The organism is Schaalia georgiae DSM 6843, from assembly GCF_000429245.1.
GTDB lineage: Bacteria > Actinomycetota > Actinomycetes > Actinomycetales > Actinomycetaceae > Pauljensenia > Pauljensenia georgiae.
Genome location: NZ_KE386870.1, coordinates 108,718 through 153,380, shown reverse-complemented (window position 1 = coordinate 153,380; position 44,663 = coordinate 108,718). Strand labels below are relative to the sequence as shown.

36 protein-coding genes, 2 tRNA genes and 2 pseudogenes are annotated in these 44,663 nt (G+C 69.9%); 18 read left to right on the top strand and 22 right to left on the bottom strand.

The features are described from left to right. The 6 genes and pseudogenes from G447_RS12830 to topA form a co-directional block, all read right to left on the bottom strand. A pseudogene (locus G447_RS12830) lies at positions 1 to 115 on the bottom strand (DNA starvation/stationary phase protection protein); the annotation flags it as partial. Positions 116 to 427: 312 nt separating this feature from the next. Beyond that, positions 428 to 500: transfer RNA gene (locus tag G447_RS0109210), tRNA-Thr, on the bottom strand. Positions 501 to 614: 114 nt separating this feature from the next. After that, positions 615 to 2,225 (bottom strand): alpha/beta hydrolase, encoded by a 1,611-nt coding sequence (locus G447_RS0109205; RefSeq protein WP_005872495.1) that lies wholly within the window; start codon positions 2,223 to 2,225, stop codon positions 615 to 617. A gap of 21 nt (positions 2,226 to 2,246) precedes the next feature. After that, positions 2,247 to 3,428: a DNA polymerase III subunit delta' gene (locus G447_RS0109200; protein ID WP_026430829.1), complete on the bottom strand. Its 1,182-nt coding sequence runs from the start codon at positions 3,426 to 3,428 to the stop codon at positions 2,247 to 2,249. Then, positions 3,428 to 4,420, bottom strand: a complete 993-nt coding sequence (gene tmk, locus G447_RS11475) for a dTMP kinase (protein ID WP_034476976.1) — start codon at positions 4,418 to 4,420, stop codon at positions 3,428 to 3,430. Before tmk ends, G447_RS0109200 begins: the two co-directional genes overlap by 1 nt. Positions 4,421 to 4,653: 233 nt before the next feature. Continuing rightward, on the bottom strand, positions 4,654 to 7,416 hold the full coding sequence (topA, locus tag G447_RS0109190; RefSeq protein ID WP_026430828.1) for a type I DNA topoisomerase: 2,763 nt from the start codon (positions 7,414 to 7,416) through the stop codon (positions 4,654 to 4,656). Between the two features lie 316 nt (positions 7,417 to 7,732). Here topA and G447_RS0109185 point away from each other — a divergent pair, with 316 nt between their 5' ends. From G447_RS0109185 to G447_RS0109160, 7 genes are all read left to right on the top strand, one after another. Beyond that, positions 7,733 to 8,767, top strand: coding sequence for a DUF1266 domain-containing protein (locus tag G447_RS0109185; protein ID WP_026430827.1), 1,035 nt, complete (start codon positions 7,733 to 7,735; stop codon positions 8,765 to 8,767). A 737-nt stretch (positions 8,768 to 9,504) separates the two neighbouring features. Continuing rightward, positions 9,505 to 10,065, top strand: a complete 561-nt coding sequence (locus G447_RS0109180) for an NAD(P)H-dependent oxidoreductase (RefSeq protein ID WP_026430826.1) — start codon at positions 9,505 to 9,507, stop codon at positions 10,063 to 10,065. Between the two features lie 64 nt (positions 10,066 to 10,129). Next, a complete protein-coding gene (locus tag G447_RS0109175; RefSeq protein WP_026430825.1) occupies positions 10,130 to 10,738 on the top strand; it encodes a TetR/AcrR family transcriptional regulator in 609 nt (202 codons plus the stop codon). Between the two features lie 372 nt (positions 10,739 to 11,110). Next, positions 11,111 to 11,539 carry a YjdF family protein gene (locus G447_RS11470; RefSeq protein ID WP_034476974.1) on the top strand — a complete coding sequence of 143 codons (429 nt, stop codon included), beginning with the start codon at positions 11,111 to 11,113 and terminating at the stop codon, positions 11,537 to 11,539. Between the two features lie 262 nt (positions 11,540 to 11,801). Continuing rightward, positions 11,802 to 12,134, top strand: coding sequence for a DsrE family protein (locus tag G447_RS0109165; RefSeq protein ID WP_026430824.1), 333 nt, complete (start codon positions 11,802 to 11,804; stop codon positions 12,132 to 12,134). A 331-nt stretch (positions 12,135 to 12,465) separates the two neighbouring features. Continuing rightward, on the top strand, positions 12,466 to 12,633 hold the full coding sequence (locus tag G447_RS12900; RefSeq protein ID WP_081697896.1) for a type II toxin-antitoxin system YoeB family toxin: 168 nt from the start codon (positions 12,466 to 12,468) through the stop codon (positions 12,631 to 12,633). Positions 12,634 to 12,984: 351 nt separating this feature from the next. Then, positions 12,985 to 14,739: an ATP-binding cassette domain-containing protein gene (locus G447_RS0109160; RefSeq protein WP_026430823.1), complete on the top strand. Its 1,755-nt coding sequence runs from the start codon at positions 12,985 to 12,987 to the stop codon at positions 14,737 to 14,739. 121 nt (positions 14,740 to 14,860) lie between these two features. Here G447_RS0109160 and G447_RS0109155 read toward each other — a convergent pair whose 3' ends face one another. After that, on the bottom strand, positions 14,861 to 16,504 hold the full coding sequence (locus tag G447_RS0109155) for a DUF7059 domain-containing protein (RefSeq protein WP_026430822.1): 1,644 nt from the start codon (positions 16,502 to 16,504) through the stop codon (positions 14,861 to 14,863). A gap of 289 nt (positions 16,505 to 16,793) precedes the next feature. On the opposite strand from G447_RS0109155, the gene G447_RS0109150 reads away from it, so the two are divergent. The 4 genes from G447_RS0109150 to G447_RS12125 all read left to right on the top strand — a co-directional run bounded on the left by G447_RS0109150 (position 16,794) and on the right by G447_RS12125 (position 20,352). Further along, positions 16,794 to 17,777: a DUF808 domain-containing protein gene (locus G447_RS0109150; RefSeq protein WP_026430821.1), complete on the top strand. Its 984-nt coding sequence runs from the start codon at positions 16,794 to 16,796 to the stop codon at positions 17,775 to 17,777. A gap of 320 nt (positions 17,778 to 18,097) precedes the next feature. After that, positions 18,098 to 18,781, top strand: a complete 684-nt coding sequence (locus G447_RS0109145; protein WP_005872550.1) for a superoxide dismutase — start codon at positions 18,098 to 18,100, stop codon at positions 18,779 to 18,781. 427 nt (positions 18,782 to 19,208) lie between these two features. Next, positions 19,209 to 19,637: a hypothetical protein gene (locus G447_RS0109140; protein ID WP_026430820.1), complete on the top strand. Its 429-nt coding sequence runs from the start codon at positions 19,209 to 19,211 to the stop codon at positions 19,635 to 19,637. A gap of 94 nt (positions 19,638 to 19,731) precedes the next feature. Next, entirely contained in the window at positions 19,732 to 20,352 is a 621-nt protein-coding gene (locus tag G447_RS12125; protein ID WP_081491421.1) for an NYN domain-containing protein, read from the top strand. Positions 20,353 to 20,404: 52 nt separating this feature from the next. On the opposite strand, the gene G447_RS0109130 is transcribed toward G447_RS12125, so the two are convergent. Further along, a tRNA-Ser gene (locus tag G447_RS0109130) sits at positions 20,405 to 20,494 on the bottom strand. Positions 20,495 to 20,817: 323 nt separating this feature from the next. Between G447_RS0109130 and G447_RS0109125 the strand changes: the two genes are divergently transcribed. Beyond that, positions 20,818 to 22,812 carry an OPT family oligopeptide transporter gene (locus G447_RS0109125; protein WP_026430818.1) on the top strand — a complete coding sequence of 665 codons (1,995 nt, stop codon included), beginning with the start codon at positions 20,818 to 20,820 and terminating at the stop codon, positions 22,810 to 22,812. A gap of 192 nt (positions 22,813 to 23,004) precedes the next feature. On the opposite strand, the gene G447_RS0109120 is transcribed toward G447_RS0109125, so the two are convergent. Next, positions 23,005 to 24,114 carry a permease prefix domain 1-containing protein gene (locus G447_RS0109120; RefSeq protein WP_026430817.1) on the bottom strand — a complete coding sequence of 370 codons (1,110 nt, stop codon included), beginning with the start codon at positions 24,112 to 24,114 and terminating at the stop codon, positions 23,005 to 23,007. Beyond that, a complete protein-coding gene (locus G447_RS0109115; RefSeq protein WP_026430816.1) occupies positions 24,111 to 24,440 on the bottom strand; it encodes a PadR family transcriptional regulator in 330 nt (109 codons plus the stop codon). The genes G447_RS0109120 and G447_RS0109115 overlap by 4 nt, the downstream gene beginning before the upstream one ends. A gap of 262 nt (positions 24,441 to 24,702) precedes the next feature. Here G447_RS0109115 and G447_RS12490 point away from each other — a divergent pair, with 262 nt between their 5' ends. After that, the gene (locus G447_RS12490; RefSeq protein ID WP_207382318.1) at positions 24,703 to 25,137 is read left to right on the top strand and encodes a S8/S53 family peptidase; all 435 of its coding nucleotides are present in this window, start codon (positions 24,703 to 24,705) and stop codon (positions 25,135 to 25,137) included. Here G447_RS12490 and G447_RS11465 read toward each other — a convergent pair. The 5 genes from G447_RS11465 to G447_RS11460 all read right to left on the bottom strand — a co-directional run bounded on the left by G447_RS11465 (position 25,059) and on the right by G447_RS11460 (position 33,318). Further along, the gene (locus G447_RS11465) at positions 25,059 to 26,471 is read right to left on the bottom strand and encodes a hypothetical protein (RefSeq protein ID WP_051025760.1); all 1,413 of its coding nucleotides are present in this window, start codon (positions 26,469 to 26,471) and stop codon (positions 25,059 to 25,061) included. The genes G447_RS12490 and G447_RS11465 overlap by 79 nt on opposite strands. A gap of 68 nt (positions 26,472 to 26,539) precedes the next feature. Beyond that, positions 26,540 to 27,274 (bottom strand): hypothetical protein, encoded by a 735-nt coding sequence (locus G447_RS0109105; protein WP_005871477.1) that lies wholly within the window; start codon positions 27,272 to 27,274, stop codon positions 26,540 to 26,542. A 5-nt stretch (positions 27,275 to 27,279) separates the two neighbouring features. Beyond that, on the bottom strand, positions 27,280 to 27,576 hold the full coding sequence (locus G447_RS0109100; RefSeq protein ID WP_005871486.1) for a hypothetical protein: 297 nt from the start codon (positions 27,574 to 27,576) through the stop codon (positions 27,280 to 27,282). Beyond that, a complete protein-coding gene (locus G447_RS0109095) occupies positions 27,576 to 28,325 on the bottom strand; it encodes a hypothetical protein (protein ID WP_131241414.1) in 750 nt (249 codons plus the stop codon). Before G447_RS0109095 ends, G447_RS0109100 begins: the two co-directional genes overlap by 1 nt. Positions 28,326 to 28,590: 265 nt before the next feature. Next, on the bottom strand, positions 28,591 to 33,318 hold the full coding sequence (locus G447_RS11460) for an acyl-CoA dehydratase activase-related protein (protein ID WP_081697895.1): 4,728 nt from the start codon (positions 33,316 to 33,318) through the stop codon (positions 28,591 to 28,593). A gap of 186 nt (positions 33,319 to 33,504) precedes the next feature. Between G447_RS11460 and G447_RS0109085 the strand changes: the two genes are divergently transcribed. Next, complete coding sequence (locus tag G447_RS0109085) at positions 33,505 to 34,128, top strand: TetR/AcrR family transcriptional regulator (RefSeq protein WP_005872301.1); 624 nt, start codon at positions 33,505 to 33,507, stop codon at positions 34,126 to 34,128. A gap of 133 nt (positions 34,129 to 34,261) precedes the next feature. Here G447_RS0109085 and G447_RS11455 read toward each other — a convergent pair whose 3' ends face one another. The 3 genes from G447_RS11455 to modA all read right to left on the bottom strand — a co-directional run bounded on the left by G447_RS11455 (position 34,262) and on the right by modA (position 38,188). Beyond that, positions 34,262 to 35,077, bottom strand: coding sequence for an endonuclease domain-containing protein (locus G447_RS11455; protein WP_051226305.1), 816 nt, complete (start codon positions 35,075 to 35,077; stop codon positions 34,262 to 34,264). A 252-nt stretch (positions 35,078 to 35,329) separates the two neighbouring features. Beyond that, complete coding sequence (locus G447_RS0109075) at positions 35,330 to 37,390, bottom strand: ABC transporter permease (protein ID WP_026430815.1); 2,061 nt, start codon at positions 37,388 to 37,390, stop codon at positions 35,330 to 35,332. A gap of 9 nt (positions 37,391 to 37,399) precedes the next feature. Continuing rightward, positions 37,400 to 38,188, bottom strand: a complete 789-nt coding sequence (modA, locus tag G447_RS0109070) for a molybdate ABC transporter substrate-binding protein (RefSeq protein WP_026430814.1) — start codon at positions 38,186 to 38,188, stop codon at positions 37,400 to 37,402. A gap of 339 nt (positions 38,189 to 38,527) precedes the next feature. Here modA and G447_RS0109065 point away from each other — a divergent pair, with 339 nt between their 5' ends. Beyond that, positions 38,528 to 39,040 (top strand): molybdopterin-binding protein, encoded by a 513-nt coding sequence (locus tag G447_RS0109065; RefSeq protein WP_026430813.1) that lies wholly within the window; start codon positions 38,528 to 38,530, stop codon positions 39,038 to 39,040. Positions 39,041 to 39,077: 37 nt separating this feature from the next. Here the strand turns inward: G447_RS0109065 and mobA are convergent, their stop codons facing one another. The 4 genes from mobA to G447_RS11450 all read right to left on the bottom strand — a co-directional run bounded on the left by mobA (position 39,078) and on the right by G447_RS11450 (position 42,495). Next, complete coding sequence (gene mobA / locus G447_RS0109060) at positions 39,078 to 39,704, bottom strand: molybdenum cofactor guanylyltransferase (RefSeq protein WP_026430812.1); 627 nt, start codon at positions 39,702 to 39,704, stop codon at positions 39,078 to 39,080. Positions 39,705 to 39,708: 4 nt separating this feature from the next. Then, positions 39,709 to 40,533, bottom strand: coding sequence for a HesA/MoeB/ThiF family protein (locus G447_RS0109055; protein WP_026430811.1), 825 nt, complete (start codon positions 40,531 to 40,533; stop codon positions 39,709 to 39,711). Continuing rightward, the gene (locus G447_RS0109050) at positions 40,530 to 40,952 is read right to left on the bottom strand and encodes a molybdenum cofactor biosynthesis protein MoaE (RefSeq protein ID WP_026430810.1); all 423 of its coding nucleotides are present in this window, start codon (positions 40,950 to 40,952) and stop codon (positions 40,530 to 40,532) included. Before G447_RS0109050 ends, G447_RS0109055 begins: the two co-directional genes overlap by 4 nt. Before the next feature lie 91 nt (positions 40,953 to 41,043). Beyond that, positions 41,044 to 42,495, bottom strand: coding sequence for an MBL fold metallo-hydrolase (locus G447_RS11450; RefSeq protein ID WP_026430809.1), 1,452 nt, complete (start codon positions 42,493 to 42,495; stop codon positions 41,044 to 41,046). A 538-nt stretch (positions 42,496 to 43,033) separates the two neighbouring features. Between G447_RS11450 and G447_RS11800 the strand changes: the two genes are divergently transcribed. The 3 genes and pseudogenes from G447_RS11800 to G447_RS12415 form a co-directional block, all read left to right on the top strand. Continuing rightward, the gene (locus G447_RS11800; RefSeq protein ID WP_026430808.1) at positions 43,034 to 43,582 is read left to right on the top strand and encodes a hypothetical protein; all 549 of its coding nucleotides are present in this window, start codon (positions 43,034 to 43,036) and stop codon (positions 43,580 to 43,582) included. Further along, complete coding sequence (locus G447_RS12420) at positions 43,492 to 44,442, top strand: hypothetical protein (RefSeq protein WP_165577611.1); 951 nt, start codon at positions 43,492 to 43,494, stop codon at positions 44,440 to 44,442. The genes G447_RS11800 and G447_RS12420 overlap by 91 nt, the downstream gene beginning before the upstream one ends. Further along, a pseudogene (locus tag G447_RS12415) lies at positions 44,442 to 44,663 on the top strand (S8 family peptidase); the annotation flags it as partial. The gene G447_RS12420 and the pseudogene G447_RS12415, both read left to right, overlap by 1 nt.

Sequence of the window (44,663 nt, the reverse complement as noted above, 5' to 3'; positions counted from 1 at the left end):
TGTTCCAGTGGAGCTGCTTGCCCACCAGGGACAGGGCGGTGGCGTCCACCAGCACCTTCTGCAATTCGCCGGCGAGGACGTCGGAAGCCTTGAAACCGGTGGGTTCAACAGTCATAGTGGATCTCCTTGTCTGGGTTGGCGGGTCCGGCGCCGGTGCCGGGGCCGGACCACGGGGGACGGGGGCTCGCAGGCCCCCTGGACACTCCTCCATCATGGTCCCTAAGTCCCAGAAAAGCGAGTGCTTCCGCCCGTTCGTCGGAAGGTTCACGAACGGCCCCCGCAATGGAATAACGCCGTGGCCCGCGGCGCTGCGACTGCGTCCGGCGGCTAACAGCTGCGCGCGGCGGACTGGGGCCGCCCGCGAGCGCCCCCGGGGTGCCAGCACGCGTAAAACCCCGCGCCATCGGCGATAGCGCGGGGTCCTGGGAGCCGCCTGTGGGAATCGAACCCACGACCTATTCATTACGAGTGAATCGCTCTGCCGACTGAGCTAAGGCGGCGCGCCCCGCCTCCCCGTCAAGGGGCGCTGGGGCAACGGCACAACTCTAATGGCACGGCGCGCCCGAGGCAAACCTGAACGGGCGGCCATCACATGGTTCCCGTCACAGGCGCCCTCACTTGCACATGAGGCCCGACTGGGGGACCGTCCCGTCCACCAGGTACTTCTCCACCGCGTCCACGGCGCACTGGTTCCCGCCCCTCTTGTACGACGTGTGGTCCCACCCCTCGACCGAGACCAGGACCCCGCTGGAGAGCTGGGACGCCAGGGCCTGCGCCATCGGGTACGGGGTGGCAGGGTCGTGCGTGGTCCCGACGACCACGATGGGCGCCGCCCCCGCGGCCGCGATCGGGGCGCGTTCGGCGTGGGTGGTCGGCCATGCCGCCAGGCCCGCCGACGGGTACCCGCCGTAGGACCCCATGATCGGCAGCTCCGCCTCGAGGGCGCTGGCCGCCGCCGCCCACTCGTCGACCGTTCCGACGGGCCCGTAATCGAGGTTGTTGACGACCACCAGGGCGTCCAGCGAGTTCCCGCTGTACGTCCCGTCGTCGTTGCGCTCGTTGAGCAGGTCCGCGATCTCCAGCAGGGCGCTGCCGTCGGTGTTCGAGATCGCCCGGCTCACCGCCTCAGTCAGCGTCGGGTACCACGACGTGTCGTACATCGCCCCGTAGATCGCGGAGAGGGCCAGGTTCGAGGTGAGGGGGCGCTGGGGGTCCCGTGTCCGCATGGGCTGCGACTCCAGCGCCTTGATGAAGGACACGAGCGTCGACACCCCGTCCGCGTGGGACTTGCCCAGCGGGCAGCGCGGCCCGGCCTGGCAGTCGTCGATCCAGTGCTGGATGGCGGCGTCGAGGCCGCGCATCTGCATGGCCGTCATCTCGTTGATATCCACAGCGGGATCGACCGCGCCGTCGAGCACGAAGCGGCCCACTTTGTCCGGGAAGAGGCCCGCGTAAGTGGCGCCGAGGAACGTCCCGTAGGAGTAGCCGAGCAGGTTGAGGGTGGGCGCCCCCACCAGGGCGCGCATCATGTCGAAGTCCTTGGCCGCGGACACCGTGTCCACGTGCTTGTACAGTTCCCCGGTCATCCGCTCGCAGCCGGCGGCGAAGTCGGCGGACTCGTCCTTGGCCGCGGCGACGATCTCGTCGGGCGTCAGGTCGGCGCCGTCGGAGCCGCCCTCCCCGCCCGTGTTCACGTCATCGCGCTCCGAATCGGTCAGGCACCTCACGGGCGTCGACTGCCCGACGCCCCTGGGATCCAGCGCGACGATGTCGTAGGCCCGGACCACCTTCTTGCCCAGGAGGGACCCCGCGTAGTAGGGCAGGCTCTCGACGACGGCGCCGCCGGGGCCGCCCGGGTTGACGAAGAGGAAGGGAGCGTTCGCCTTCCCCGACCGGCGGACCGCGACAGTGAGCTCGATCGATTCACCGGACGGGACGTCCCAGTCCAGGGGCGCCCTCACCCTGGCGCACTGGTAGACGGTGGGGTCGTTCGTGTTCTCGCCCTCGTCCTCGTTGAGGGTGACGCCGTCACACGTGCCCCACACGAGCTTCTGGGAGTAGTAGTCGTCGGTCCCATCACCGCGGGGCGCCCAGGAGGAGACTGGGCCCGCTGCCCCCTCCAGTTGGAGCGGAACGAACCACCCGTAGTAGAAGCCCGTGACGCAGACAACGGCAACGACGGCGACGACGGCGACGACCGTCGCCCAGATCTGACGAGTGTTCATGGGGCAATAGTAGCGGTGCTCCTAGGCCTGTGGCCGCAGGGAGACGACCATCGTCTCCAGGACCAGCAGAACGTTGCCGTTCGCGATGAGCCGTCTGCGCGCCTGCTCTATGTGGTCGATGCGCGCCATGGTCTGCGCTGGGCTGGAGTCGGCGGCGATCCCGTGGACCAGGTCGGACAGATCCGTGTTGATGAGCTCCTGCCCGGAGCACAGCTGGACCATGAGCACGTCCCGGTAGATGGCGAGCAGATCGACCAGGGCGCGGTCGAGGGCGTCGGTGAGGGCGCGTTTGGCGCGCCTCTTCTGGTCCTCCTCGAGCTGTCGGAGGAGCGCGCGGGACTGCTTCGTGGCGCGCTCCCCCTCGTCCATGCCCAGTTGGCGCAGCAACTCGGACTTCTCGCGGGCGTTGCGCTCGCCGACCTGCGCGTCCGCCTGTGCCCTCGCGGTCTCCAGCAGGCTCCCGGCGGCGATGACGGCCTCACCGACGCTGCGCACGCGCGCGGGGGCCGTGACGATCTCACGGCGGCGCTGGCGCATCTGCGGGTCGCGGGCGAGCGCCCTGGCCAGGCCGATGTGCGATTGCGCGGCGCGCGCGGCTTCCAGCGCCGTCTCCGGGTCTGCGACGCCCTCATCCACCAGCAGGTCGGCGACGGCGCCCGCGCGGGGGATACGCAGCCCCAGGTGGCGGCAGCGCGAACGGATCGTGGCGATCATGTCCTCCGGGCTCGGCGCGCACAGCAGCCACACAGTGTGCCCGGGGGGCTCCTCGATGGCCTTGAGCAGGGCGTTCGCCCCGGACTCGCCCAAACGGTCGGCGTCCTCGACCACGAGGACGCGCCACTTCCCCTGGGAGGGGGAGCTCTGCGCCTGCTGCACCAGGGAGCGCGCGGTGTCGACGGTGATGATCGAGGTCTCGGTGGCGACGAAGACCACATCGGCGTTGGTCTTCGCCAGCGTCGTCCGGCAGCCGGGACATTGGCCGCACCCCACGGGCTCGCCTGTGCACTGGAGCGCGGCGGCGAAGGCCGTGGCGGCGACGGAGCGCCCCGACCCGGGCGGGCCCGTGATGAGCCACGCGTGGCTCATGGCCCGAGCCCCTTCCCCGTCCCCCGCAGCGGTGATCGCGCGCGCGGACCCGGCAGCCTCGCGCAGGACGGCGACCGCCGCCTCCTGCCCGATCAGCCCGGAGAAGACACCGTCCATCACAATTCCCACAGCGCGCCCTGTGCCTCGCCGAGGAGGGGGGCCGGGGCGGAAGGGGCCTTACCGGGGGCGGGGGACCGGTCCCCGACGGGCTTCCCTCCCCGGGAGCCGTGGTCCACTCCGTCGCGGACCGGGGCCGCCTCGTCCCCGGTCCCGTCCTCCTGGGCCGACGCGCTTCGATCCGCGTCCGAGGTCTGGTCTGACACTGGCGCGCCGCGCTCCGGCTCGGGGATTCCCCTGCTGGCGGGCGCCTGGTCGGGGGAGTCGTCCGCTCCGTCGCGGACCGGGGCCGGCGCGCCGCGCTCCGGGTCCGAGGGCTGGGCCGGCGCGGGGCCTCCCCCGCTGCCGGACGGGGCGCCGGACACGGGGGCGCTGTCCGCGAAGCGCTCGACGAGGACGCCCCTGATCTCGGAGAACACCTCCTCGCGAGTGCCCACCGCGTCGATGACGACGATCCTATCGGGCTCGGCGTCCGCCAAGCGCAGGTACTCGCGGCGCACGCGCTCGTGGAAGTCGGCGGACTCGCGCTCCATCCGGTCGGGGGCGTCGGTGCGCCGGCCCGCCCCCACCTCGGGCGGCAAGTCGAGCAGGAAAGTCGTGCAGGGGCTCAGCCCCTCTGTCGCCCACGCCGACATCGCGGCGATCTCGTCCACACCGAGGCTGCGGGCGGCCCCCTGGTAGGCCAGGGAGGAGTCGATGTAGCGGTCCCCCAGGACCACGGCGCCCCTGGCCAGGGCGGGCCGCACGACGGTGGCGACGTGGTAGGCGCGGTCCGCCGCGTACAGCAGCGCCTCCGTGCGGGGGTCGATGTCGTCTGGCCCGTTCTGCACCAGTCGCCGCAGCTCCGCCCCCAGGGGCGTCCCACCGGGTTCGCAGGTCATCACCACCTCGAAGCCGCGCGCCTCGAACCACTCGCGCGCATTGCGGATCTGCGTGGTCTTGCCAGCGCCGTCAACGCCTTCAAAAGTGATGAAGACTCCGCGCGGACTCATGGAACTCCCCTTGGTCAGATGCATGGGCTTATCTTCCCACGCCACCGGCCGAAACGCGTGAGCCGCGCAGGACGCGCCCACCCGGACCGCCGGCCCGCCGCACGGAGAACGCGTTCCCCTCGCCCTCGGCACCGACACCGACGGCGCACTGGCCCGCTCGCGGGGGAAAAGCCGCCGTCGGCGACCGCCGCTCACTGCGCGGGAGGGCCCGCCGCGCGGGGAGCGCCCGACGACTACTTGCCGTCGGCCGCCTTCCCCGTGGCCCTCTTCTTCGGCGCCGCCTTCTTGGCAGTCGTCTTCTTGGCCCCGGTCTTTTTCGCCGTCGTCTTCTTCGTCGTCTTGGTGCTCGCCTTCTTGCGCGTGCGCTTCGGGGCGGGGCCCTTGGCGCGCTTGTCAGCCAGCAGCTCGTAGGCGCGTTCGGCGGTCAGATCCTCGACCGTCTCGGCTCTGGGGACCGTCACGTTCGTCTCCCCGTCGGTCACGTAGGGGCCGAAGCGCCCGTCCTTGACGGTGACCTTCTTGCCGGAGATCGGGTCGTCGCCGAACTCGCGCAGGGGCGGCCGGGCCGCGCCGCGCCCCCGGGTCTTGGGCTGGGCGTAGATAGCCAGGGCCTCGTCGAGCGTGATCGTCAGGAGCTGGTCCTCGCCGGCCAGGGTGCGCGAGTCCGACCCCTTCTTCAGGTAGGGGCCGTAGCGCCCGTTCTGGGCGGTGATCGTCTCGCCCGAGGCCGGGTCGACCCCCACCTCGCGCGGCAGGGACAGCAGCTGGAGCGCCTCGGCAAGGGTCACGGTGGAGATGTCCATGGTCTTGAACAGGGAGGCGGTCCTGGGCTTGGCGGCGCTCTTCTTGGCCTTCGCCCCGTCGCCGCCCTCGGGCTCGGGGAGGACCTCGGTCACGTAGGGTCCGTATCGCCCGTCCTTGACGATGATCGTGTGGCCGCTGTCCGGGTCGACGCCCAGCTCGCGCCCGTCATCGGCGGCGCGCGCGAAGAGCTGGTCCACCAGCTGGTCGTCCAGCTCGTCGGGGGCCACCTCCGGCGGAACGTTGGCGCGGGCGCCGTCCGCCTTCTCCAAGTACGGCCCGTAGCGGCCCACGCGCAGGGTCACCCCGCGCCCCAGATCGATCGAGTTCACGGCGCGCGCGTCGATGTCGTCGCCCAGGGAGGCCACGTCGTGCCGCAGGCCGCCCGCCTCGCCCGAGCCGTCGGGGCCGAAGAAGAAGCCGGAGAGGAAGTCCGCGCCGTTCTCCTCGCCCGCGGCGATGCGGTCCAGGTCCCCCTCCATGGACGCCGTGAAGTCGTAGTCCACCAGGTTCGCCAGGTTCTCCTCGAGCAGGCGGGTCACGGAGAACGCCAGCCACGTGGGGACCAGGTATTGGCCGCGGTGCGTCACGTAGCCGCGGTCGCCGATCGTCTGGATGGTGGCCGCGTAGGTGGAGGGGCGCCCGATGCCGAGCTCCTCCATGGTCTTGACGAGGGTGGCCTCCGTGTAGCGCCCCGGGGGCTGCGTCTCGTGCCCGTCGGGCACAGCGCTGCGCACCTGCGCCGCGTCCCCCTCGGACACGTCGGGCAGGGTCTTCTCCGAGTCGGAGTCCGCCTTCTCCGCGTCGTAGCGCCCCCGGTCGCGGCCCTCCTGGTAGGCGAGGCGGAAGCCTGGCGCGGTGATGACAGTGCCCGAGGCGGAGGACACCACGTCGTGGCGCCCGTCGTCCAACGCGACCCCGGTGGCGACCCGGATCGTCGCGGTGAAGCCGACGGCGTCGGCCATCTGCGAGGCGACCGTGCGCTTCCAGATGAGGTCGTACAGGGCCAGCTGCTGGCGGTTCAACTCGGAGGCCACCTGCGCGGGGGTGCGGAAGTGGTCGCCGGCGGGCCGGATCGCCTCGTGCGCCTCCTGCGCGCCCTTAGAAGCAGTGCCGTACACGCGCGGCTTGTCGGCCACCGCCGCCTCCCCGTAGAGCTCCGCCGCCTGGGCGCGCGCGGCGCCGACCGCCTGGCTGGACAGCGCCGTCGAATCGGTGCGCATGTACGTGATGTAACCGGATTCGTACAGGGACTGGGCGGTGCGCATCGTCGACGAGGCGTTCCAGTGCAGTTTCCTCGACGCCTCCTGCTGCAGGGTCGACGTCGTGAAGGGCGCCGCCGGGCGGCGGCGGTAGGGCTTGTGGGCCACGGAATCGACCACCGAGTCGGCGGTGGCGGCAAGCGCCTCCGCGAGCGCCCCGGCCCGCGCCTCGTCGAGGTGGACGGCGCCGTTCTTGAGGGCCTTCGCGCTGAGAGAGCCGGCCTCCGTGAAGTCGGAGCCGGTGGCGACCGGCCGCCCGTCGATGTGCGTGACGCGGGCGGAGAACTCCCCGCCCTTCGACTCGATACGGGTGTCGATCGACCAGTAGCACGCGCTCACGTGGGCCATGCGGTCGCGCTCGCGGTCGACGACCAGGCGCGTCGCCACCGACTGGACGCGGCCGGCCGACAGGGAGGGCCGGATCTTGCGCCACAGCAGGGGGGACACCTCGTAGCCGTAGAGTCGGTCGAGGACGCGGCGGGTCTCCTGCGCGTCCACCAGGTCCGTGTCCAGATCACGCGTGTTGTCGAGGGCCCGCTGGATGGCCTCCTTCGTGATCTCGTGGAACACCATGCGCTTGACGGGGACCTTGGGCTTGAGGACCTGCAGCAGGTGCCAGGCGATGGCCTCCCCCTCGCGGTCCTCATCAGTGGCCAGGTAGAGCTCGTCGGCCTCCTTGAGGAGCCTGCGCAGTTCTGTGACCTTCTTCTTCTTGTCGGGGTTGACCATGTAGTAGGGCTTGAACCCGTCCTCGACGTTGACGGCGAAGCGCCCGTAGGGGCCCTTCTTCATGGTGTCGGGGAGTTCCTTGGGCTGGGGCAGGTCGCGGATGTGCCCGATGGAGGCCGTCACATGGTAGTCGGGGCCCAGATAGCCCTCAATCGTCTGGGCTTTCGCGGGGGACTCCACGATCACCAGCTTGCTCGCCGCCATGCTCGTCCTTCCGTGCACTCGGGGTGGGTCGTTATGAGTGGCGCCCGCGGCTCCGTGGCCGCTGGGCGTTACGCAGACCTTACAACGCCCGTGAAGCGTTTGCGTACTGTGACTTCCACCCTCCTCCCCCTCGGCGGCCCGGGTGCCAGCATCGTCCCCCGGCCTCAGACGCTGTGGCTTCCGCCCGCCTGCCCCGCGGTGGCTCGGCCCGGACGCGGGGGAGGCGCCCCCGCCTCGGCCCCTTTCCGTATAATGATCGCCACACGTCCGCCCCCTGCCCAGTCGTCCCGCAGGCACGTTCCGAAGAATCGAGACCATGAGCACCACCACCATGAACCTTGTGGGCGTTGGCATCGCCATCGTCCTCATCTCCCCCATCATCATCGGAGTGCTCTTGTGGCGCGCCCACCTCACGCGCAAGTTCGGAACCCCGCCGCCGGTGCCCGACGACGTCAGGGCGGCGGGGGACGCGAAGGAGTGGGCCTCCCTCAACCAGCACCACATGCCGGTGTGGACGTCGAATCCCGCGCGCTTCACCCCTGCCGCGCACCACCGCCTCATCGCGGTCGTCGCCCCCTACTCGTTGTGCCACCACGATCCATGGGAGCTCCTCGACATCTCCGATCCCGCTGACAACCGCGCCATGATCGAGCGGGACTGGGGCATCACGTCGCGCGCCGAACTGCTCGAGCAGTTGCACAGCCTGCTGACCGACGGGCACCGCTCCACCTTCGCGGCGGAGCGCGACCGCTGGTCGGACCCGCAGCTGGCCGAGGCGGACGCAGCGAAGTTCCGCCTCGACGCCGCCACGTCACAGTCGCACGCCGAGGCCCTGTGGCGCATGGAGCGGATGCGCAACAACGAGCGGAACATCCGCAACATCGACTACACGGCGTGGGACCTCATCCGCGCCGCCATGCTCGCCCGCAACGGAGCGGCGCTGGGCTGGCTGACTTCCGCCGAGGCGTGGGACACCCTCGCCCTCATCGACTGGGCGCTGCGCCAGCAGTACTCCAGTTGGGCGCAGCTGTGGGAGGCGTTCTGCCTCACGCGGTGGTGGTGGTTCTCCGAGGGCGGCGAGACTGAGCGATGGAACGACCTCCACGACCGCAACCGCGGCCTCGCCCTGCTGAGCCCGGGCCGCCCCTGGGCTGTGGTCCCGTGGGACATGCAGGTGCCCGGCCCGCAACTCTTGATCGCGGACGACATGATCGCCCTGGGCGGGGCCGAGCCGTTGGGCCCGCAGGAGCGCGAGCGCGCGACCGGTTGGGAGCGCTGGATCGACGACCAGATCCGCGCCCGCACGACGAAGAGGCCCGGGAACCATAGGTTCAACAACAAGCTCGACTGAAGCAGGGCGGCGGGCGGCGAAGACCAGCACCTGACCAGACATGGCATCTACGAGGCCATCAGGCAGGGCGGGCCAGACCCGTGCCGCTTTGCAAGGGATATTGCATCCTCAAAGGGAAGCCTCCCCCCTTGGGCGGGTGTGGGGGCTGTTTTGCAAGCGAAGTTGAGTTTTCAAAGCGATACCACACTTTGCAAGCGTTATAACGCTTGCAAAGTGTGGTATTGCTGTACAAGCGTCGACATCGCTGTGAAAACACGCCCCAATGGGCACCGGCCCCTCGGACAGCCGGGTCACACTGGCGGTATCGCTGCGAAAACCGAACCGACGACAGGCACCTTGCCTTCTGCCCCGGCCCCTCCCGGGCGCGGCGGGGCGCCCAAGACCCCATCGAGGCGCCCTCTGCCGCGGCCCCACAAAGGCTCCTGCCACAGCCAATCAGGCAGAGCGGGCCAACCAGAGCCGGGGAATGCGCATTGAAAACACCCATTGGGGCAGGTTAGCCCGCATTGGGGCAGGTTATTAACCTGCCCCAATGCACCGTTTCCTGCCCCAATGCGGGGCACTGCTGCCGCACCGGCCGACAACGGCCCCGGCCCACCAGTGCGCCCAACCGCCCACACCCCCGCCTCGCCCACTGTTCGAGACGCACCCCACACCCCCGAACCACGTTCCCACTTGCGCACAAGCATCTCTCCTCCTATGGTTGTAATCAGTTGATTACAACCATAGGAGGAGAGATGCGCATCCTAGCCATCCAGGGCAGCCCCGACCCGGAGAGCTTCTCCGCACAGCTGGCCCATACCTACACAACCGCCGCACGCGAACACGGCCACGACATCGAGACCATCGACCTGTCCGCGGAGGATTTCGACCCTGTGCTCCGCTACGGGTACCGCCAGCACATGGAGGACGAGTCCGCCCCGAAGCGCTACCAGGAGATGATCCGCCGAGCCGACCACCTCACCTTCCTGTTCCCCATCTGGTGGTCCGCCGAGCCCGCGGTCCTCAAGGGCTTCCTCGACCGCGTCCTCACCCCCGGCTTCTCCTACAGCTACGACCCCAAACCCCACGGGCTCCTCAAGGGGAAGACCGCCTCCCTCATCGTCACCAGCCGCGCGCCCGCGGCGTTCTACCGCCTCTACGGAGGGCCGCTGTCGCGGTGGAAGCACATGGTCCTAGCCTTCAACGGCATGCGCCCGAAGGGCGCCCTCATCCTGGGCAACATGGACACCCAGAAGGACACCCCCGAGCGGCGGGCGGCATTCACCGCCCGGGTCCGCGCCCACGCCCAGCACTGAGGCGCCCCTGGCACCCCCTACCGCTACGATTCACACCAAGACCCCCACCGCCCCGGAGACCACCATGCCGCCCCCCGCACCGAAACGCCTCCCCGCGCCACAGCGGCGCCGCCTCATGCTCGAGGCCGCCGTCCACGTGTTCGGGGAACGCGGGTACGCGGGCGCCACGACCGACGCCATCGCCCGCGAAGCCGGGGTCTCCCAGGCTTACGTGGTGCGGACCTTCGGGTCGAAGGAGTCACTGTACACCGAGGCCGCCGCCCACACCTTCGAGGCGGTGCGCGAGGCGTTCCGCTCGGCGCCCATCCCTCCAGACGCCTCGTCGGAGCAGATCCGGTGCGCGCTGGGGGACGCCTACCTGGAACTCGTCGCCGACCGTTCCAAGCTCCTCATGGCGATGAACCTCTACACGATGGGCGCCCACCCGGTCTTCGGACCGCTCGCCAGGGAGGGCTTCGACTCGATCTACCGCGTTCTGCGCCACGAGCACGGACTCGAGGCGGACGAGGCGGCGCTCTTCCTCGCGCGGGGCATGCTCATCAACACCGTCCTCGGACTGAGGCTATGGGAGGGGGAGGGGCGGGAGAACGCCTCGGAACTACTGTCCTTCCTGTTGGAGGAGGACGCAGAGGACATCCTCGGGGCCGCCGCGGGCCCCCGCCCGGAACGGTAGCGCCCGGGGACGGGCGGCAATGAGGACGGGGCGGCACCCTCCTCGTCGGCGTAGAAGGCTTCGGGGCGGGGGCGGGGTGCGCGTCCCACCCGGACAAGGGCGCGCCCCCGGAGGGCGCAGGTCGTACCACCAGCGCCGCATCCCCGATGCGGTCGGCGCTGCGCGCACGGAGAGCACGTCGCGGTAACGGGTCCACCCGCGCTGGACGGCGTCGGCGCTGCGCGCCCCGAGGGCGCAGGACGTACAATGGGGCGTCAGTCCTGGTACGCGAACCGCACAGTCCAGTGGGAAGTCTGGACGATGCCCCGCATCCGTCGCTGCCCCGAGCAGAATCCAGCGTCATCAGGTCCACTTCGGTGCGCCTGGAGACACATGATGAAGACGGAGTCCACACTGTATTTCGACGGCCGGTTCTGGGTCGTCGTCATCGAGCGCCACGAGGAGGGCCGTGTCCGAGCGGTTCGGATCGTGTTCGGCGCACAGCCCTCGGACGCGGAACTGTACGAGTTCCTGCTCGCCCACGCCAACGCACTCACGCGCCGCCTCGACGAGGCCGCGGTCGTCCCCGCTGGTCCCGAGCACCAGCCGAAGCGGCCCAATCCCAAGCGCGCGCAGCGCCAGGCGTCCCGCCTCGCCCGCCAGGCGCACCCATCGACTGCTTCGCAAGCGGCGATCCACGCGGACCGCGAGCGCTCGGCGCAGCGCCGGGCCGCAGACGCCAAGCAGAAGAAGCGGAAGGCGGCGGATGACAAACGTCGGCTCAAACGCGCGAAGGCGCGGGCGCGCCACCGCGGCCACTGACGGCCGCCCAGGCCTCGGACGCAGCGCCCCGCGCGAGTGCCGTCCGTGCCCGACGAATCCACTAAGCCCCACGCCGCGGCCCCGCAAGGTCCTGGCCGCCCCCTATTCCTATTCCTCGCGGTCGTGGCGCGGTAGCATTCCCCTGTATCCCTCGAGTGCGCAACGAACTCCTTGTACCTGGCGATGTTGTGGCGCGGTAGCATTCCCCTGCACCCCGCCGGGGACTCCACTCGCGCCACGTCATTCCACAGGAGAGAGCAATATGAACTACGACTACATCCTCCACGTTTCAGACATCGCCCGGTGGCCAGCGGCACTGTCGAACCTCGGCAACCTCACACAACTCGGCCTGGCGAAGGGGATCGTCGTCATCGTCAACGGCACCGGCGTCTACGCCCTCCAGGGCGCGAACGACTGGACCGCGCAAATGGAGGCGGCCGCCCGTGCTGGCGTGGACTTCTTCGCCTGCGCCCGGTCGCTGGCCAACCACGAGTTCGTCGAGGGCACGCTGCCCGCGTGGCTGGGGCAAGTGCCCGCCGCCATCCCCGCGATCCGCGAGTGGACGAAGGACGGGGCCACGTACATCAAGTCGTGATGCCCTGGAATCCCAGGATTCTCACGGCTGCCTCAACACGTTCCCCAAGGTTGGCCCCCTACACTCGATGCTGTCAGACAGAGGAGGCGGAAAAGCCCGCTGAGGCGAACGAAGGAGCCAAATGGAAGCACCAGGATCGTATTGACACCGCGGAGCACCGCCCGAGACAGACGAAGGAGTCATTTGGAAGCAGCTCACCCATGTTCACGGGGCGGGGAGGAGGCCAGCACGGCCCTTCCCCGCCCTCCCCTGTATAGATTCACGCACAACGCCCTCATGAAGACGATGGCCCACTCCAAGTCCCGGACGCACTACGCCGAAGTCCTCGACCATGCCGTCAGCGACCGAAGGGGAATCAGGAAGCCCGAGTCCCTCGCGCAACGGGTTCGCTGGATTCCGGTCCAAACGCATCGACAGCCGCCACCGCCTCGTCCACTGGATCACCAGTGACGCGCAGTCCGTCCACGGCGCCTCCCGCCGCTACCACTACGGCGCATAGTGGCGCCGCCGGCCCAGACGCAGAGGCAGGGGTGAGGCCCAACCCCCAAGCAGCCCCCAGCGCTCCCGGCGCTCTCGGCTGACACTGGTCCAAAATGCGTCTGAGTCTCGGGTGACAACGGAGGCCCTCCGAGCGTGTGGTCCAAAATGCGTCTGAGTTCACCCAAAATCGGGGAAAACAGCCCAAAACCGTCACACTCAGACGCATTTTGGAACATTCCGCCCCGCTGCCGTAGAAATACTCCGGAACTCAGACGCATTTTGGAACACTGCGCGTCCTGTTCCCGGTATAATCGACGCATGGCTTCCTGACATGACGCCCCGCCCCCTCCCCTCCTCCCACAGGTGCGCCATGTCCACGATCCTCTTCTCCCACGTCTCCTTCTCCTACGGCGCCACGCCCGTTCTCGACAATGTCTCTTTCGCATGCGGGCCCGGCGACCGCCTGGTCGTCGTCGGCCCGAATGGGATCGGCAAGTCGACGCTGCTCGCCCTGGCAGCCGGGCTGCTCGAGCCGGACTCCGGGACGGTCAGCGCCCCGCCTGTCCCTCCGGCCGCGGCATTCCTCCCGGCCCCGCCGCCCGGAGCGGCCCCTCCTCCCGCAGCGGTCCCGCCGTCAGCAGCACCCCCTTCGCCCACGCCACCGAGGTCCACGCCGCTCCCTCCGGCCGCGGAAGCACAGGGGGCGCACACCGTCGCGCGCTCCATCGAGGCCGCGACCTGCGGCACCCGAGGGCTGGCGGCGCGCTTCGACTCCCTCACCGAGCGCCTCGCCCAGGGCGCCTCCCCGCGCGACGAGGCGGAGTACGACCGCGTCCTGGCGGCGATGACCGCGCGGGACGCGTGGACCATCGACTCACGCCTCGAGCAGACCCTGGACGGCCTCGGCCTGGGCAGCGTCGACCGCTCCCGCCCCCTCGCCTCCCTCTCCCCGGGGCAGCGCGCCCGCCTGCGCCTGGCCCTCGCCCTCGTCGAACGACCGGACGCCCTCATCCTCGACGAGCCGACGAACCACCTGGACGCTAACGGGCGCGATCACCTGGCGCGCGCCATCGACGGCTGGCAGGGGCCGGTCCTCATGACCAGTCACGACCGGACCTTCATCGAGCGCACGGCAACGGCGCTGCTCGACCTGGATCCGGCGCCGTGGCGGGCGCTTGCGGTCGCCGGCGGGGAGCTCGCGGACTTCGGGGCGTACCGGGTGGGCGGGTCCTACTCGGACTACCTGCGGGACAAGGCCGCCGCACGTTCGCGGCACGCCGCCGTCCACGCGGAGCAGCAGGCCGAGAAACGCCGACTCGCGGCCCACCGGCGGGATTCGGCGGTGGTGGGGCACGCGCGCTTCAAGCCCCGCACGGAGACGAGGATGGCGCAGAAGTACTACGCCGACCGCGCCCAGGCCACCTCGACGCGGCGCATCAACGACGACTCCCGTAGGCTGGCCATCCTGGCGTCCCACGAAGTCCCCAAGCCCCGTTACGACGAGGCGGCCTTCTCCTTCCCCCGCCCGACAGGGTCCACTGCCCTTGGCGCACCGCCGCGCCCGCGTCCCGCGGGCATCGCGCTGTCCGTCCGCGCCGCGTCGGTGGAGGGACGCCTCGCGCCGACCTCCTTCGAGGCGCGCTACGGCGAGCACCTCCTGGTCACGGGCCCCAATGGGTCGGGCAAGACCACCCTGCTGGAGTGGATTGCTCGCGGAGCCCCCAGCAGCGGGGGGCACGGAAGCATCGACGCCTCCCCCGGGGTCGTCCTCGTTCCCCAGGAGCTCCCCCGACCCGGCGACCCCCTGGTCCCCGGCGAGGCGTGGCGCCTGGGCGTCGGGGAGGCCGGGAAGGGATTCGTGCCCCCGGCGGCGTGGAACCGGCCGCTCGGTGAGCTCTCCGCGGGGAACCAGCGCAGGGCGCAGCTGGCGTGGGCGGCGCGCGCCGCCCCCCGTGTCCTCGTGATCGACGAGCCCACCAACTATCTGGACCTGGATGCGCTGGAGTCCCTCGAGGAGTCGCTACGCGAGTGGACAGGCACCCTGCTTGTCTCCACTCATGACGAGTGGCTGATCGCTAAGTGGTGGGGCCGCCTCCACCGGCTGGAGGGGACGGAAAAGCGCTGAGGGCTTCCGCGGCCTCGCGGGCGAGGCGCGTGGGTGCGTGCGGCAGGGCGTCCAGGGCGCGCAGCGCCTTGGCCAGGGCGCTGGCGGCCGGCCCCGCGGACCGGGGCCCGCGGGCCGCGCATCAGAAGGTGAGGAACCCCCACCGGATGAGTTCGGCCAGCGGCTCCCGCGCCTCGTCCCACACTTCGTCGGCCTCCCGGTCGGTCAGCGCTGCCACCGCGGTGACGATCTGGCCGACCGTGAGAGCGCCATCGGACGCCCCCACGATGGCTGAGACAGCGGAGGAGACGGGGACGGACCTCCCCAGGCCCGCGCCCTGGTGGAGGACAAGCAGACAGGGGTCGGGCGAACCGGGCACGTAACGCCTCTCCTCGCGCACGTCCGGGGCGCGCGTGAGCGCCAGGTCCCAGGTCCACGGGGCGCGAAGCGAGCGCAGCGCCCAGGCCACGTCCACTCCCCGCGGGACGCGCCCCTCCAGGGCGAGGTCGAAGGCCGCCCTGCCGCCCCCGGGGAGCCACTGACCGCCCCCGGCGTCCTGGTCTGAACCGCCGGGCGCGCACTCCCCCTCCCCGGGCTCCGGGCGCCTCACGGCGAGGAAGCCCATTCCGATGGCGCCGACCCCCGCGGCCGTGAAATCCCGAAGCCACGCGGCATACCCGCGCTCGAACGCCTCGTGGGACATGCGGTGGCCGCCCGAGTCCTGGATCCACATCTCCGCGTACTGCGCGGGATCGAGCGCGTCGCGCTGGACGACCCACGCGTCGACCCCCAGCCCCGACAACCAGTCCTCGACGCGCGAGGACCAGAGCCTATCGGGGTCGGCGCCCGCGGGGATCTCCCAGTTCGCCAGTATCTGCAGCGTGCCCCCGGGGGCGAGGTGGTCGGGCGCGGACCGGATGAGGGAGCCCACCAGTTCGTCGCGCTGCATACCGCCATCGCGGTACTCGTGGAAGCCCGCGCCCGCGCGCACGGTGTCCGGGGTGATGACGAAGGGCGGGTTGGACACGATGAGGTCGAAGGATTCTCCCGACACCGGTTCGAAGAGGGAGCCGACGCGCACGTCGATCGGCGCGCCGTTGAGCGCCGCGTTGAACTGGGTGAGCGCCCCGGCCCTGGCCGACAGGTCGGTGGCGACGACGCGCCCGCAGTGGGTCGCCAGGTACAGGGCCTGGATGCCGCAGCCGCACCCCAGGTCGAGGGCGGAGTCGACGCGCTCGCGGATCGTCTGCCCGAGCAGGCTGAGGGACGCCCCGCCGATGCCGAGCACATGGTCCTCGTCCAGGGGCCGTCCCGTCACATCCTCCCCGAGGTCCGAGGCGACCCACCACTGGTGCTCGCGCTGGGAGGCGGGGTCGTCGGGGTCGGGCAGGGAGGCGGAGTGGGGCCGCAGGTCGAAGAGGGCGGCGAGGCGCGGGGGCGTGCCCGCCCCGTCCACCCCGGCCTCCCCCTCGGTCCCGCCGGGGCCCGCCAGCCCGAGGCGGACGAGGCCGCGCGCGCCGAGGGAGGGCAGCGCCGCGTCAAGGACGTCGGACGCCTCGTCGGCGCCGAGCATGAAGAAGCGGGTGAGGACGGCGGCGGGGTCGTGCGATCCTGCCAGTTCCAGCATGGCCGGGACGCGCATCCCGCGCATCATGGCGTCTTTGGCGGTGGCGCTGAGCGCCGTGTTAATGCGGTCCACCGTCCACTCCGAGGCGCCGAGGTCGGCGCGCAGGGAGTCGATGAGGTCGATGTCGAGCACGGGGACCGGCGTCGAGGAGTGAGTCATGCCTCCAGACTAGGGCCAGGCCGCCGCGACTCAAAGCCGAGGGCCCCGCAGCCCGGGGTGGAGATCCGCAGGCCCCGGGGCGGCCCCACTGTTCCCGGGAGCCGGGGTCCTGCGGTTCCAGGCAGCGGCCCACGACTGCCGGGCGGCGGCCCCCGGGGCGGTACTCCCGAGACTCCGGGGCGGGCGCGCCGGTATAATCGCCCCGACCCGGCGGGCGAGGCGCCCGTTGGCGCTGAGGACTCCAGCGCGCCTGCTCGCGCGACCGGCCCGACCAGATGAGAGGATACCCATGCCCAGCGGCCTTGTGGCGCTCCTGGACGACATCGCGACGCTCGCGAAGGCGACCGCGTCGTCGTTGGACGACATCGCCGCGGGCGCCGTCAAGGCATCGTCGAAGGCGGTGGGCGTCGTCATCGATGACACCGCAGTCACCCCGCAGTACGTGCAGGGCCTCTCCCCGGACCGGGAATTGCCCATCATCGGGCGGATAGCGAAGGGCTCACTGATCAACAAGCTCTTCATCATCCTGCCGGTCGCGCTGGCGCTCACGTGGTTGGCGCCGTGGGCGCTGCCCGTCCTGTTGATCGCGGGGGGCTCCTACCTGTGCTTCGAGGGCGGTGAGAAGGTCCTGTCCGCCCTGAAATTGCTCCCCCACCACGGGGCGGGAACCCGTCCCGAGGAGGGCTCCGCGACCGCGCCGCAGGAGGTGGAGAGGAGGATCGTCGCCTCGGCGACGCGCACCGACCTCGTGCTCTCATCGGAGATCATGCTCGTGTCGATGGCGGGGCTGACCGGCGAGTCGGCGCCGAGGCGGGTCGCGATCCTCATCGCGGTGGCGTTCTTCATGACTTTCTTCGTCTACGGGCTCGTGGCGGTACTGGTGAAGATGGACGACTTCGGGCTGCGGCTGGCGCGCGCGGGCGCGCCGGAGGGCGAGGCGGCCGATCCGATGGAGAACCGGCCCGGCCCTGTGGACAACGTGGGCCGCGTGATCGTCAGGGCCATGCCCCGGGTGTTCCGGGCGATCGGCGTCGTGGGGACTGTCGCGATGCTGTGGGTCGGCGGGCACCTGGTCATCGAGAGCCTCGCGGAACTGGGGGCCACCGGACCCCACCACGTGGTGGCGGCCGCCGAGCACGCGATCGCCGGGGTGGGCGGCTTCGCCCAGTGGTGCGCGGAGTCGTTCCTGTCGGGGGTGTTCGGCCTGGCGCTGGGCGGGTTCCTCGCCCTCGCCTGGGCGCTGCTGCGGCCCCTCGCGCGCCGAGGGCACTGATCGGGGACAGCGCCAGGACGGATGGGGGCCGCAGGCCTGCGCCTCGCGCGCCGAGGGCACTGATCGGGGACAGCGCCAGGACGGATGGGGGCCGCAGGCCTGCGCCTCGCGCGCCGAGGGCACTGATACGGGCAGGAGCGCTGGTACGGGAAAAGCGCCCCGCATTCTGGTCCTCCCGACGGCGGGAACCGGCCGGAAGGCAACCGGGGGCGGAACAGACACGGAACAGGCACCACATCTTATGACCTGTCCCACTACCCACCTCCAATACCGGGACTAAAGTACTAGGCTGAGATCGAGGACTACGCATAAGGAGTGCCATGCCCGTTTACACCCTGCCCGACCTGCCCTACGACTACGCCGCTCTGGAGCCCTACATCTCGGGCACCATCATGGAGCTGCACCACGACAAGCACCACGCGAACTACGTGGCGGGCGCCAACGCCGCCCTCGAGAAGCTCGGGGCCGCCCGCGAATCCGGCGATTTCGCCGCCATCAACCTCCTCGAGAAGAACCTGGCCTTCAACCTTGGCGGCCACGTGAACCACTCGGTCTTCTGGACGAACATGACCGGCGAGGGCGCCTCGCGCCCCGAGGGCGAGCTCGCTGCCGCCATTGACGAGTTCTTCGGCTCCTTCGAGAAGTTCCAGGCGCAGTTCGCGGCCGCGGCCCTGGGCCTGCAGGGCTCGGGCTGGGCGGTCCTCGCGTGGGACACCGTCGGCAAGCGCCTGGTCACCCTGCAACTCACCGACCAGCAGGGCAACATCCCCGTCGCCACCGTCCCGCTGCTCATGATCGACATGTGGGAGCACGCTTTCTACCTCGACTACCGCAACGTCAAGGCCGACTACGTCAAGGCCTGGTGGAACGTCGTCAACTGGGCGAACGCCGAGGAGCGCTTCAACGGCGCCCGCCTGGCCTCCCGCCTGGTCAACGCCCACGAGGCCCTGGCCGGCCTGGGCGCGCAGGCCGTCGACACCGTCAAGGGCTGGTGGCAGAACTGACGCCCGCACCGCCTCAGCGGTGAGTGAGGGGGCGGGGCCGCTGGGCGCCGCCGCGCTGGCCGACGGGCGCTGGCCCGTCGGCGGTGAGTGAAGTGAGGGGGCGGGGCCACTGGGCGCCGCCCCCTCACAGCTGCCCTCCCCTGTCCGGCGGCTCGCACCGCGCCAACAATCCACTCACACCCATACCCCTGTGGCGGGCCCTGCCATTCCAGTCGGCCCCGCCGCCTCGTTGTTATCCGGCGGACCCGGTCGCTTCCCCAGTCCCCGCCCAGCGTCCCCTCCACCTCGCCGGGCCAGGGCGGGGAGCCCTCCACCTCGCCACATGGGCCCCGGGCGGCCGACGCCCTCCGCATCCGCGCAGACCCGCCCCCGCACAACCGTCGGCGTTACACTGGGCCCATCCGGTCAATCTGGGATTGGGGCTGTTGTGTTGTACTTCCTCTGGGTGTTCGGCGGGGACTCCGACGGCGGGCCCGACGACGTTCCCGCGCTGCTCGCGGATTTGGTGAACACCGATGACGAGCACGTCGACGTCAGTTTCTCCAAGGGCGACATCGCGGTCTCGGTGAGCCGTTCCCTGTGGCTGTCCATCGAGGACGTCGAGGTGGACACCCTGCCGCCGCGGAGCTTCCACGCGCCCAACGAGGCGACGGTCGTCGAGATCGCGCGCATGCTGGACGAGGACCGCGTGGACGAGATCCTGGAGCGATACCCCTGGGTGGACGGATACCCGCAGCCGGACCGCGACGAGCTGCTGCGCACCCTCACCGGCGGGGTGCTGGAGTCGGCGCCCGAGGCGCCACGGGAGCACCCGGAGGGCCCCGGCCCTTGCGATGCGGCCGACTTGCGCGGGTGATTCCGGGACCATAGAATGAGCGCATAGCTCCCCGTCGTCCTTCTCGGGATTGGCGGGGTTTATTCTATTCGCGGGAGGCGCAGCGGCCGCGCGCATGGCCGTCGTCATCGACTATCAGAATGTCCATCTCACAGCATCTCAGCTCTACTTCCCCAGTCGCCCGATCGAAGAAGGACTGATCGAACCTTTCAGGTTCGCGAAGCAACTCGCCAAGGCACGCAACAGCGATGGGCGGCACGAGGCCGAGATTTCTCGTGTCGAAGTGTATAGGGGACTCCCGATCGTTGACGACGACGCTGACGCGTACCGAAGGAATATGGAACAACAAGAGCGCTGGCAGAGCGGTCATGCCGGAACCGTCTCCGTGACGCTGCGCCCGCTCAAATACGAGTGGGAATGGATCGACGGGAAGAAAGTTCCAATCCGTTCAAGTCGCCGGGAGAAGGGCGTTGACGTGATGTGCGCGTTAGCGCTTGTCAGGCTTGCCCGATCAGGGCAGTTCGATGTCGTTGTCCTCGCCTCACGTGACACGGACCTCGCTCCTGCCCTTGACGAAGCGAACGGTTTGGGATCCACGAAGGTCGAAGCTGCGAAATGGTACGACCCCACTGATAGACGAACCTTCGGGAGCATCAAGACGAAGGCCCGGATTTGGACGACCTCCATGAAACGCGAGCATTTCCTGGCATCGATCGATCCTCGCGACTACTCCTGAACCAAGAACGCCCCGCGGCCCCAACCTCTGGCTGGGACCGCGGGGCTTCCCGTGGCGGTAGCGCTGGGATTTGAACCCAGGGTGGCTGTTACACCACACAGCATTTCGAGTGCTGCACCTTCGGCCGCTCGGACACGCTACCCTACCCGGCCATAGTAGCGTAAGCGGACCGCGGTCGCGCAAGTCGGGCAAGGAGCTGCGACCCTTCGCACACGTCGGCGCTGCCGTCCCGGGAACTGTGCGCCCCGGCCGTCCGGGGGCCGCTCCACCGGGAGCCGCCCCGGCGGCGACGCAGGGCGGGCAATCTGGCGGCCACGGCACACACCCCAGAGCCACACGCCGCGCCCTTGTCGCGGCACACGCTCCACTGTCACAGCCTCCCACATACCGCCCCCGCGCTGCCAGAATCCGTGCCCCGCCTTAGGCTGGCCTGGCACACACATCCGCGCTGTGAAAGGAAACCCCGTGTCCGCGCCACAGGCGGGCCGCCCGGCCCCGCTCAAAGAACTCACCATCCGCGGCATCGTGATCGGCGGCATCATCACCCTCGTCTTCACCGCCGCGAACGTCTACCTGGGGTTGAAGGTCGGCCTCACCTTCGCCACCTCGATCCCCGCGGCCGTCATCTCGATGGCGGTCCTGCGCCTGTGGAGCGACCACACAGTCCAGGAGAACAACATCGTCCAGACCATCGCCTCGGCCGCTGGAACCCTGTCGGCCGTGATCTTCGTGCTGCCGGGCCTGGTGATCGTGGGGTGGTGGACCGGTTTCCCCTATTGGCAGACCATGCTGGTGTGCGCCCTGGGCGGCTCCCTGGGCGTCATGTATTCGATCCCCCTGCGCCGCGCCCTGGTCACCGGTTCCGATTTGCCCTACCCGGAGGGCGTCGCGGGCGCCGAGATCCTCAAAGTCGGTGATGCCCACGGGGCCGGGGAGGACAACAGGCGGGGGCTTGTCGCCATCGTCCTCGGGGCCCTCGCCTCGTCCCTCATGAGTCTGCTGTCGAACCTGAAGATCGCGGCGACCAGCATCTCAGCCGCGTTCCGGCTGGGCGGAACGGGCACGATGCTGGGGTCGTCGTTGTCGATGGCGCTCATCGGCGTCGGCCACTTGGTCGGTATGACGGTCGGCATTGCGATGCTGGTCGGCATGCTCCTCTCCTACGGGGTGCTGCTCCCCTACTTCGCCTCGGGCTCCTTGGACGGGGGCGACGGCCTGGAGGACGCCCTGGGCACGGTGTTCCGCGCCGACGTGCGTTTCATCGGCGCGGGGGTCATGGCGGTGGCCGCCGTGTGGACCCTCGTGAAGATCATGGTCCCGATCGTGCGCGGCATGCGCGAGTCGGTGGCCGCCTCGCGCGCGAGGCACGGGGGCGGGAGCGTGGCGCGCACGGAGAGGGACATCCCCGCGGGTGTGGTCATGGCCTCGATCCTGGCGTCGATGCTCCCCATCGGCGTCCTGCTGTGGTTCTTCGCGTCGGGCACGGCCATCGCGCACAACATGGGCGCACTGATCGCCGTTTCCGTGGTTTTCATCCTGGCCGCGGGCCTGCTGGTGGCAGCGGTGTGCGGCTACATGGCGGGCCTGATCGGCTCGTCGAACTCCCCGGTCTCCGGCGTGGGAATCCTGGTGGTCGTCATCACTGCGCTGGCGGTCCTGCTGGTCCACGGCACGGGCTCGTCCGCCGAGGAGACGACGGCGCTGGTCGCTTACACGCTGTTCACAGCGGCCATCGTCTTCTGCATCGCGACGATCGCGAACGACAACCTGCAGGACCTCAAGACCGGTCAACTGGTGGAGGCGACGCCGTGGAAGCAGCAGGTCGCACTGGTGATCGGCGTCGTCTTCGGCGCCCTGGTGATCCCCCCGGTCCTGGGCCTCATGCAGGCGAGCTTCGGTTTCCAGGGGATGCCGGGCGCGGGGGAGAGCGCGCTCGCCGCGCCCCAGGCCTCGCTCATCGCGTCCCTGGCGCAGGGGGTGCTCGGCGGCGGGATCGACTGGGGCCTGCTCGGCCTGGGAGCCGTCATCGGCGCTGTGGTGATCGGCATCGACGAGGCGCTGCGCCCCCTGTCGAAGGGGAGGCTCGCCCTGCCGCCCCTGGCGGTGGGCATGGGCATCTACCTGCCGTCGTCGCTCACGATCCTCATCCCCGTCGGGGGGCTCATCGGGTTCTTCTACAACCGGTGGGCCGATGGGCGCCCGGAACCGGGGCGGGCGCGCCGTTTCGGCACTCTGACGGCCACTGGGCTCATTGTCGGGGAGTCCCTTTTCGGCGTGGTCTTCGCGGGCATCGCCGGGGCCACGGGTTCCGAGGCGCCACTGGCGCTGCCTTTCATCGGCGACGGGTACGCCCCCGTCGGGCAGGTGGTCGGCGTCGCGTTCTTCGCAGGCGCCATCGCACTGCTGTACCGGTGGACTCGCCGCACGAGCGCCGAGGCGGAAGGGGCCGACGGGGCCTGAGCCCCTGCCGCCCCACTACAGCGAGTACCGCGCGCCAGAGCAGGAGGGGGCCTGAGCCCCTGCCGCCTCCTGGCGGCCCCGCGCGCATCGGCCAGGCGGCCCAGTCGCGCGCCGGGCGGGCGGCAGCACCGGGCGGGGACGCGCGGCACCCGGGTGGGTCCCACCCGGGTGCCGCGCGTTTTTTGGCGCCGCCTACTGGGGACCGGCCTTGGCGCGGCGGACCGACGTCCGCGCTGCGGCGAAGACCCCGAAGAGCAGTCCTGAGATGGGGAAGAGCACCCACGACTTGTCCCACTGGTCGAAGACAGCCCCCCACACGAAGTAGGCGACGACGACGCACGGCCAGTAGACGCTGGCAACGATCCCGATGACGGGGTCGCGGTAGTCCTCCTCGTCGTAGTCGTACCCTTGGCGGCCCTCGCGGACGAGGGTCTGCTGCGTTTGCACGGCCCAGTTGGCGGGCAGGAAGATCCACAGGCCGAGCGCCACGAGCGCCACCGACAGCGCCAGGGCGAGCTCGGACAGGTCACCGCCGTTGAGCGTCCCGTTGTCGGCGCCCGCCGGCACGGCCATGCCGATGCCGATGGGCGGCAGCGCTCGGACGAGCGCGGGCGGCAGTGCCGCGCAGATCCACAGTCCGACGGCGATGGCGAGGCGCCGCACGCGCCGGTCCTCGTGCTCGAGGCGCAGCCTGGCCGCCCACGCCGTGACGATGGGGTCGGTCGTGAACTCCAGGTTCACCAGGTGTTTGACGTTGGCGAACAACCGGGATCTGGACAGCAGCATGATGACGCCGAGGGCGACGAGGAGCAGGTCCGCACCCAGGGCGAGGAAGGTGGCCGTGTCCTCGTTGAAGGGGACGAGGCCGACCTCCGTCAGCCCCCGGAGCGCGAACATGGGGATGCCCGTCGAGACCAGGATGGCGACGCTGAGCCCCAGGCCGGCGGCCCCGCGCCTGCGCGCTTCGGCGAGTTCTTGCGCCTCGGGGAGCGTGACGCGGGGGCGGTGCGGGGCCCCGGTCCCGTCGGCCCCGGCCGGCGCGGGGGCGGCCTCCGGCTGGGCTGCCCCGTTGACGGCGGTGAGGTCGTCGGCGATGCCGAGGACGGGGGCGATCTCCTGGAGGTTCCCGAAGTCGGTGATGACACGGCCGACCGCCTCGTTGTGCGTCATGCCGGAGGCGATGGCGTCGGCGTAGGCGTCCTCCATCATGGCGCGCAGCTCGGCTTTGGCGTCGGCCAGGCGCGTCGAGGCCGGGTAGGGTGCGAACATGGCGTCGAGGAAATTGTCGATGGTGTCCATCATTCTCTTCCTTCCACGAAGCGGTCGACGAGGTCCTTGGTGTCGGCCCATTCCGCGATCTTGTCGTTGAGGTAGGCCTGGCCGGTGGGGCCCAGGCGGTAGTAGGTGCGGGTCTTGCCCGATTCTGAGACGCCCTGGTAGGACTCGGTGACCCCTTGCCCTTCCAGTCGTTTGAGCGCTGAGTAGAGGGTCGTCTGCTTGATGGCGTACTGCCCCTGGGACACCTGGCTGATCGTCTTGGCCAGCTCGTAGGCGTAGGACGGGCGTTCGCGCAGCAGCCCCAGCACGATGAGGTCGATGTACCCCCTGATCGCGTCGGCGCTGATCATCGATTCCTCCTTCCGTTCACGAGGCCATGGCCGGGCACTCCCAACCACACGACAAACATAGCACGTCTATCGTAGTACGTCTATAGAAACAGTTGAGCAGGATAACCGCACCCGGACCAGCGAGCGGTTGAGCTTGTGATCCGAGGCGCGCTGTCCGCGATGTGGGTGCGGGTTGTCCGTGATGCAGATCTGGTCGTGTGTGGTGTTCGTCTCTTGTGGTGGGTGTTGTTCGTGGTCGGGGCGGTGGGGCGGGGGGCGGGCGGTGGATGAGATCACGACCCAGGAGTACGTGGCGGCGTTGGGCGTGGCCAACGAGGCCGCGGCCGGCTACACCGGGGAAGGCGTGAGCATCGCTGTGATCGACGGGCCCGCCGACACCACTGTGCCCGAACTGGCCGGGGCCGACATCACCGTCACACCCATGTGCGACTTCACCGCCAGCCCCGACGGGCGCTCCCATGGCACTGCGATGGTGTCCATCCTGGCCGCACGCGGCTACGGCGTGGCACGCGGAGCCCACATCACCAACTACGCAACACCCACCCCGACCGCACCGCCCTGGGCACCTCACCCCGATACCACAAAACGAGCGGTTCCGACTGACAACCCCTGGTCGGCTCAACGGCCCGGCGCAATGGCGACGACACCGTCGCCATCCGCGCTGAGCACCAACCCAGGGGCCTTGAGGGGGAGCTGATCCGGGGAGTCGGCCACGCGCGGAAGGCCCATGTGCTCGCCACTGCCCACATCGACAAGCACAGTGTTGCCGACCGCCAGGATCCGCCCTCCGTCACTGATGGCGAAATGGAACCACTGGCCGACCCCTGTGCTCGGCTGCCCGAACTCGCCGAGGACGAACTGCCACAGATCCGGATCATCACCCGAGATATCGATGATCGCAGTCAGTCCCCCAGGCGTGCGATACTCGACGTACCCGCAATCCGTAGCCGTGAGAACACCCAGAACGCGGGACTCATCGCCGTCGCGGTAGTACGCGGTCGCCTCGTCCAGCGTCGGAGTGCCCTGCCACACGGGCACGCCCGCGTCCGAGCACTCGCCCTCGCCCCGCGTGGAGACCGGCCAGCGCGCCGCACCGAAGGCCCCGACAGCGGTCCCGTCCGCAGCGAAGGCGGCGATCTGCGAATCCCCCTCGCACGCGACCAGCCACCCGTCGACCGCCCCCGTGCTCCAGCACTTCCCCGTCGCCCGGCGCTCGGCACGCTTAACCCCGCCAGTGGCGGTGTTGAGGAACACACCAGGTTCCCCCAGCCCGTCCAGCCAGATCCACTCGTCCCCGCCCGATGCGGCGCTGCCCCGCATGATGTAGTCCCGCACCCCCGTGGACGCCTCCCACATCACGTTCCCATCGGCCGAGTGCCCCGTGCACCCGCCCGTACCGGGGTCGCACGCCACCAGCAGAGGACCCGTGGTGACGATGAGGTCCTTGTCCCCGCGCCCAGAACCGTCCTGTCGCAGCCACGACAACGACACGGTCTGGCCGGTGCGCCCGTTGATCGCGTAGTGCCCGACGAAGAGCGTGTCGCCCACCCACACACTGCGCGGTTCGAGCCCAACATGGGGGGTGTCCGCGGACGGCACCGTGTACGACCACAGTTCACGCGGCGCGCCCCCGCTGATATCCCAGCCCCTCACCGTGTTCTGCCACGTGCCGGCGCCATCCAGGGCGACCATCACGTTCCCATTCGTGGCGTACCGCTTGCCCGTGGAACCGATGCCGCTCGCCGCCGACAGTCCGACGCTCCACGCGCGTTGCGCCCCATTGGCCCACTCGTCCGCCGGGCGCACCGCCGCCAAGGGGTACAGGATGTCCCCGTCCACCGTCCAGGGGATGGCCGACACCTCGTTGATGCCCGACGCGCGGGAAGCGAGGTCCGACTGCCGCCCCTCATCGGAAGAGTGCGACACCAAGCGGCAGGAGTAGAGCAGCAGCGGGAACACGACCAGCAGTAGGATGCCCAGGCCGACGATATCCCTCCACCGGAACAGCGGCTTGCGGGGCGCAGGGGGCACGCTCGGCAGGGGCGCTGGGGCGCCGCTCCCAGGCGGCGGGGCCGGGGCCGATGATGGGTGCTGCTCCATCAGGAGTACAGTTTCCGCTGCGGCCAGTGCCCATTGCCGAACTTCGACTTCCCACCGGCGGGGGGCGCCTTGAGTTTGGCGAGCCCCTCCCTGATGTCCGCTTGGCGTTTGTTGTACGCGGCGATGCAATTGACCAGCGCCGTGATGAACCCCACCACCGCAAGAATAATCAAAGCGACACCCACGGGCGTCACCGGGGGCGGGAGGCTGATGCAACCAAGGGCGAACCCCCCGACTGCGGCCACAATAGCGATAGCAATCGCATCAGAGAGCTCCTGCGCGCTCCTCATATCGTTGAGGATGATGTCCGCCACCATGTTCGCGCTCTCGCTCAGCTCACCCGCGGCATCACGCTGTACGTCGGTGTGTTCCTTGTACGCGTCCGCACCGATGCCCTGCCAGTCGAGGGTGTTCCGGCCCTTGAGCTCCGTGACGAGGGCGTCCACCGCCGTCAGCGGTGGGGCGAATTTCTCCTTAAGGACGGTAACGAGATCGAGGATGCACATCTGGGCCAGCAGCTTCCTGAGCGCCTCATCAGCATTGTTGTACGCCTGTGAGCATGACTGGTCCACCTTCTGTGAGACCTGATCAACCTTCTCGGCGACACCGGACAACCCCATACCCCTGAGGACCCCAGACACCGCATCGGCGACCTGGCGCACCTTCTCCTGACCACCTTTGAGGTCCTCCACGGCGCGCTGGAGCTTCTCCGTATGATTCGTCGCATCGACCATGCCGCTCACTCCTTCTTGAAAATTTCCGACTCGGTGTCCTCGTATTCGTTCGCAGCCTGTAGAAGGGATTCCCCAGTGGAGAAGAACTCCCCCTCGCCGTCCGAGCAGAACTGCACGTACTGATGAACGAGTTCGAGGGCAGCAGTGAGGATCTCATTGCCCCCGCTCACCCTTAGCCCGCACGAGTTCTGCACGGCCTGGCGCCCCTGCGCGAGCGCGAAGGCCTGCTGGGTCCACTTCGTCGCGTCGTCACGGAGCGAATCGGTGTTGACGGAGAAACCGTCACCAGACACCCTGGACATCAGCCCCTCCTCTCCGGGAACTCCAATGGTTGCATCATATTGCCGATCAACTGCGAGAGCACAGCCGTGCCCTGGGACGCCAGGTCCTGGGACAGGGCGGAGACATCCTCGGCTGCGGTCGTCAGCTCGTCCCTGATCGCCGCTCTCACCGCCACGAAGGGAGTCGTCCTGGCCCAGTAGCCGTCGACATGGACCGCCATGGGACGGCCGCCCATCCTCTCGCACCACACCGGCGAGCCACCGTCGGGCTCCCCGCTGCCGGCGCCGAGGGAGGGGTCGGCGAGCATCGCGCGCACCCTGTCGATATAGGCGTCCGCGTCCTCACGCGCCTGCTCCAGGGGCACCGCGTTGGAACGGGAGCTCTGGAGGAACTCCTCCACCCCGGCCTCGAAGTCGCGCACGCGCGGGTCCGTGAGGAGGTTGAACGACTCGTCGCCCTCATCCTCCTGCGGCCCGTCGAAGGATTCCGCGAGCGCCTCGTCGAAGCCTGCCATCAGCTCGTACTGGGCCTCGCCCAGGAGCATGGTGAGGGCGTCCCCCAGGCTGTTGGGATCGATCGAACCCCTCCAATCGCTCTCCATCTGGAAGTCCGCGACACTGCCGTCACTGCGCATGGTGATCAGCAGGGACTCGGTGCCGTCCACGACGGTGACCTCGTCGGGGACGTTCTCACTGGCCCCCATCACCCGCTGCGCCAGATCCTCCATCTGCACAGCGAGCCTGGCCAGATCCCCGAGCTCTGAGGACATCTGCGGCATCGTCATCGCCCCCACCCGGCCCTTCCGGCCGCTGCGGGTCGCACGAACGGCCCCCTGGTCCGCAATCGGACGACATCATCACACATGGGTCCCCCGTTCCTCACGGTTCGGTTAGAAACACTCGGCACCACTGCTCGCGGTTGAAACCGACACGTTCACCGTATCTCGGACGCACCTCGAAAAGCAATGAGTTTCAAACATTCATTCAGGTTTCCAAACGGTTTGTTTTCCCGTTCCGGGCGTTCCGGCCCTCGCGTCACCGCAGCGCCGCGGCCCGCCTGGGCGGCACGCCCGGCATCCCCAGGCCCACGACCCGGCGCCCACCAGAGTCCCCGGCACCAGCACCAACCCCGGCCCCGGCCCCGGGAGCGTCCTCGAAGTCGATGCCCACCAGGTCCAGCACACCGTCGTCGTCCCCCGACCCGTCCCTCCCCTGGACCGCCGTCGCCAGCATGAGCTTGATGCGGTTGAGCTGGTTGACCTCCGAAGCGCCCGGGTCGTAGTCGACTGCGACGATGTTCGACTCCGGGTACCGGTTGCGCAGCGCCCGGAACATCCCCTTCCCCACGATGTGGTTCGGCAGGCACGCGAAGGGCTGGGCGCAGATGATGTTCGGGCACCCGTGCTCGATCATGTCGACCATCTCCGCCGTCAAGTACCAGCCCTCCCCCGCCTGGTTGCCCAGGCGCGCGATGTCCTGCGACCGCGGAATCATCTCCCCGATCCTGCGGTGCGGCTCGAACTTGCCGCCCGTGGCCGCGAACGCCCTGCGCACAGGCGCCTCGTACCTCTCCAGCGCCCACAGCACCAGCGGCATGATGCGGCGCTGACGGCCCCCGATCCCCAGGTTCGCCTGGTCCCACTCAGCTGTCGCCGATGAGTAGTGGAAGAACTGCATGAGGCCCGGCAGTTCCGCCTCGCACCCCTCCGCCTCGATGACGTCGACCGCGTGGTTGTTCGCGTCGGGGTGGAACTTCACGAGGATCTCCCCGACCAAGCCGACACGGGGCTTGCGGGGGATGTCGCGCAGGGCCAGCGCGTCGAACTCGCGCACGCACGCCCTGATGAGGCCCGCATAGGTGAGGCGGCGGGCCCGCCCACCACCGAACTCATGGGAGCGCCCGTCCGCGATCCACTCCCGCACGATCCGGTCCCACCTCCTGTACAGCTCCATCGCCGAGCCCTGGACGGCCTCGTAGGGCCGCACCCGCAGCAGCATCGACTGGATGGCGTCGCCGATGACGAAGGCCTGGACCGCCTTGTGGATGTCCTTCAGGCCCAACTGGAACCCCGGGTTGTCCTCGAGCCCCTGCACGGACAGCGCGATCACCGGCACCTGCGGGTAGCCCGCGTCGCGCAGGGCCTTGCGCAGCAGCGCCGCGTAGTTCGTCGCCCGGCACATGCCGCCCGTCTGCGTGATGCCCACCGCCGTGCGGTCCGGGTCGGCGCGCCCCGAGACGAACTCCTCGACCAGTTGGCCGATGACCACGATCGCCGGGTAGCACGAGTCATTGTTCACGTACTTCAGGCCCGTCTCCGTGCTCCGGCGGCTGGTGCGCTCCAGCAGCCGCACCCTCAGGCCCGCACGCGCCAGCAGTGGCGCCAGGAAACGGAAGTGGATCGGCGACATCTGCGGGGCCAGGATCTCATAGCCCGCCTCGCGCATCTCCTTGGTGAACGAGGCGCGCACCTCGATGTGACCGGCCCTGGCCCCCGCGCGCTCCTCGCGGGCGGCCGCCGACGCGGGGTCCTCGTGCAGCGCCGTATCGACCGCCGCCGACACCAGGGCAGTCGACGAGGCGGGGGCCGCCCCCTCGCGCCCGGCTGCCTCCGACTCCGCCCCCTCCCGCACGGCCTCCGCCTCTGCGGCGCGGGGGGCCGGGGCGCAGCGCTCGGCGACCGCGGCCTCCAAGGAGCGCAGCCGGATCCTCGCGGCGCCCAGGTTCGAGACCTCGTCGATCTTCAAGACGGTGTGCACGTCGCCGCGCCCCTCGAGGATCTCCTGGACCTGGTCAGCGGTGATGGCGTCGACGCCGCAGCCGAAGGAGTTGAGCTGGATCATCTCCAGGTCGGGTTCGTCGCCGACGCGGGCCGCTGCCTCGTACAGGCGCGAGTGGTAGGTCCACTGGTCGCGCACGCGCAGGGGCCGCTCCAGGCGGTCGTCGATGACGGAGTCCTCCGTGAGGACCGCCATGCCCAGGCCGACGATGACCTCCGGGATGCCGTGGTTGATCTCGGGGTCCAGGTGGTAGGGGCGGCCCGCCAGGACGATGCCCCGCACGCCGTGGGCGCGCATCCACTCCAACGACTCCCGGCCCTTCTGGCGGATCTCGGCTTTGACGGCGGCGTCCTCCTCCCACGCGGCGTCCAGGGCCGCCTCCATCTCCTCCAGGGGGATGTCGTAGCCGTGCTCCTTGAAGGCGCCCGCCAAGTGGGCCGGCAGGTACTCGCGGTTGGAGAAGTTGACGAAGGGGCTGATGAAGCGCACGCCCGGGTCGGACAGGCGCTCCATGTTGTTGCGGATCACCTCGGGGTAGGTGGCCACGACCGGGCAGTTGAAGCAGTTGTCCGCGCTCCCGCCTCCCTGCTCGAAGGCCACGCACGGGTAGAAGATGTTCGTCACGCCCTTCTTCAGCAGCGCCTCAATGTGCCCGTGCACCAGTTTCGCCGGGTAGCACACGTTCTCGGAGGGGATCGACTCCATGCCCTCCTCGAAGAGCGCGTGGTTGGAGCGCCCCGAGATCATCACCCGGAACCCCAGTTTCGTGAGCATCGTGAACCAGAACGGGTAGTTCTCGTACATGCCGAGCACGCGCGGGACCCCCATGTCGCCGCGGAAGGCCTTGCCCGCGGTGAGGCGCCGGTAGCCGAAGATCCTCTTGTACTTCCAATCGTAGAGGTTGGGCAGCTCCGACTTCTTCGGCACCCGCTCCAAGGAGGCGCCGCGCTCGCACCGGTTCCCCGACACATGGCGCTCCCCGTTGGAGAACGTCGAGATCGTCATCTGGCAGTGGTTCTGGCACAGGCGGCACGTCTTGCGGGTCGTCTCCACGGAGAAGCCCTCCAGGGCCTCGACGGTGGCCAGGGACGAGGCCCCCTCCCCGCTGTCGTGCATGCGCGCGGTCAGGGCCGCGCCGTAGGCCCCCATGAGGCCGGCGATGTCGGGGCGCACGACCTGGCGCCCGGTGAGCAGCTCGAAAGCGCGCAGCACCGAGTCGTTGAGGAAGGTGCCGCCCTGGACGACGACCCTCTCCCCCAGGTCGGAGGGGTCCTTGAGCTTGATGACCTTGTACAGGGCGTTGCGCACCACCGAGTAGGACAGTCCCGCGCTGATGTCGCGCACGTCCGCCCCCTCCTTCTGGGCCTGCTTCACCGAGGAGTTCATGAACACCGTGCAGCGGGTGCCCAGGTCGACGGGGTTCGTCGAGGCCATGGCCGCCCGCGCGAATGCCCGCACGTCCGTGCCCATCGTCTGGGCGAAGGTCTGCAGGAACGACCCGCACCCCGACGAGCACGCCTCGTTGACGGAGATGGAGTCCACGGCGTGGTCGCGGATGCGCAGGTACTTCATGTCCTGCCCGCCGATGTCGATGACGGAGGTGACCCCCGGCGCGACGGACTCCGCCGCCCGGTAGTGCGCCATTGTCTCGATCTCGCCCTCGTCCATGGTGAGCGCGGCCTTGACCAGGCCCTCGCCGTAGCCGGTCGCGCAACTGCGCCCGATGACCGCCCCCTCGGGCAGCCCGGTCCGCACCCGCCGCACGATCTCGACGGCAGCCGCCACGGGGTCGCCCTCGTTGGAGGCGTAGTGGGTGAAGACGATGCGGCCGCGGGAGTCGATGACGACGGCCTTGATGGTCGTCGAGCCCGCGTCGATGCCGAGCCAGCAGCGCCCCCGCGCCTCGGCGGGCTCCGCCTTGGGGACCACCTCGGCGCCGTGGCGGCGCTCGAACTCGGCCCTCTCCTCGTCGGAGGAGAAGAGGGGGCGCATACGGGGGGACTCGGCGCCCACCTCGGCGGTGGCGAGCGCGCCGATGAGGTCGGCGAGGGAGCGCGGTCGGGCGCGGCCCGCCCCCGGCTCGTCGCCCGCCGCCGCTGGGATGCCGCCCACCGCTGCCTGGTCACCTGCCGACCGGGCGCCGTCCGCCGCCGTTTTCGCGGCCATGAGGGCCGCGCCGATCGCGACGTAGAGCTGGGCGCCCGTGGGTGTGACGAAGGAGTCCGCTTTGGGCAGCAGCGCCTTGTACGCCTCGCGCAACTGGGGGAGGAAGTGCAGGGGGCCGCCCAGGAACATGACGTTCCCGCGGATCGGGCGCCCGCAGGCCAGGCCGGCGATGGTCTGAGTGGCCACCGCCGTGAAGATCGACGCGGCCAGGTCCTCGTGGGCGGCGCCCTGGTTGATGAGCGGCTGGATGTCGGATTTGGCGAACACCCCGCAGCGCGACGCGATCGGGTAGAGCTGGGTGTGCTCGGCCGCCAGGGCGTCGAGCCCCGAGGCGTCCGTGTGCAGCAGCGTGGCCATCTGGTCGATGAAGGCGCCCGTACCGCCCGCGCAGGTGCCGTTCATGCGCTGCTCGGCAGTGGGGTGCAGATAGGTGAGTTTGGCGTCCTCGCCGCCCAGTTCGATGACGACATCGACCTCGGGGTGCAGGCGCCGGGTGGCCTCCGTGCCCGCGATGACCTCCTGGACGAAAGGGATGCCCATCGCGCGTGCCGTGGTGAGGCCGCCCGAGCCGGTGATGGCGCTAACGACCTCCAGCCCCGGGTGCCGCGCCTCGATGTCGGCCAGGAGGCGGCCCAGCTCCGCCCGCACGTCGGCGTTGTGGCGGCGGTAGTCGGAGTAGAGGACGCGGTTGCCGTCGAGGACCACGGCCTTGACCGTGGTGGATCCGACGTCGATGCCGAGCTGGTGGACGCGCCGGGCCGGAGCGTCCTCGCGCCCTGCGGCGCCGGTGCCGGTATCGGTGTCGGTTGCGGGGTTCATGTCTGCTCCCTACTTCTCCCTCGATCCGAACATAGGACGGAGGGCGCGTATTTTCCAGGATGCAGAAATTAGAGTGGTCGTATGGACTCCGCCGCAGACACCCCCCGGGTTCCAAGGGGAAACCCCCGTGGAGCGGCCGGGGGAGCGCCAACTAGTTTCACAGACGCTGAAATTAACCCCTCGAATATGACAAGCCATCATGTTGCGAAAATCCAGCGCGGCCCCTCCGGGCCTCGGGGCGAGGTGCGCCGGCGCATACTCGAAGCCGCCCGCGCCGCATTCACCACCTCGGGCTACGACGGGACCACCATGCGCCAGATCGCCCGGAGCGCGGGATGCGACTCCGCGCTCATCACCTACTACTTCTCCACCAAACAACAACTGTTCCGGGCATGCCTGGACCTGCCCTCGGACCCCGCCTCGGACGTCATCGCGCTCCTGGCCCCCGGACCCGGCGGCGCGGCCGAACGGCTCGTGGAGTACGCCCTGGATCTGTACGAGCACCACCTCACCTCCGACGCGATGAGCGCGCTCATGCGCGCCCTGGCCACCGACGCCGAGACCTCCCAGCGCTTCCGGGCCTACATCAGCACCGAGGTCCTGGGCCCCGTGGCCGCCGCCATAGGCGCCGACACGGCGATCGCCCAGCGCATCGAAATCGTCCTGTCCATGATGCACGGAGTGGTCACCATGCGCTACATCGTGCGCTTGGAGCCCCTCGCCTCGATGTCCCGCGAGCAGGTCAAGGCCCAATTGGCCCCCCTGATCCAGCCGCTCATCGACAGCGCCTTCAACACCCCCGCCCTCTAAGCACTTCTAAGTACGCACACAAGGACCCCTATTTTGACAACACGGGTCGCACACAACGGCTTGATTCCGCCGTTGTGTGCGGTCCAGTGTTGCGTAATCCAGCCCCTTGTGTGCGTACCTGTGGGGGTGACACTCACCGCCTTCCGCGCGCGACCACCTGGGAGAGCGCCGCGCGCACCGCTGGAACCACCTCCGATCGCGACACAACGGCGTCGTAATCGAAACGGAGGACGAGGAAACCGCGCTCCACGAGGCGCCGGTCCCTTTCCAGGTCATGGAGCCAGTGCGCTTTGCCGCTGTGGAACTCCCACCCATCGAGTTCAACCACCAGGCGGTCGTGGACGAGCAGATCGACCTCGCCCACTCCGGGGATCTCAACTGCTGCCCGCGACTCGATACCCGCGTCCTCCAGCTGCAGCCGCGCCATCGTCTCGAGCACCGACCGCACGCCACCACGGGAACGGCGAAGCGCCTCACGAATCCGGCGCGCACCGGGAACGTCGTCGGGGACCTGCAGGTCCTCCACGGGGCACAGGCGTCGGAAACGCACAGCGTCAACGATCGCGACGGCCTGCTCGATGTCGGCGCACGCGAGGCACCGGATCACAGCCTGCCGGAAGTCCACCACCCACGGATTTGCGGGATTCTCCGTGATACGGGCGGTCTCACGGTGGACGACCACATCGTCCATCATCCGGGAGAGCGAATAGTGCAGCCCCCTGTTCCGGGGAAGCGCTATGTGCGTGTGCTGCACCGACGCCTGGTCCACGATGGGCAGTCCGTACAGTTTCGCGGCGCTCAGACAGGTGATCCTGCCGTTGTAGAGGAACGCGCGGGCCTCGTCGAGAGTCATGCGATCGCTGAGGTAGACGCACGTCCGGTAGCGCGCAACCCCCTCGGGCAACTCCGAGAGCGAAAGCCCTTGGACCACGAGCGGCTGCCATTTCATCGCGCCACCATTTGATTGAAGCAATTCGTATATATCCATATCTTATGATTGCGCTTCATGCCATTTTTCTTCTACCAGCAGCACGATCTGTGGATAACTCGGAGCCCCTCTCCTGTTTACGCACACAAGGACCCCTATTTTGACAACACGGGCCGCACACAACGGCTTGATTCCGCCGTTGTGTGCGGCCCGGTGTTGCGTAATCCAGCCCCTTGTGTGCGTACCTGGGGAGGAACGGGGGAGCGCCGGCGCTCAGTCGGCGGGCGCGGCCGGTTCGGCCAGGGGCACGGCGCGTACCTGCGTGGCTTTGATCGACGACCACACGGCATCGCCCACTCCGAGCCCCAACTCTGCCCACGCTGCGGTGGTCACGCGCGCCCGCACTGACACGAGCTCCCCGGATCCCGGCACCAACGAGGGCTCTGGCCCCGGCACAGGCGTCCCGGCCCCAGCCCCAGGCACCACGAACCCCGACGCGGACCCAGAAGCATCCGACTCGAACGGAGGTTCCGCGCCGAGCAGGACCCCCACGGTGATGACGCCGCCGGACGCATCAACCGATTCAACGCGGCCGGGCAACTGGGAGCGGGGAGAGGCATCCACGGGCGCGCGCGACAGGGCCACCGCCTCAGGGGCGAAGAGCAGGGCGACCGGGCCGTCGGGGGCGTCCCCCGCGCCGTAGAGGGTCCCCCCGCCCACGCGCACCCCCACGAGGCCGTCCCCGCGCCGGGCCCTGCCCGACACGATGTTGAACCCCGCCAGGCGCGCGGCGAAAACCGACGAGGGACGGGCGAGCACCGCGGCGGGCGCCCCCTCCTCGACAACCCTCCCCGAGTCCATGACGACCATGTGGGCCGCGAGTTCCAGGGCCTCCACGGTGTCATGCGTGACGAGGACCGTGGTGACGCCCGTGGCCGCGAGACGCTCGCGCAGGACGAGGGACACCTGGGCCGTCGCCTCGACATCGAGGGCGGCGGTGGGCTCATCGAGGACCAGCACCGACGGGTCAAAGATGAGGGCGCGGGCAATGGCGACGCGCGCGGCCTGCCCACCAGAGAGCTCGTCGCCGCGGCGCCCGGCGACCCCCTCCATACCGACTCGGCGCAGCTGGTCGAGGGCGCGGGAGGCGGCCTCGGCGCGTTTCACGCCCCGTGAGCGCAGTGGGAACGCCACATTCGCCAGGACGCTCATGTGGCCGAAGATCCGGGGCTGCTGGCTGACCATCGCGATCCCCCGGTCGCGGGCGCCGACGAAGCGGCCCGGGGAATCGACGACGCGCTCCCCGATGCGCACCGCGCCCTCGTCGAGGGCCAGTGAGCCCGCGACGACTTGGGCGAGCGTGGACTTGCCCGCGCCGTTGTGCCCCATGACCGCGGTGACGGCCCCTGCGGGCAGGGAGATGTCCACGTTCCAGCCTCGTGCGGCCACGCGTCCGCGCACGTACACGGCGACTGCGCCCCCGGCAGCGGGACCGGGCAACGGCACAGCGCGGGCGGGGGGTGCGGGCGCCGGGCGACGACGGCGGATCCGGCGGGGGAGCTCGGTGAGGGCGACGACCACGGTGGCAGCCATGAGCAGGACGGCGCCCAGGGCGAGGGCCAGCTCGGTGTTCGACTCTCGCGCCAGGTAGATCTGCAGCGGCATCGTGCGGGTGACACCCTGCATCGACCCCGCGAAGGTGAGGGTGGCCCCGAACTCACCGAGGCAACGCGCCAGCGCGAGGGCGCTGCCCCTGGCCAGGCCGGGGAGGACCATGGGCAGGGTCACGCGCCACAGGACCCGGGAGGGCGAGGCGCCCAGGGAGGAGGCCATCTCCTCCAGGCCCTCGGGCCTGGCGCGCAGCGCCGCCTCCAGGGTGACGATGAGGAAGGGCAGTGAGACGAAGACCTGGGCGACGACGACGGCGGCGGTGGAGAAGGCTATGGAGACGCCCCACGCCTCCATCGACGCGCCGATGGGGGACTTGCGCCCGAACGCGGCCAGCAGGGCGATACCCGCGACGACGGGCGGCAAGGAGAGCGGCAGGGCGACCAGCACCCTGAAGAAGCGGACGAGGCGCCAGTCGCGCGAGAGCAGCACCGCGGCGGGCACGCCGAGGACCAGGTCGATGGCGAGCGCGGCGGCGCAGGTGCGCAGGGACAGCCCCAGGGCGGCCACGGACTCCTCGGAGGCGAGGATCTGGGGCAGTCGGCCCCACGGGACGCGCCCCGCCATGAAGACGAGGGGCAGCACCAGGAATGCGAGGGCGAGCCCGCCGACGGCCGCGGTCCACACAGGGACCGGGCTGACGGCGGGCGCGCGGCGTTTCCCCACGGGTTCGGGCTACTTGGCCGCGGGGGTGAAACCGGCCCGCTCGAGGACGGACTGGCCCTCGGGGGACAGGACCAGGGCGATCCACTTCTGGGCGAGTTCGGCGTTCTTCGTGGCCTTGACCTGGGCGATCGGGTACTTGTTGACGGCCTGGTCGGCGCCCTGGATGTCGATGGTCTCGACCTGATCCTTGGCGGCGTTCGCGTCGGTCCGGTAGACGATGCCCGCGTCGGCCTCGCCGCTGGTCACTTTGCCCAGCACATCCTTCACGTTGGGTTCGGCCGAGACGGGGTTTAGGGTGATGCCGAGCGCGCCCGTGAGCTCCTTGGTGAGTTTGCCGCAGGGCGCCTCCGTGTCGCAGACGACCAGTCTGGCGTTGTCCAGGGAGGAGTCGAGACCGGTGACGCCCGCAGGGTTGCCCTTGGGGGTGACCAGGGTGAGGGTGTTGGAGAGGAAGACGGTCTGCTCGCCGACCAAGTCCGCCTCGGCGGCCTTGGCCATGGTGGACTCGTTCGCGGTGGCCAGCACGTCGGCGTCCGCGCCCTCGGTGAGCTGGGAGACGAGGTCCTGCGACCCGGCGAAGTTGAAGGTGACATCGACCCCGGGGTTGGCTGCCTCGAAGGTCTTCTCGAGTTCGCCGAAGGTCTCCTTGAGCGAAGCGGCGGCGAAGACGTTGAGGACCGTCGTCTGGGCGGGGGCCGTGGTCTGCTCGGACTGGGCAGCGGGCTCCCCTCCGCCGCCGCAGGCGGTGAGGGCGAGGGCGACGGCCATGGCGGCCAGGGTCACGCGGAAGCGGCGCACTGGGATACTCCTTTTCAACGGGATGAATCAGACTAAATATAGCAAGAAAGCGGGGAAAGTCGATTCATGCGCGCACGTCCGCCGCACTGATGCGGCCATACCCTTGGAGAACCGCGGGAAAAGGTAACATCGAATTAATAGGGATACACCCATGGTAATACGTGCGCGCTACACTGTGCGCACAGGAACCGCAGCATCCGCATCCGGGTCCGTCGCGCCGGGAACGGGATCCGCCCGCACCCGTGGCGGCCAGATCCGCGGCTACCGCGCCGCCCGGTCCCCCGCCTGAGAACCCGTCACCCTCCGGATCCGCGCCCGGAACAGCCCGAAGGAGGCCCCATGCCCCAGCCGAAGGAATACGACCTCTCCACGATCCGCTCCACGATCATCACCTTCTCGGACCGGGTGCTCTGCGGGGAGAAGGAGGCCCGGGGCGCTCGCGCCTGCGCCGGCGCCCTCACCGCGGCCGGCATCGGCCACATCGCCACCGCCGTGGTCCCCGAACAGCGCGAGGCCCTGGAATCGCAGGTGCGCGGGGCGATCGCCTCGGGCTCCCGCCTGATCCTGGTCCTCGGCGGTTCGGGCTTCGGCGTCGGCAATGTCGCGCCCGAGGTGGTGCACGATGTCGTGGAGGTGGAGATCCCGGGGATCGCGGAGCAGATCCGCGCCCACGGCCTGAAGAGCACCCCGCTGTCGGGCCTGTCGCGCGAGGTCGTGGGCGTGAGCGCCCGCGACTCCTCGGGCGCGCTCGTGGTCGCCTCACCGGGGTCGAAGGGCGGAGCGCTCGACACCCTCGCCGTCCTGGTACCCCTGCTGCCCGCGGTGTTCGGCCAGTTGGACGAGGAGCGCTGAGGGGCCGCGCCGCCACCCGGTGGAACGGAATGCCCGGCTACCCTGATCCACTGCTGGAAAGGCGCGTCCGCCACCACTGCAAGTCCTCCCTGGTATCCACATCCCGGCACTCGCTCCACGGCGCGCCCACGCGCCTGAGGACGAGGCCCCCCAGCACCCTGCGCACCCCCACGCCGTGCAGGCCCCCCAGCACCGCCCGGGCCCCATCGAGCGCCCGAGCCAAGGGACCCACGCGGTAAACGGCCTGCAAGTACTGCGTGTACGGCTCGGGATCCCCGCCCACGATGACCACCCCCGCCTCGTGCTGCGCCAGGACCACCGAGGACAGGCGGTCGGCCAATGCCCCGGCGCCCGGGGAATCCACCGAGCACACGACCACCCGGTCGTCCCCGACCGCCCCCGCCCGGCCCATCAGGAAATCTAGGCCGGCGCCGATACCCGCCAGGGGGCCTCCCCCGGCAGGCTCCTCCATGGCGCGCCCCACCCCGTCCGGCACCGGTACCTCCGGCGGGGCCACCACCACGACCGCTCCGCTGACATGCGGCGCCAGTCCCGCCAGGACCACGTCGAGCAAACGGAACCCCACATCCAGGTCCGCCTTCGACACGCCCCCGAGGCGCTCGCCCGTTCCCCCTGCCAGGACCAGCGCGTGAACCAGGCCCACGCCCTCACCCCCACGGCGCGAAAGTGAGGACATCGGCGCGCTGCTTGGCCGCGTCCACCACCAGCACGCGCCCCAACAGGGGCTCCCCGAAGCCCACAACCACTTTGAGCGCCTCCGTCGCCATCGTGGCGCCCGCCTGGCCGACGACCGGCCCCAGCACCCCGACCTCCGGCGAGGCGGGGGTCGTCCCCTGCGGGGGCTCGACCGGGTGCAAGGACCGCAGCGATGTCGGCGGAACAGGGGTGGGGGGACGGGACCAGAACACCGACACCTGGTACGCCATCGCCACGACGGTCCCCCACACGAGGGGCACCCCCGCCTCCGCGCACCAGTCCGCCACCATGTACTTCGCGTCGAAAGTGTCCGCGCACTCCACGACCAGATCCCAGTCGCGCCCGTGCGCCTCAAGCCACTCGCGCGTCACATGCGGGTACTGCTCGAAGCGCACGCCCGAGTTCAACGCGCTCAGGTGCCGCACCGCCGATTCCGGCTTCACCCGCCCCACGTCCGCCTCGGAGTGCAGCAGTTGGCGCTGCAGGTTGGAGACCTCCACGCGGTCGGAATCGCACACGCCGATCGTGCCCACGCCCGCCGCAGTCAGGTAGAGGAGCACCGGCGACCCCAGGCCACCCGCGCCCACCACCAGCACTCGCGCCGCCGCGATGCGCGCCTGGCCCGCCTCGCCGACATCCGCCACCAGCCAGTTGCGGCGGTAACGCTGAGCGGCGAGGCCCCGCAAGGACGCGGGGGCGTCGTGCAGCGGGATGGCGACGCAGCGGTTGCGGACATCGACCGCTGCGGCGCGCGAGTGGGGGTCGCCCACTGTCACGACAACCCCGACCAGCTGTGCGTGCCGTCCGCCAGCTGCTGCTTCTTCCAGATGGGCAGCTGGGCCTTGACCTCCTCGACCAGGGTCTCGACTGCCGTGAACGCCTGCGCGCGGTGCTCGGCCCCCACGGCCACCACCATCGCGTCGTCCCCCACCTCCAGGCGCCCGATGCGGTGCCAAGCGACGACCACGTGGACGCCCGCGCGCTCGGCCAGGCGGTCGGCCAGGGACCGCAGCACCTGGGGGGAATTGGGGTGCGAGGAGTACTCGATGGCGTCCACGGACTGCCCGCCGTCGTGGTTGCGCACGGCTCCCACGAACACCGCGACGGCCCCGCATCGGGGGTCGCGCGCCGCGTTCGTCAGGGCCGTCGCGTCCAGGGGTTCGTCAGTGATTCCAGTGAACACCCGCGCAGGCATGATTCCTCCAATTTCGGCGGTCAGTGCGCTCCGATTTTACGGGGCCCCGGGGGGATCGGGCCGTCCAGGAGCCGTGGGCGGGACGGATGTCTCAGGCCCGGGCGCCCCGACCGCGCCCCCGGGAGCGCAGCGCCCACCACGCTCCCCCGGCGGCTGCCACGAGCAGCCCCGCGCCCGCCGCCCACACCAGTGGGGAGGCCGACGGTCCCGATCCCGTTTCCTCGATGGACGCCGACTGCGTCTGCCCCTCCTCCCGGGAGGCGAGGGCGCCCGACTCGTCGAAGAAGTACCAGTAGCCGTCGATCAGCCTCCACTCGGAGTGGACGGCCGAGGCCGAGGAGTCGAAGTAGTACCAGTTCTCCGAGGGCCCCTGCCACCATCCCGTCGTCGCCTCCGTGTGGCCGGCGTGGAACCACCACGCCCTCGGGGTCTCACTGGTGTACTCGTGGCCCCACCTGGCGTTGTCCACCCCGTCGTAGGCGATGCCCTGGTCGCTGAACTCGCACACCAGCGCCGGGACCTTCACGGAGTCCCAGATGTCGCCCATCGGGAACCACAAGCCGTCCCCGTGGATCGCATGCCGGGTGAGGCGGTCCGGCGTGTCCTCGGCGAGGCCCGTCTGGATGATCGTGCTGGGGGCGAGGGCGCCCAGGAACTCCTCGAAGTTCGACGACTCCTGGCCGTGGTGGCCCGCCTTGAGGATATCGACGCTCCCGACCTCGGAGCTGATGCGCCCCTCGAAGCCGTTGTGGGTCGTCCAATCCGAGTCCGTGTCCATGAGATCGGCCGCCAGGAAGGCCGAGCGGCCGAAGGCGCTGACCTTCGCGCCCCACCCCATCAGGTTCGCATCGGTGGTGCCCTGCCGTTTGTACACCTCATCGACGTCGAAGGGGATCATCTGCACGTCCATGTCGCCCATGCGCACGTGGGTGGAGTAGCCGTCCAGTTCCTGGATGAACTGCGCCCCGTACTCGGAACGCGCCCACTGGGCGGCCTCGACCAGGTGGTCGTAGACGTACTGGTTGTCCCACAGCCCGCTCTCGTCGGTGATCCACTCGTCGGAGTACTCGGGGGAGAAGATGAGCTTGGGCCTGTAGCGGCGGATGATCTCGTCCGCGTTGCCGATGTGGTCCGAGTGCGCGTGGGTGCCCAGGTAGAAAGCCACGTTCGAGTCCGTGACCCCCTGGTCGTCCAAGTACTCGAGCAGCCACTCGGTGGTCGACGAGGTGGAGGCCGCGATCCCCGAGCGCTCCGGGTAGCGCGGGTCCGAGCCGTACGGCGTGTCCGCGTCCTCGCCGCCGTCGATAATGCCGAACCACCCGTTCGACTCCAACAGGATCGCGTCGGAGTTGTAGGAGGACAGGATGAACATGCGGGTCTTGCCGGACGTCCCCTCGAAGGAGTACGACGAACCGGACTGGGACAGGGCGGACTGCCCCTCCGACTGCGCCCCGTCCCCGGGCGCCGCCACCGCCGGGCCTGCCACTGCACCGCCCACCAGGGCGAGCGCTCCCGCCCCCGCCATCCATCGCCTCGCCGTCATCGTGCCTCCACTCGTCGCTGGTCGCACCCAACGCTAACGCACTGTGGACCGGGCGGCGCCGACGGGGAGCGGGCGAGTCACGGAGGGCCCCTATGTGGTGCGTTTGAGCTCCCTGTTTTGAACGTGGGAGACGCGCCCGGCCCTGATGGATGTCCCCGCAACAGTTGGCCCGGCCCCCGATGCCGGTCAGAACCGCTTGGGGCCGCATGCAGTTCACGATGCGGAGGCGCATCGTCCATGATGCGGGCACATGTTGTCCATGATGCGGATCTGGGAATATATGGCGCCCATCTCATTATGGTGCTGCTTGTTCGCTGTCGGGGTGGTGTGGGTGGGTTGTGCGTGGTGGGTGGTGCGGGTGGTCCTAGCGGGTGCGGGTTGTGCGTGGTGGGTGGTTCTGGCCGGGGGTGGGGATGAGGGGGTGGGTGGGTTGTGTGTGGTGGGTTCTGCGGGGTATGGTTACTGGTGTTGGCGCGGTCGCGCTGGTATTGGTTTGGGTTCGTGCTCCCCGGCGTGGGGGAGGGTGAGGACGCGTGGCATGGGTGTGGAGAAGACGGCCAAGCAGGCCGGCGGGGCGGGCAAGGGCGGGGACGGTCGGGGGACGTGTTTTGAGCGTCTTCAGGCGGTGGCGGATCTGCACTACGATGACAGCGCCGACGACGCCGCCCACCAGTTGGTCCTGGACAGGATCGGCGCGTGCGAGGAACTGGTGCGCAAGTACGCCCAGACCAATGGGTTCCGCTCCGAGCAGGTGCGCGCCGCGATCGACGAGTGGGCGGGGGCGTTCCTGGCGGACTTGGGGGCGACGCGGGACCAGTTGCGCGACGGGCACGACGTGGTGGTCCAGGCGCGCGGGACGATGCGCCAGGCGCGGGACTTGTTCAACCAGAACGTGTCGCCCGAGTTGCTCACCGGCGCGGAGCGGGGGTGGCGGGCCGCTGCGGACGGGGCGGGGGCGGTGGCCTTCTTCGCGGTCCCCGTGGTGGGGCGGTGGCCATGGTGGCCAGTGAGCTGTACTGGTCGGGGCTGGAGAAGGAGCGGGACAGGGAGAGGGAGGAGTACTGCCAGAACGTGCTCGACCAGATGAACGCCTCCTTGAACGAGGGCGCCGAGAGGATGCAGGACATCATCGACAAAGACGGAGACGGAAAAAGTTCCGACAAGTTTCCCGGTCGCACGCCCAGCGCTGATCCTCTTCCCGGGGTCGTGGATCCGAACCTGATGGGCGGCGGCGCCGGGGGTGCCGGGGGCGCCGGGGGCGCTGGGGGCTCTGGTGCTGGGGGTGCCGGCGGCTCTGGTGAGGCTGGTGTTGGTGGTTCTGGTGGTGGTGTGGATCTGCCGGGGCGGGATTGGGCGTCGGAGGGGTTCGCGCGCCCGGGCGCCGTGCAGGACCCGCCTCCTTACAGGCGTCTGAGTGATGTTGACGGGGTGGGGCTGGTGGAGCGGCCGGTGAATCAGACGGTGACGCCCAACGGCCTGGTGGGCGGGTACGCGCCGCCGTCCGCGACTCATGCCTCGGATCCGAGGTGGGATCCGTACTACCGGATCCCGAAGGACGCTGTCAGTGTGGGGCGGGCGGCGTCGTCGGGCGCGTTGGGCGCTCTGGCGGGCGGGGCGGGTGTGAGTGCCCGGTCCTTGTTGTCGGGGGCCGCGACCACTGGTTTGAGGGCCGCCGCCGCTGCTAAGGGCGCGGCCGGTGTGGGGGCCGCCTTGAAGGGGGCCGCTGCTGCTGCCAGGGGTGGGGCCGGGGGCGTGATGGGTATGGGCGCTCCTGTTGGCGGGGCCGGCGGGGAGGGCGAGGACAAGAAGAAGCGCCGGGCCTTCACCGGGGTGTTCAAGGACGAGCCGGACGAGGAGGCCGGGCCCGTGTGGGATCCCGCCCACGGGCCGGGGTCGGCCGATGATGGCATCGTCTTCGAGGTCGACTTGGACGAGTGGGGGCTGTGATGACCAGGGCACGCACGAACGCACCGCGGGCGGGGTCGGCCGTTGTGTTGGCCGCGGCCCTGGCCCTGGCGGGCTCGCCCGCGGGGGCGGTGGACGAGATCACGACCCAGGGCTACGTGGGGCCCCTGGGCGTGGCCAACGAGGCCGCGGCCGGCTACACCGGGGAAGGCGTGAGCATCGCTGTGATCGACGGGCCCGCCGACACCACTGTGCCCGAACTG

What these genes read in the sequence shown, in the direction of transcription:
- G447_RS0109160 (WP_026430823.1), top strand. Translation starts at nt 12,985, where the DNA reads ATGTCCACGATCCTCTTCTCCCACGTCTCCTTCTCCTACGGCGCCACG.
- G447_RS0109165 (WP_026430824.1), top strand. Translation starts at nt 11,802, where the DNA reads ATGAACTACGACTACATCCTCCACGTTTCAGACATCGCCCGGTGGCCA.
- G447_RS12900 (WP_081697896.1), top strand. Translation starts at nt 12,466, where the DNA reads ATGCCGTCAGCGACCGAAGGGGAATCAGGAAGCCCGAGTCCCTCGCGC.
- G447_RS0109145 (WP_005872550.1), top strand. Translation starts at nt 18,098, where the DNA reads ATGCCCGTTTACACCCTGCCCGACCTGCCCTACGACTACGCCGCTCTG.
- G447_RS11470 (WP_034476974.1), top strand. Translation starts at nt 11,111, where the DNA reads ATGATGAAGACGGAGTCCACACTGTATTTCGACGGCCGGTTCTGGGTC.
- G447_RS0109185 (WP_026430827.1), top strand. Translation starts at nt 7,733, where the DNA reads ATGAGCACCACCACCATGAACCTTGTGGGCGTTGGCATCGCCATCGTC.
- G447_RS0109200 (WP_026430829.1), bottom strand. Translation starts at nt 3,428, where the DNA reads ATGGACGGTGTCTTCTCCGGGCTGATCGGGCAGGAGGCGGCGGTCGCC.
- G447_RS11450 (WP_026430809.1), bottom strand. Translation starts at nt 42,495, where the DNA reads ATGACGGCGAGGCGATGGATGGCGGGGGCGGGAGCGCTCGCCCTGGTG.
- G447_RS0109205 (WP_005872495.1), bottom strand. Translation starts at nt 2,225, where the DNA reads ATGAACACTCGTCAGATCTGGGCGACGGTCGTCGCCGTCGTCGCCGTC.
- topA (WP_026430828.1), bottom strand. Translation starts at nt 7,416, where the DNA reads ATGGCGGCGAGCAAGCTGGTGATCGTGGAGTCCCCCGCGAAAGCCCAG.
- G447_RS0109155 (WP_026430822.1), bottom strand. Translation starts at nt 16,504, where the DNA reads ATGACTCACTCCTCGACGCCGGTCCCCGTGCTCGACATCGACCTCATC.
- G447_RS0109150 (WP_026430821.1), top strand. Translation starts at nt 16,794, where the DNA reads ATGCCCAGCGGCCTTGTGGCGCTCCTGGACGACATCGCGACGCTCGCG.
- G447_RS12420 (WP_165577611.1), top strand. Translation starts at nt 43,492, where the DNA reads ATGGTGGCCAGTGAGCTGTACTGGTCGGGGCTGGAGAAGGAGCGGGAC.
- G447_RS11460 (WP_081697895.1), bottom strand. Translation starts at nt 33,318, where the DNA reads ATGAACCCCGCAACCGACACCGATACCGGCACCGGCGCCGCAGGGCGC.
- G447_RS11455 (WP_051226305.1), bottom strand. Translation starts at nt 35,077, where the DNA reads ATGAAATGGCAGCCGCTCGTGGTCCAAGGGCTTTCGCTCTCGGAGTTG.
- tmk (WP_034476976.1), bottom strand. Translation starts at nt 4,420, where the DNA reads ATGAGTCCGCGCGGAGTCTTCATCACTTTTGAAGGCGTTGACGGCGCT.
- G447_RS0109050 (WP_026430810.1), bottom strand. Translation starts at nt 40,952, where the DNA reads ATGCCTGCGCGGGTGTTCACTGGAATCACTGACGAACCCCTGGACGCG.
- G447_RS0109120 (WP_026430817.1), bottom strand. Translation starts at nt 24,114, where the DNA reads ATGATGGACACCATCGACAATTTCCTCGACGCCATGTTCGCACCCTAC.
- G447_RS0109100 (WP_005871486.1), bottom strand. Translation starts at nt 27,576, where the DNA reads ATGTCCAGGGTGTCTGGTGACGGTTTCTCCGTCAACACCGATTCGCTC.
- G447_RS12125 (WP_081491421.1), top strand. Translation starts at nt 19,732, where the DNA reads ATGGCCGTCGTCATCGACTATCAGAATGTCCATCTCACAGCATCTCAG.
- G447_RS11800 (WP_026430808.1), top strand. Translation starts at nt 43,034, where the DNA reads ATGGGTGTGGAGAAGACGGCCAAGCAGGCCGGCGGGGCGGGCAAGGGC.
- G447_RS0109115 (WP_026430816.1), bottom strand. Translation starts at nt 24,440, where the DNA reads ATGATCAGCGCCGACGCGATCAGGGGGTACATCGACCTCATCGTGCTG.
- G447_RS0109180 (WP_026430826.1), top strand. Translation starts at nt 9,505, where the DNA reads ATGCGCATCCTAGCCATCCAGGGCAGCCCCGACCCGGAGAGCTTCTCC.
- G447_RS0109175 (WP_026430825.1), top strand. Translation starts at nt 10,130, where the DNA reads ATGCCGCCCCCCGCACCGAAACGCCTCCCCGCGCCACAGCGGCGCCGC.
- G447_RS0109105 (WP_005871477.1), bottom strand. Translation starts at nt 27,274, where the DNA reads ATGGTCGATGCGACGAATCATACGGAGAAGCTCCAGCGCGCCGTGGAG.
- G447_RS0109095 (WP_131241414.1), bottom strand. Translation starts at nt 28,325, where the DNA reads ATGTCCTCAGAGCTCGGGGATCTGGCCAGGCTCGCTGTGCAGATGGAG.
- G447_RS0109065 (WP_026430813.1), top strand. Translation starts at nt 38,528, where the DNA reads ATGCCCCAGCCGAAGGAATACGACCTCTCCACGATCCGCTCCACGATC.
- G447_RS0109085 (WP_005872301.1), top strand. Translation starts at nt 33,505, where the DNA reads ATGACAAGCCATCATGTTGCGAAAATCCAGCGCGGCCCCTCCGGGCCT.